General features: G+C 59.4%; 47 protein-coding genes (2 of these 47 only partly in view). 25 read left to right on the forward strand and 22 right to left on the reverse strand.

The window, feature by feature from the left end; genetic code table 11:
- On the forward strand, positions 1-819 hold the 3' portion of the coding sequence (locus G3M56_RS02855) for an HAD family hydrolase (RefSeq protein WP_164363140.1). The gene continues 189 nt to the left of window position 1, outside the view; the window shows 819 of its 1,008 coding nt (coding positions 190-1,008); its start codon lies off the left edge, out of view; its stop codon occupies positions 817-819.
- A gap of 815 nt (positions 820-1,634) precedes the next feature.
- Entirely contained in the window at positions 1,635-2,600 is a 966-nt protein-coding gene (locus G3M56_RS02860; protein WP_164363142.1) for a peptidase associated/transthyretin-like domain-containing protein, read from the forward strand.
- Positions 2,601-3,245: 645 nt separating this feature from the next.
- Here G3M56_RS02860 and lysS read toward each other — a convergent pair.
- Positions 3,246-4,742: a lysine--tRNA ligase gene (gene lysS, locus G3M56_RS02865; RefSeq protein ID WP_164363144.1), complete on the reverse strand. Its 1,497-nt coding sequence runs from the start codon at positions 4,740-4,742 to the stop codon at positions 3,246-3,248.
- 377 nt (positions 4,743-5,119) lie between these two features.
- Positions 5,120-6,361, reverse strand: coding sequence for a glycosyltransferase (locus G3M56_RS02870; protein WP_164363146.1), 1,242 nt, complete (start codon positions 6,359-6,361; stop codon positions 5,120-5,122).
- 877 nt (positions 6,362-7,238) lie between these two features.
- Between G3M56_RS02870 and G3M56_RS02875 the strand changes: the two genes are divergently transcribed.
- Positions 7,239-8,297, forward strand: a complete 1,059-nt coding sequence (locus G3M56_RS02875; protein WP_164363148.1) for an alpha/beta hydrolase — start codon at positions 7,239-7,241, stop codon at positions 8,295-8,297.
- A gap of 21 nt (positions 8,298-8,318) precedes the next feature.
- Here G3M56_RS02875 and ilvY read toward each other — a convergent pair whose 3' ends face one another.
- Positions 8,319-9,224 carry an HTH-type transcriptional activator IlvY gene (ilvY, locus tag G3M56_RS02880; RefSeq protein ID WP_235203555.1) on the reverse strand — a complete coding sequence of 302 codons (906 nt, stop codon included), beginning with the start codon at positions 9,222-9,224 and terminating at the stop codon, positions 8,319-8,321.
- A gap of 99 nt (positions 9,225-9,323) precedes the next feature.
- Between ilvY and ilvC the strand changes: the two genes are divergently transcribed.
- From ilvC to modC, 5 genes are all read left to right on the forward strand, one after another.
- Positions 9,324-10,793 (forward strand): ketol-acid reductoisomerase, encoded by a 1,470-nt coding sequence (ilvC, locus tag G3M56_RS02885; RefSeq protein WP_164363150.1) that lies wholly within the window; start codon positions 9,324-9,326, stop codon positions 10,791-10,793.
- Between the two features lie 288 nt (positions 10,794-11,081).
- Positions 11,082-11,480: an RNA recognition motif domain-containing protein gene (locus G3M56_RS02890; RefSeq protein WP_164363152.1), complete on the forward strand. Its 399-nt coding sequence runs from the start codon at positions 11,082-11,084 to the stop codon at positions 11,478-11,480.
- Between the two features lie 1,360 nt (positions 11,481-12,840).
- The gene (gene modA, locus G3M56_RS02895) at positions 12,841-13,590 is read left to right on the forward strand and encodes a molybdate ABC transporter substrate-binding protein (protein WP_235203556.1); all 750 of its coding nucleotides are present in this window, start codon (positions 12,841-12,843) and stop codon (positions 13,588-13,590) included.
- Positions 13,562-14,254 carry a molybdate ABC transporter permease subunit gene (gene modB / locus G3M56_RS02900; protein ID WP_235203557.1) on the forward strand — a complete coding sequence of 231 codons (693 nt, stop codon included), beginning with the start codon at positions 13,562-13,564 and terminating at the stop codon, positions 14,252-14,254. Before modA ends, modB begins: the two co-directional genes overlap by 29 nt.
- On the forward strand, positions 14,251-15,324 hold the full coding sequence (gene modC, locus G3M56_RS02905) for a molybdenum ABC transporter ATP-binding protein (RefSeq protein ID WP_164363154.1): 1,074 nt from the start codon (positions 14,251-14,253) through the stop codon (positions 15,322-15,324). Before modB ends, modC begins: the two co-directional genes overlap by 4 nt.
- 991 nt (positions 15,325-16,315) lie before the next feature.
- Here modC and G3M56_RS02910 read toward each other — a convergent pair.
- The gene (locus G3M56_RS02910; RefSeq protein WP_164363156.1) at positions 16,316-17,950 is read right to left on the reverse strand and encodes an FtsX-like permease family protein; all 1,635 of its coding nucleotides are present in this window, start codon (positions 17,948-17,950) and stop codon (positions 16,316-16,318) included.
- 210 nt (positions 17,951-18,160) lie between these two features.
- Positions 18,161-19,174, reverse strand: a complete 1,014-nt coding sequence (locus G3M56_RS02915; RefSeq protein ID WP_164363159.1) for an N-acetylmuramoyl-L-alanine amidase family protein — start codon at positions 19,172-19,174, stop codon at positions 18,161-18,163.
- A gap of 348 nt (positions 19,175-19,522) precedes the next feature.
- On the opposite strand from G3M56_RS02915, the gene xseB reads away from it, so the two are divergent.
- The 6 genes from xseB (at position 19,523) to G3M56_RS02945 (ending at position 25,539) form a co-directional block, all read left to right on the forward strand.
- Positions 19,523-19,819 (forward strand): exodeoxyribonuclease VII small subunit, encoded by a 297-nt coding sequence (gene xseB / locus G3M56_RS02920; RefSeq protein ID WP_164363333.1) that lies wholly within the window; start codon positions 19,523-19,525, stop codon positions 19,817-19,819.
- 87 nt (positions 19,820-19,906) lie between these two features.
- Positions 19,907-21,799, forward strand: coding sequence for a 1-deoxy-D-xylulose-5-phosphate synthase (dxs, locus tag G3M56_RS02925; RefSeq protein WP_235203558.1), 1,893 nt, complete (start codon positions 19,907-19,909; stop codon positions 21,797-21,799).
- A gap of 157 nt (positions 21,800-21,956) precedes the next feature.
- On the forward strand, positions 21,957-22,367 hold the full coding sequence (locus G3M56_RS02930) for a GxxExxY protein (protein ID WP_164363161.1): 411 nt from the start codon (positions 21,957-21,959) through the stop codon (positions 22,365-22,367).
- Positions 22,368-22,459: 92 nt separating this feature from the next.
- A complete protein-coding gene (locus G3M56_RS02935) occupies positions 22,460-23,146 on the forward strand; it encodes an IspD/TarI family cytidylyltransferase (protein WP_164363163.1) in 687 nt (228 codons plus the stop codon).
- 81 nt (positions 23,147-23,227) lie between these two features.
- Entirely contained in the window at positions 23,228-23,692 is a 465-nt protein-coding gene (locus tag G3M56_RS02940; protein WP_164363165.1) for a hypothetical protein, read from the forward strand.
- 560 nt (positions 23,693-24,252) lie between these two features.
- Positions 24,253-25,539, forward strand: coding sequence for a M16 family metallopeptidase (locus tag G3M56_RS02945; protein ID WP_164363167.1), 1,287 nt, complete (start codon positions 24,253-24,255; stop codon positions 25,537-25,539).
- Positions 25,540-25,937: 398 nt separating this feature from the next.
- Here the strand turns inward: G3M56_RS02945 and G3M56_RS02950 are convergent, their stop codons facing one another.
- The 6 genes from G3M56_RS02950 to G3M56_RS02975 form a co-directional block, all read right to left on the reverse strand.
- Entirely contained in the window at positions 25,938-26,570 is a 633-nt protein-coding gene (locus tag G3M56_RS02950; protein ID WP_164363169.1) for a phosphopantothenoylcysteine decarboxylase domain-containing protein, read from the reverse strand.
- Between the two features lie 113 nt (positions 26,571-26,683).
- The gene (gene coaBC / locus G3M56_RS02955; RefSeq protein WP_164363171.1) at positions 26,684-27,223 is read right to left on the reverse strand and encodes a bifunctional phosphopantothenoylcysteine decarboxylase/phosphopantothenate--cysteine ligase CoaBC; all 540 of its coding nucleotides are present in this window, start codon (positions 27,221-27,223) and stop codon (positions 26,684-26,686) included.
- A gap of 50 nt (positions 27,224-27,273) precedes the next feature.
- A complete protein-coding gene (gene gmk / locus G3M56_RS02960) occupies positions 27,274-27,960 on the reverse strand; it encodes a guanylate kinase (RefSeq protein WP_164363173.1) in 687 nt (228 codons plus the stop codon).
- Between the two features lie 144 nt (positions 27,961-28,104).
- Positions 28,105-29,001: a YicC/YloC family endoribonuclease gene (locus G3M56_RS02965; RefSeq protein WP_164363175.1), complete on the reverse strand. Its 897-nt coding sequence runs from the start codon at positions 28,999-29,001 to the stop codon at positions 28,105-28,107.
- 878 nt (positions 29,002-29,879) lie between these two features.
- Positions 29,880-32,291 (reverse strand): YbcC family protein, encoded by a 2,412-nt coding sequence (locus G3M56_RS02970; RefSeq protein WP_164363177.1) that lies wholly within the window; start codon positions 32,289-32,291, stop codon positions 29,880-29,882.
- Positions 32,292-32,622: 331 nt separating this feature from the next.
- Positions 32,623-34,182 carry a proton-conducting transporter transmembrane domain-containing protein gene (locus tag G3M56_RS02975; protein ID WP_164363179.1) on the reverse strand — a complete coding sequence of 520 codons (1,560 nt, stop codon included), beginning with the start codon at positions 34,180-34,182 and terminating at the stop codon, positions 32,623-32,625.
- Between the two features lie 83 nt (positions 34,183-34,265).
- Between G3M56_RS02975 and G3M56_RS02980 the strand changes: the two genes are divergently transcribed.
- On the forward strand, positions 34,266-35,156 hold the full coding sequence (locus G3M56_RS02980) for a LysR family transcriptional regulator (protein WP_164363181.1): 891 nt from the start codon (positions 34,266-34,268) through the stop codon (positions 35,154-35,156).
- Positions 35,157-35,162: 6 nt separating this feature from the next.
- On the opposite strand, the gene G3M56_RS02985 is transcribed toward G3M56_RS02980, so the two are convergent.
- The 10 genes from G3M56_RS02985 to G3M56_RS03030 form a co-directional block, all read right to left on the reverse strand.
- The gene (locus tag G3M56_RS02985; protein WP_164363184.1) at positions 35,163-35,459 is read right to left on the reverse strand and encodes a winged helix-turn-helix domain-containing protein; all 297 of its coding nucleotides are present in this window, start codon (positions 35,457-35,459) and stop codon (positions 35,163-35,165) included.
- A gap of 99 nt (positions 35,460-35,558) precedes the next feature.
- Positions 35,559-35,840 (reverse strand): monovalent cation/H(+) antiporter subunit G, encoded by a 282-nt coding sequence (mnhG, locus tag G3M56_RS02990; protein ID WP_164363186.1) that lies wholly within the window; start codon positions 35,838-35,840, stop codon positions 35,559-35,561.
- Entirely contained in the window at positions 35,837-36,094 is a 258-nt protein-coding gene (locus tag G3M56_RS02995) for an MrpF/PhaF family protein (protein WP_164363187.1), read from the reverse strand. The genes mnhG and G3M56_RS02995 overlap by 4 nt, the downstream gene beginning before the upstream one ends.
- Positions 36,095-36,107: 13 nt before the next feature.
- Positions 36,108-36,428, reverse strand: coding sequence for a Na+/H+ antiporter subunit E (locus tag G3M56_RS03000; protein ID WP_164363189.1), 321 nt, complete (start codon positions 36,426-36,428; stop codon positions 36,108-36,110).
- Positions 36,425-37,912, reverse strand: a complete 1,488-nt coding sequence (locus G3M56_RS03005; protein ID WP_164363191.1) for a proton-conducting transporter transmembrane domain-containing protein — start codon at positions 37,910-37,912, stop codon at positions 36,425-36,427. The genes G3M56_RS03000 and G3M56_RS03005 overlap by 4 nt, the downstream gene beginning before the upstream one ends.
- Positions 37,909-38,211, reverse strand: a complete 303-nt coding sequence (locus G3M56_RS03010) for a sodium:proton antiporter (protein WP_164363193.1) — start codon at positions 38,209-38,211, stop codon at positions 37,909-37,911. The genes G3M56_RS03005 and G3M56_RS03010 overlap by 4 nt, the downstream gene beginning before the upstream one ends.
- Positions 38,199-40,895: a hydrogen gas-evolving membrane-bound hydrogenase subunit E gene (gene mbhE / locus G3M56_RS03015; protein ID WP_164363195.1), complete on the reverse strand. Its 2,697-nt coding sequence runs from the start codon at positions 40,893-40,895 to the stop codon at positions 38,199-38,201. The genes G3M56_RS03010 and mbhE overlap by 13 nt, the downstream gene beginning before the upstream one ends.
- Before the next feature lie 17 nt (positions 40,896-40,912).
- On the reverse strand, positions 40,913-41,809 hold the full coding sequence (locus G3M56_RS03020) for a universal stress protein (protein WP_164363196.1): 897 nt from the start codon (positions 41,807-41,809) through the stop codon (positions 40,913-40,915).
- 154 nt (positions 41,810-41,963) lie between these two features.
- Positions 41,964-42,275, reverse strand: coding sequence for a P-II family nitrogen regulator (locus tag G3M56_RS03025; RefSeq protein WP_235203559.1), 312 nt, complete (start codon positions 42,273-42,275; stop codon positions 41,964-41,966).
- 20 nt (positions 42,276-42,295) lie between these two features.
- The gene (locus G3M56_RS03030) at positions 42,296-43,243 is read right to left on the reverse strand and encodes a sodium-dependent bicarbonate transport family permease (protein ID WP_164363199.1); all 948 of its coding nucleotides are present in this window, start codon (positions 43,241-43,243) and stop codon (positions 42,296-42,298) included.
- A 440-nt stretch (positions 43,244-43,683) separates the two neighbouring features.
- On the opposite strand from G3M56_RS03030, the gene G3M56_RS03035 reads away from it, so the two are divergent.
- Both G3M56_RS03035 and G3M56_RS03040 read left to right on the forward strand, forming a co-directional pair.
- Positions 43,684-44,226 (forward strand): hypothetical protein, encoded by a 543-nt coding sequence (locus G3M56_RS03035; RefSeq protein WP_164363200.1) that lies wholly within the window; start codon positions 43,684-43,686, stop codon positions 44,224-44,226.
- A gap of 299 nt (positions 44,227-44,525) precedes the next feature.
- Complete coding sequence (locus G3M56_RS03040; RefSeq protein ID WP_164363202.1) at positions 44,526-44,876, forward strand: hypothetical protein; 351 nt, start codon at positions 44,526-44,528, stop codon at positions 44,874-44,876.
- A gap of 631 nt (positions 44,877-45,507) precedes the next feature.
- Here the strand turns inward: G3M56_RS03040 and leuS are convergent.
- A complete protein-coding gene (gene leuS / locus G3M56_RS03045; RefSeq protein ID WP_164363203.1) occupies positions 45,508-48,072 on the reverse strand; it encodes a leucine--tRNA ligase in 2,565 nt (854 codons plus the stop codon).
- A gap of 694 nt (positions 48,073-48,766) precedes the next feature.
- On the opposite strand from leuS, the gene G3M56_RS03050 reads away from it, so the two are divergent.
- The 8 genes from G3M56_RS03050 to G3M56_RS03085 all read left to right on the forward strand — a co-directional run.
- The gene (locus G3M56_RS03050) at positions 48,767-49,267 is read left to right on the forward strand and encodes a TspO/MBR family protein (RefSeq protein WP_164363205.1); all 501 of its coding nucleotides are present in this window, start codon (positions 48,767-48,769) and stop codon (positions 49,265-49,267) included.
- Between the two features lie 220 nt (positions 49,268-49,487).
- Positions 49,488-49,982: a lactoylglutathione lyase family protein gene (locus G3M56_RS03055; RefSeq protein ID WP_164363206.1), complete on the forward strand. Its 495-nt coding sequence runs from the start codon at positions 49,488-49,490 to the stop codon at positions 49,980-49,982.
- A gap of 100 nt (positions 49,983-50,082) precedes the next feature.
- Positions 50,083-50,622 (forward strand): sigma-70 family RNA polymerase sigma factor, encoded by a 540-nt coding sequence (locus tag G3M56_RS03060; RefSeq protein WP_164363207.1) that lies wholly within the window; start codon positions 50,083-50,085, stop codon positions 50,620-50,622.
- Positions 50,622-52,241, forward strand: coding sequence for a FecR domain-containing protein (locus G3M56_RS03065; RefSeq protein ID WP_164363209.1), 1,620 nt, complete (start codon positions 50,622-50,624; stop codon positions 52,239-52,241). The genes G3M56_RS03060 and G3M56_RS03065 overlap by 1 nt, the downstream gene beginning before the upstream one ends.
- 127 nt (positions 52,242-52,368) lie before the next feature.
- Positions 52,369-53,142 (forward strand): PEP-CTERM sorting domain-containing protein, encoded by a 774-nt coding sequence (locus G3M56_RS03070; RefSeq protein ID WP_164363210.1) that lies wholly within the window; start codon positions 52,369-52,371, stop codon positions 53,140-53,142.
- Between the two features lie 189 nt (positions 53,143-53,331).
- Entirely contained in the window at positions 53,332-53,976 is a 645-nt protein-coding gene (locus G3M56_RS03075) for a PEP-CTERM sorting domain-containing protein (RefSeq protein WP_164363211.1), read from the forward strand.
- Positions 53,977-54,230: 254 nt separating this feature from the next.
- A complete protein-coding gene (locus G3M56_RS03080; RefSeq protein ID WP_164363213.1) occupies positions 54,231-55,103 on the forward strand; it encodes a PEP-CTERM sorting domain-containing protein in 873 nt (290 codons plus the stop codon).
- Positions 55,104-55,291: 188 nt separating this feature from the next.
- A protein-coding gene (locus G3M56_RS03085; protein WP_164363214.1) for a discoidin domain-containing protein crosses the window boundary here: on the forward strand, positions 55,292-57,671 show its 5' portion. 785 nt of this gene lie beyond the right edge of the window; the window shows 2,380 of its 3,165 coding nt (coding positions 1-2,380); its start codon is at positions 55,292-55,294; its stop codon lies beyond the right edge, outside the window.

The following is a 57,671-nucleotide window of genomic DNA, read 5'->3' on the forward strand; positions in this document are numbered from 1 at the left end:
AACGATGGCACGCTTTGGGCGGAGAACCCGTTGCCGTTCCAGTTGATCTTCGCCATCGAGGAGATCCAACGACTGGCGCCAGAGAACCCCGAGTGGAAAGACAACGCCACCATTCAGGCTGTGTTGGACGGTGAGGTGGCGTCGCTGAAAGCCGGCGGAATGAAGGCACTCAACGAAGTGCTCGCGGTTTCGCACGCCGGGCTCACTCCGGAGGAGTTCGCCAAGCGGGTGGCGGATTGGATGACCACCGCCAAGCACCCGCGTTTTGAGCGTCCGTATAACGAATGCGTCTACCTGCCGATGCTCGAGGTGCTCGACTACCTCCGCAACCACGACTTCAAAGTGTATATCGTATCGGGCGGCGGGGCCGACTTTATGCGTGTGTTTGCCGAGCAAGTATATGGTATTCCGCCACAACAGGTGATCGGATCTTATGGCAATGCCGAATACCAATTGATCGACGACCAACCCGTGATGATCAAAACGCCAGGTGTCGCCTTTGTCGATGACAAGGAAGGCAAGCCGGTGGCCATCCATCGGTTCATCGGCAAGCGGCCGATTGCCTGTTTTGGTAACTCCGACGGCGATAAGGCGATGCTCGAATGGACGACCATCGGCCGCACTCCCAGCTTTGGCATGATCATCCACCATACCGACGCCGAGCGCGAATACGCTTACGACAAGGCACCGAAGAGTTCGGGTAAATTGATTAAAGCCCTGGAAGACGCCGCCAAACGCAACTGGACCGTGGTCGATATGAAAACCGATTGGGCCACCGTTTTTCCGAAACCAGGTGAGAAGTGCGAATGTGAGGAGTGACGACCGCTCCGCGCCACAGATGGGCGCAGATGGTCACAGATAGGTAGATGGCAGGCTGGTGGAGAGTCTCTGTTTCTCGTGATGGAGTGGCGGTGTACTCACCGTCGAGTGAAGCGTGGGGACTACGGGCCGTTGGGTTCTAGACAGGATCCACCTGATGGATGTGATTTGGATCTGCCGTGAGCTAGGCCGGTCCGGTTGAACGAAGATACATCTCCGGGGAATGCACGCGCAGCGTTGGAGGGACGGCGTTCCTGCCGTCGGTGTGATGGTGACGTTTGAGGGCGCGGTCGATTTGTTCAAGATGCGCCCTCTCCAATAGAAAGAATCTGCGAAATCGGCGTCATCTGCGGATTCTTAAAACCGATCAAGGGTGATGTGGTTGGAACCACAGAGGGCGCGAAGGACACGGAGGCTTTGAGAGTTGGCACCTTTGGGGCTTTGGGTGCTTTGCGTGAGGTAAACGGGTTTTATGATGGAGGGGGCTGCGTGAGTTTTGGGAAGAGTGGTCGCTACGCTCCGTTCGGCTAGTAGCCGGGTGAAATGGTTTGCCGATGCGCTGTCGGGTGTGCAGAGTGTCGAGGATGGTTAGGGGGGGTAAGCGTGGTCCTATTTTGTGACGAGCAAAGAGCTATGTCGTGGGGAGGAATCCGGAGGCAGTCTTTGCTTGATCTGGTGGCGCAAACATAAACATGATGAGCTCAGCTGGCTGCATGGAGAACATCAAGGATGTTGGCTAAATCGACATCTGGAGATGTTGAGGTTGAAATGATGAGTCTGGGCTGGGTCAATGAAACTAAAATGAAAAAAGTGTAATGAATGTAAATGTAATCAAGATAAGCAGGAGTGTTGTCTTCTTGGTTCTGCTTTTTATTGGTGGTTGGTGTTTTCTCATGAGGGTCTGTGGTGCCGAGTATGGTAGTGAGTTTACAATGAAAATTCAGGTTGTGGATGATGCCGGGAAGCCTGTTCAAAACGCAAGTGTGAGGACAGGGCTGAAGGATGAGGGCACTGGAAGGATGAAGCGTAAGTGGACGGATGCAGAGGGCGTAGCTTTGGTTGCCTTTAGAAGAGTAGATAGTGCCAAGACCAATGCTTACAAGGAGGGGTATTACTCTAGTGGAGTGACTTTTATTCCTTGGCTTTCTCCTGACTTTGATCCTTCGGAGCCTTTGGTTGTTAAGATTAAGAGAAAGAAAAATCCGATAGCGATGTATGCAAAAAACATGAGCTTTGGAGTAACTCCGGGTATCAAAATTCCTGGTGGTGTTGGTGAGAAGATAGGATTTGATTTGCAAGTTGGGGACTGGGTGAAGCCTTACGGTGAAGGCGTTATCAGCGATTTTATCTTCGAAAAAGAAGGGGGTTTTCGTGAGGTTTTGGGGAATGACTTTAGCCAAAAAATCACAATAACCTTCAGTAATGAAAAAGACGGGCTGATTCCGTTTGAAGGTCCTCTGCCCATTCACGAGGCACCGAAACTCCGCTCGGATTATGAAGCTCCTGAGGAGGGCTATTTGTCAAAATGGGTGCAGACTACCTCAAGAAAGTCTGGAGAGGGCTTCAAGACGACCAGAAAGCATGAGCGCAATTTCTACTTCCGGGTGCGGACAAAGGTGGATGAAAGGGGAGGTTTTGTTAGTGCTAGTTATGGCAAAATTTACGGAGATTTCATGAGCTTTGTCTACTACCTCAACCCGACACCTAACGACCGTAATATTGAGTTTGATCCTAACGAAAACCTCTTCAGGATCACGGGGAACGATGTCACTCTCCCTTGAAAAAAGCATCCCTGTGAATCATCACTCTTTTCACCGCGGAGCAACTGTCGCGAGTAAAACCGAGAAAGGCATTTTGTGGGATTCTATGAGCGGTTGTCGGATTTGCGGTGGGTGATGGTGTCGTTTGGGGCGGTGAACGTTCGAGGGGGATCGGGTTAGAGCCACAGACGTCACGAAGGACACGAAGGTTTTGAGACTTGGAGTCGTTTGGGGCTTTGGGGGGGCGCGGACGATTTGAATCAAGATGCTCTATTTCCAACACCAACAATCTGCGAAATCGGCGTCATCTGCGGATTCTTAAAATCGATCGAGGGTGATGTGGTTGGAACCACGGAGGGAGCGAAGGACACGGATGCTTTGAGAGTTGGCACCTTTGGGGCTTTGGGTGCTTTGCGTGGGGTAAACGGGTTTTAGGTTGTTATTTGGTTAGGTTTTATGATGGAGGGGGCTGCGTGAGTTTTGGGAAGAGTGGTCGCTGCGCTCCGTTCGACTAGTGGCCGGGTGAAATCCGGCGGTCCGTGGGGGCGCTGTGTTTCGTTGGGGGGGCTTTGCGTGAGTATTGTCCTCACGGGGCGGGGCACAAAAAAACGCCGCAGCGGGGAGGTCCCTGCTGCGGCGTTTTGTTTCTAGATTCTTGTCTCTCCGTTAGTCCTTGCGCTTGAGCTGAGGGAAGAGAACGACGTCGCGGATGGTTGGCGCGCCGAGGAGCATCATGATGAGGCGGTCGATGCCGATACCGATGCCGCCTGCAGGTGGCATGCCGTGTTCCAAGGTTTCGATGAAGTCGTAGTCGACTTTTTGTTCTTCTTCGCCACCGGCTTGGTGTTCGAGGCGTTCGCGCTGGACGTCTGGGTCATTGAGCTCCGAGTAGCCCGGCGAGATTTCCTGGCCGTTGATGATGAGTTCGTAGACTTCCACGGTCTTGCCGCCCGGGGTGACTTTCGCCAATGGAATGAGCTCGCTGGCCACGCGGGTGACGAAGCATGGGTTGAAGGTGTGTTCTTCAACGAGCTTTTCGAACACCTGCTGGGTGACCTCGTAGTCTTCCATGGCAGGGGAGATCTCGACGTTGAGTTCGTTCTCGCACTTGGCGCGGCGCTCTTCCGGGGTGAGGTCGAACCAGTCATCGCCAGCTACGCCTTTGATGAGGGTGTGGTATTCCTCGCGCTTCCATGGGCGGGTGAGGTCGATTGTGCGGATGACTTCGCCTTCCTCGTTCTTGTGTTCGATCTGCAAGGTACCGCAGAACTTCATTGCCAGGTGGCAGACGAGCTCTTCGACCATGTTGGCCATTTGTTCGAAGTCGCCGAAGGCCTGATAGGCTTCGAGCATGGTGAACTCAGGGTTGTGACGACGGCTGATGCCTTCGTTACGGAAGTTGCGGTTGAGTTCGAAAACCTTGGTGAAGCCACCGACGAGCAGGCGCTTGAGGTAGAGCTCGGGGGCGATGCGCATGGTCAATGGCATGCCGAGCGCGTTGTGGTAGGTCTCGAATGGACGGGCGGCGGCACCGCCGGCGACGTCCTGGAGCATTGGGGTCTCGACTTCGAGGTAGTCGCGCTCGTGGAGGAAGCTGCGGATTTCCGCGAGCATCTTCGAGCGCATGACGAAGAGATCAGCGCTTTCCTGGTTGCCCATCAGGTCGAGGTGACGCTTGCGGTACTTGAGCTCGCGGTCGGAGACGCCGTGCCATTTGTCTGGCATCGGGCGCAGCGCCTTGCTGAGGAATGTGAGTGACGTGACTTTGACGGTTGGCTCGCCTTTGCCGGTGGTGAAGGTTTCGCCTTCGATGCCGACCCAGTCGCCGCGGTCGACTTGTTTCCAGACGTTCCAATCCTGTTCGCTGAGGCCCTTTTTGTTGAGGTAGCCCTGGATGCGGCCTTCGACGTCGCCGACGACGAAGAAGACGGATTTACCCATGTCGCGCACGGTGTAGACACGGCCTGCGAGCTTGACCTGTTTCTCGTCGGAGAAGTCGGCTTTCAGCTTGGCGGCTGTGGTGGTGGTTTCGAACTTCGCGCCATATGGGTCGACGCCGAGTTCGCGCAGTTTGGCCAATTTATCGCGACGGATGGCGATCAGATCGGCTTCGGTGGACTGCGGGGTGGAGTTGTCGGCTGGTGATTGAGTCGATTCGCTCATGGGACGGTCAATCTAAGAGCGATCCGACAAGTTGAAAGTGGATTTTTTGGGCTGGCTTGGAGCGCAGGAATGGAGGGGGTGGGGGCGGGAACCGCAGAGCTTTTGGTAGAGGATTTACATGATGGTTATGATTTTCAGGGGCAGTGCGGCTGCGCCGGATCGGGAGGTTTGCCAAACTGGAGCTCGGCGCTTCAGTGGGGGCGCACGATAGTGGAAATGGTCGCTACTCTCCGTTGGCTACGCTTCCAGCGTAGTCCCGCGACTGCGGGATGGCCGGGTGCAATCCGGCGGTCCGGGTGGGCGCAGCGCTTGGTCGGGGAGTCCTATGTGTCTTCGCGTCTCTGCGCTCCGGGGGATGGAGGGCCGGGGAGACCGCGCTATTGGCGGGCGACGGACTGCACCGCATCGCGGTACTCGGCGTAGGTGCCGGCGGCGAGGTGGGTGTAGAGGGACTCGAGCTGGGTGCGCTGGGCCTCGGGGGAGAACATGGTCTCGATGGTGTGGCGGGCAGCGGTGGCCATGGTGGCGCGCAGCTGCGGGGATTGGGCGAGGTCGATGGCGCGGGCTGCGAGGGATTGGGCGTCGCGTTCATCGACGAGGACGCCGTTGTGGCCATCGGTTACGGCTTCGGGGATGCCACCGTGGCGGGTGGCGAGGACGGGGGCGCCGCTGGCCATGGCTTCGAGCATGCTGTTGGGGACGCCTTCCTGGTTGCCGTCGCGGCCGGTTTGGCTTGGGTGGGCGAAGAAGTGGGCTTGCTGCAGCTGGTGGAGGAATTGCTTTTCCGAGAGGAACCCGAGCCATTCGATGGAGTCGGCGATGCCGAGGTCGGTGGCGAGTTTGTCGAGTTCGTCCTTCATCGGGCCGTCGCCGGCGATCCGCAGTTTCGCATTGGGGAACTGACGGTGGAACTCGGCGAAGGCGGTGAGAGTGGTTGGCAGGCCTTTTTTCTCGATGAGTCGGCAGGCCTGGAGCCAGATGAAGGCGTTGTTTGTCGGTTCTTCGCGCGGGGTGAACGCAAATTGCTCGAGCGGAATGGCAGTGCGTGAGAGTTGGACCTTTTCTGCCGGGCAGCCGAGGGCGATTAATTCGTCGACCAGCGACTGTGAGCGGGCGAGGATTGCGGTGGCCTTTTCAAAGACGCGCTCCATGGCTTGGCGCCACGCCTTTTTCTCCATGCCGACTCCGGCATCGGCGCCGTGGAACGAGACAACCACCGGCCACGGAGAGGCTTCGATCAGCGGCAGCAGGTGCATGGCCATGTGGCCGAAGTAGATGTGCACGACCTGGGCGTCGTGGGTTTGGATGGCGTAGAGGAATCTGCGCAGTTCGTCGCGGCTGAGTTGCCACGGGATGTCGCGCAATTGTTTGCACCAGAGCCTGCGGAAGAAGCGCAGTGGGTATTTTGGTAGTACGGTGACCCAGCGCTTGTGCAGGTGGAAGGTTTCCGGGTTCTCCCATTTGTGGGTGATGACATGCGGGCGCCAGGTTTCGAGGCCGGTGATCTGGCGGTAGATGTGGCGCATCTCCGGTTTGCAGAACGTGTGGACGTAACTTGCCACGACCGGTTGTGGGCGGTCGGGCTGGGCTGCGGGTGATGGAGATGGATCAGCAGGCATGCGTTGGGATGGGTTATATGATGCCGCTTCAGCGCCGCGAGGCAAGAGACATCGGCCGCGGATGTGGTGATGGGAGGTAAACCGCACCTTCGGCGCGAGGGGACGTGTTGGGTGGGGATCCCGCGGTTGAAACCGCGGGCTATGCGGTAAGCAATCGCTTCGCGATGTGTGGGGCGCAGGCTCGGTCGGTGATGGGGGGAGGGATGAAGTGATGTTCGCTTCGCTCATTGGGTTTCCAGATGACGGCAGGAATGCCGTCCCACCAGCGCTGCGCGTGCCCGAGCGAGGATCGACCGGATGACGGAGTTTCTCGTGCTACGGCAGGAGTGCCGTAGGTCCATCGGGGAAGGGTGGGGCGTTGTGACTGGGTGCGGTAGGCGGAAGTGAAATCCCGTTGGGATCTTTGGGGGGCTTCGCGTGAGGCCATGATTATGCGGGACCACGAAGTGCGCGAAGTTCACGAAGAAGAGCGGGACGGGTTCACGGGCTCGACGGCAGGAATGCCGTCCCACGTGCGCTGCGCGTGCCTAGTCGGTGAGTCTTTATCTTTATCCAAATCCTTATCGGGCCGACAGGGGGCGATTTAGGATTGGTCATTGGCGGAACGGATGACGGAGTTTCTCGTGCTACGGCAGGAGTGCCGTAGGTCCATCGGGGAAGGGGGGCGGTGTGACTGGGTGCGGTAGGCGGACAAGAAATCCCGTTGGGATCTTTGGGGGCTTTGCGTGAGGCCATGACTATGTGGGATCGCGAAGTGCGCGAGGTTTACGAAGAGGATTGTCACGCCGTTTCTCCAGCACTGCGCGGGCGTGATTGGCGGGGATGTTTTGCAACGGGCGGATTGACAGATCGCAGCGTTTTAGATCAGCGTTCGGTTATGAAAAATGTTCTGATTTGTTTGGCTGCTGCTGGGCTGGTGACCGTGGATGTAGGCTCAGCCCGGACGTTCACGGATAATCAGAACCGAAAGATCGATGCGGAGATTGTTCGTGTGGATGGGGCGGCGGTGGTTTTTGACCACAAAGGGCGGGAGGTAAAGTTCCCGATCGCGAAGCTCTCCGAGGTGGATCAGGAGTATGTCCAATACTGGGTGGAGACTCATCAGGACGGGCAGGGAGGTGTGGTTGAAAGCGACGCTGGAAAGAGTGGCGGCATCGGGGCGTCTGCGGGTGGGTTGACGCTTTGTGGCAAGGTGTTGAAGGCGAATGGCTCGGTGCAGACGGTGACTGCGCCGTTGGATGAGAAGACGCTGAAGGAGTTTTCCCGCTCCAAGACCAAGCCGACTGAGCTCAAGATCTCGATTGCTCTGCCTAAGGGGTTTGACCCGACCAAGCCGCAGCGCGTGATGTGGGTGAGTGCCCCGATTAACAACGAAAACGAGCGCAAGAAGGGGAATGCCGGCGCGATGTGGGCATTTGCCGGGCCGGGAACCGCGGAGGGCTGGGTGGTCGTGGCGGCGGATACGGATATGGGCAATCCCCGGGTGGAGGATAACGAGCGCTCCAAAGGAACGGATCTCGCGGTGCACACGGCGGCGGTGGAGGCTCTGACCGAGGCGTGGCCGCAGTTCAAGACGTGGCAGTTCGCGTGTTGTGGCGGGTCCGGTGGAGGGAAGGCATCGTTCTACCGCGTGGGGGATCTGTTGGTGAATGATTTGAACGTGACCGGGATGTTTTTGGCGGGGTGCAATCAGGACTGTACCGCCGATGCGCGTGCTGAGACTCGGTTCAAGAAGTCGGGGCTGCGCAAGATCAAAGTGTGGATCAGCAATGGCCGCAGTGACACGATTTCAAATGTGGGGCACGCGGAGTCGGTGGCGGCCAGCATGAAAGGGAACCGCTACGGTGAGATCCGGCTAGAGCTCTTTGATGGCGGGCACGTCATCAAGAAAGAAGAGTTCGTGAAGGCGCTGCAGTGGTTTGTAGAGGAGGCGTGACCCGTGGCCGTGAGTGATGGCTCAGCGTTGGGCCAGCTCCCACAGGGCGGCGATGCCCGGACGTCGCAGGTTGTTGCGGGTGGTGCAGAGGCCGACGACGTAGGGGGCGAGCTTGGGGGCGTTTTCGATGCGTTGGAGGTCGTCGCGGAATGGGCTGCGTTCGAGCACGAGTTCGGGGACGATGCCGATGCCGCAGCCGAGGCGGACCATGGCGAGAATGCCTTCATTGCCCGAGACTTCGGTGGTCGGGTTCGGCCGGTTGTTGGGACGTTTGCGTAGCCATTGGTCGATGCGGCGGCGGGAGAGTCCGCTGCGTGGCAGCACGAGGGGTGCGCGGTTGAGATCGAACTGGTCGTCGCCAGAGGTGGGGATGTGACCGTGGTTTTTCGGGGCGACAAAGATGAGTCCGGTTTCCGCCAGCGGGAGGAACTCAAGACTGGCGTGACGGCGGTCCGGCAGGGCGGCTACGGCTACGTCGATCTCTCCGGAGAGGACTTGTTGCACGGCTTCCTCCGCCGAGCCTGTGCGCAGCTCCAAATTCACTTCCGGATAGGCATTGCGGTAGGATTCGAGGAGTTCGGGCAAGAGGCTGTAAACGGCGGTGACCGAGGCGTAGATCGAGACCAGACCGCCGACGCTGCCGTCGTCTTTGAGTTCGGCGCAGAAGGTTTCCCAATCGCGGACCGCAGCGCTGGCGTAGTTACGGAACTTCTCACCGGCTGCGGTGAGGGTGACGGTTCGGTTGTTGCGCAGGAAGAGCGGCTCGCCGACGGTGTCTTCGAGGCGTTGGATGCTGCGGGTCAGCGCGGACGGGCTGAGGTTGCATGCCTGGCTTGCGCGACCGAAGTGGAGAGTCTCTGCCAGGGTCAGGAAGTTCTTGAGTTCGTGGACGTTCACTGCGGTAGGCAGGCTAGCTCTGTGTTGCATAAAATGCAACGCTGTGTGTTGGATAAGTCAATTTACGCAATGATTAGAGTAGGCTTTCATGGTCGCGTTTCTCGAAACACATTTTTACCCAGTTTGATTATGAGCGAAAACTACTTCAACACCTTGCCACTGCGCCGTCAGTTGGCCGAGTTGGGAACCTGCCGGTTCATGGACGAGTCCGAGTTTGCCAACGGCATCGAAGCCGCCAAGGGCAAGAAGATCGTGATCGTGGGCTGCGGTGCCCAAGGCCTGCACCAGGGTCTCAACATGCGCGACAGTGGTTTGGACGTTTCCTACACCCTGCGTGCGGCAGCGATTGAAGAGAAGCGCGAGTCGTACCTCAACGCGACCGAGAACGGTTTCGCCGTGGGTACCTACGAAGAGATGCTCCCGACTGCGGACATCGTGATGAACCTGACTCCGGACAAGCAGCATACCGCTGTGGTTGAGGCTGTGGTGCCATTGATGAAGGAAGGTGCAGTGTTCAGCTACGCACACGGCTTCAATATCGTGGAAGAAGGCATGGAGATCCGCAAGGACATCACCGTGATCATGGTGGCACCTAAGTCGCCTGGTTCGGAAGTGCGCGAAGAATACAAGCGTGGCTTCGGTGTGCCGACCTTGATTGCCTGCCACGGTGAGAACGACCCACAGGGCAACGGTCTTGAGATCGCCAAGGCGCTTTGCGTGGCCCAGGGTGGTCACCACGCCGGTGTGCTTGAGTCGTCGTTCGTGGCGGAAGTGAAGTCCGACCTCATGGGTGAGCAGACCATTCTCTGCGGCATGCTCCAGGCTGGATCGCTCCTTTGCTTCGACAAGATGACCGCTCAGGGCATCGACGCAGGATACGCAGTGAAGTTGCTCCAGTACGGATGGGAGACCATCACCGAAGCTCTCAAGCAGGGTGGTATCACCAACATGATGGACCGCCTGTCGAACCCAGCGAAGATCGAGGCATTCAAGCTTTCCGAGCAGCTCAAAGGCATCATGCGCCCATTGTTCGAGAAGCACATGGACGACATCATCTCCGGTCACTTCTCCAAGACCATGATGGAAGACTGGGCCAACGACGATGCCAACCTCCTCGGCTGGCGTGCGGCTACCGGTGAGACCACATTCGAGAAGACCGAAGCTACTGGTGACATCACCGAGCAGGAGTTCTTCGACAAGGGTATCCTCATGGTCGCCATGGTGCGTGCCGGTGTGGAACTCGCCTTCGAAGCCATGGTGGAAGCCGGCATCGAGCCTGAGTCCGCTTACTACGAGTCGCTTCACGAGACTCCGCTCATCGCCAACACCATCGCACGTAAGAAGCTTTACGAAATGAACCGCATCATCTCCGACACCGCGGAGTATGGCTGCTACCTTTTCGCACACGCTGCCGTGCCACTTTTGGAAGACTTCATGAAGACCGTCGACACAGACGTCATCGGCAAGGGCCTCGAGCTCGCCGACGCATCGGTCGACAACAAGACCCTCGTGGAAGTGAACTGGGCGATCCGCAACCACCCTGTGGAAGAGATCGGCGAGTACCTTCGCGATGCTATGGGTAACATGAAGTCGCTGTAATCAGGCGGCCATGTTCCATATCGTCCGGCTTCACAGCTGGGCGGAGAACGAATCAACCAACAACGGCTGGGTGGACCTGGTGTCCTCCCAGCCGTTGTTGCTGTAAAAAGCGCTGGGTGAATACTCAGCATCTGGGCTTGTCATTGCCAGCTTGGCGATGCATGATCCCGACCATGCGGAACGATTGTTCCGCGGCGCGGAATGCCGATTTTGGCATGCCGCAATCGATTAGGTGGTGCGTTCATTTACTCGATCCGATTTAACAAACGCACACCATACTGATATCGAATGAACATCTACGTAGGAAACTTGTCTTATGACATGACTGAGCTCGAACTGCGCGAGCTCTTTGAGCAATTTGGCACCGTGAGCCGCGCGAGCATCATCTCGGACCGCGACACCGGCCGCTCAAAAGGATTTGGCTTTATTGAAATGTCGGAGAAATCCGAAGGCGAGCGCGCCATTGAAGAACTCAACGGCCAGGAAGTGGTCGGCCGTAAACTCAACGTCAACGAGGCGCGTCCTCGTGAGCCGCGCAGCGGTGGCGGTGGATACGGTGGCGGCGGCGGAGATCGCCGTGGCGGTGGTGGCGGCTACGGCGGCGAGCGTCGTGGTGGCGGTGGCGGTTACGGCGGAGATCGCCGTGGCGGCGGCGGTGGCGGCGGCAATCGCCGTGACAACTGGTAAGCCATACCCAGCTCCCTGAAAATTATTTCATCCCGTCATCACCCAGGCTTCGGCCCACGGTGGTGGCGGGATTTTTTTATCTTAGTTTGCTAGTGTTCAGTTCGCAGTTTTGAGATTTCGTGGCTTGGGCGCGATGTAGGACGGGCGACGCGAAGCGCGGGAGGGGCGACATTCCTGTCGTCTGAGCGATGTAGGTAGTGAAGTAAGGAGCGACGCGTGTTTGTTTGCGCTTTATCCCGATCCAAATCATTATCGGACTGACTGCGGAGCGATTGAGGATAAATGGGAGCTGAGCTGATGACGGAGTCTCACGTCCTACGGCAGGAGTGCCGTAGCTCCAGCGGGGAATGGTGAGTGTGCGGGTTGCGATGGAGCGACCACACTCTTGTGGTCGGGGGGAGTTAGCGATGTGAGTTTGGGCGCCCTTTGGGCTCTTCGGGGCTTTGCGTGAGATCCCTGGCGGGAGATGGCGTCGCGCGACTGTCGGCAGGAATGCCGACCCACCAGCGTTGCGCATCCGTGATGACGGTGTCTTTATCCTTCTCCAATCCAAATCATTATCGGACTGACTGCGGAGCGATTGAGGATAAATGGGAGCTGAGCTGATGACGGAGTCTCACGTCCTACGGCAGGAGTGCCGTAGCTCCAGCGGGGAATGGTGAGTGTGCGGGTTGCGATGGAGCGACCACACTCTTGTGGTCGGGGGGAGTTAGCGATGTGAGTTTGGGCGCCCTTTGGGCTCTTCGGGGCTTTGCGTGAGATCCCTGGCGGGAGATGGCGTCGCGCGACTGTCGGCAGGAATGCCGACCCACCAGCGTTGCGCATCCGTGATGACGGTGTCTTTATCCTTCTCCAATCCAAATCATTATCGGACTGACTGCGGAGCGATTAAGGACAAATGGGAGCTGAGCTGATGACGGAGTCTCAGGTTCTACGGCAGGAGTGCCGTAGCTCCAGCGGGGAATGGTGGGCGTGCGGGTTGCGATGGAGCGACCACACTCTTGTGGTCGGGGGGAGTTAGCGATGTGAGTTTGGGCGCCCTTTGGGCTCTTCTGGGCTTTGCGTTAGATCTCTGTCGGGAGATGGCGTCGCGCGACTGTCGGCAGGAATGCCGACCCACCCGCGCTGCGCATCCGTGATGACGGTGTCTTTATCCTTCTCCTATCCAAATCATTATCGGACTGACTGCGGAGCGATTGAGGATAAATGGGAGCTGAGCTGATGACGGAGTCTCACGTCCTACGGCAGGAGTGCCGTAGCTCCAGCGGGGAATGGTGAGTGTGCGGGTTGCGATGGAGCGATCGGATGAATGGGACGGGCCTTGATTCTCGGGAGCGATCCGCGCAGGATGAGTCTTCTGATGATTTGTCTCCGTCCTCTCTATGTGCTGTGCGTCCTGATGGGGGCGCTCCCTTGTGGCATTGCCGGTGAGATCAAAGTTGCGGTGGCGAGCAACTTTGCGCCGACGCTGCGTGTGTTGGCGGATGGGTTTGAGAAGGAATCCGGGCACGAGGTGATTGTGGTCACGGGATCTACCGGGAAGCTCTATGCGCAGATTGTGAGGGGTGCACCCTACGATGTGTTTTTAGCGGCAGATGCAAAGCGGCCGGAGTTGCTGGAGAAGCAGGGCGCTGCGGTGATGGGAAGCCGGGTGACGTATGCGGTCGGGCGGTTGGTGCTGTGGAGCCGGGACGAGGATGTGGTGGATGAAGGAGGCAAGGTGTTGATGGGCGATCCGGTGGGGCGGTTGGCAATTGCGAATCCACGGATTGCTCCGTATGGGCAGGCTGCGCTGGAAACGCTTGAGAAGTTAGGCCGTTGGGGCGCGTGGCAGGCCTCGCTGGTGCGCGGTGAGAATGCGGCCCAGACTTGGCAGTTTGTGGAATCCGGAGCGGCGAGATTAGGAATGGTGGCGCGGTCCCATTGGGTGACGAATGGAAAACGCGGGGCGGTTTGGTTAGTGCCGGCGGAGTTGCATCAGCCGCTCGTCCAGCAGGCGGTGCGGATGAACGATCGACCGGAGGCGGTGGCGTGGATGCGCTATTTGCAGAGTGATCGAGCGTTGCAGGTGATCCGCGATCATGGCTACGATAAACCTGATGCTGAATGACCTCGACCTCAATGCCTTGTGGCTTACCTTCCGGTTGGCGGCGGTGACGACCATGGTGTTGTTGCTGATTGGCGCGCCGCTGGCGTGGTGGTTGGCGAGGACGCGTTGGCGTTGGCGGTTCTTGGTCGAGGCCTTGGTGGCGTTGCCGCTTGTTCTGCCGCCGACGGTGTTGGGTTTTTACCTGTTGGTGGCGATGGCACCAGACGGGCCGGTGGGTAATGTGGTTGCCTTGCTGGGTGGGCCGGCGTTGGTATTTTCGTTCAGTGGGTTGGTTGTAGGCTCGGTGGTGTATTCGTTACCGTTTGTGGTGCAGCCGTTGCGCAATGCGTTTGTCGCGGTGGGTGATCGGCCGTTGGAGGTTGCGGCGGCGTTAGGTGCGTCGCCAATGGACCGGTTTTTCACGGTCGGGGTGCCGCAGGCCAGGGCTGGGTTCCTGTCGGCGACGGTGCTTGGGTTTGCTCACACGGTAGGCGAGTTCGGGGTGGTGCTAATGATAGGTGGCAACATCCCGGGTGAGACGAGGGTTGCGTCGATCGCGATTTACGACCACGTCGAGTCGTTGGAGTACGGTAACGCGCATGGACTGTCGTTGGTCTTGATCGTGCTTTCGTTAGTGATGTTGTCGGTGGTCTTTGCGGTGAACAAACGGGGAGGTGTGGCGTGAGTATTGAGCTAAAGTTGGAGTTGGAAAGGGGGGCGTTTTCATTGGATGTGGAGTTGCAAATTCCACAACGTGGGGTGACGGGGCTGATTGGTCCATCGGGATCCGGCAAGACGACGATTCTACGTGCGTTGGCCGGGCTGGATCGACATCGCGGAGCGGTGGTGAGGATTGGGAATGAGGTCTGGCAACAGGGACGTGGTTTTGTTCAGACACACCGACGTCGACTTGGTTATGTGTTTCAGGAGCCTGGTTTGTTCTCCCATTTGTCCGTGCGGGGGAATGTGGAATACGGTGCCAAGAGGGTGGCTGAAGGGGAACGTAAATTGGCGTTCGACGAGGCGGTGGCGATGCTTGGCGTTGAGCCGTTGTTGGAAAGGAACGTGGGTGAGCTGTCGGGAGGTGAGCGGCAGAGGGTGGCGGTGGCCCGGGCGCTTGCGTCGTCGCCTCGGTTACTGTTGCTGGACGAGCCGTTGTCGGCGCTGGATGACGATGCCAAGCGCGGGATTCTGCCGTGGCTGCAGAAGCTGCATCGCGAGTGCGGTGTGCCGATGGTGTATGTGACGCACAGTGTCCCCGAGATAGCGGCAATGGCGGATCATTTGGTGATCCTGGAGAGCGGTCGGGTGGTCGAATCCGGGGCGGCGTCGGCGTTGCTGGTACGCTCGGATTTAACGCTGGCACACCATGGCGAGGCCGCGGTGGTGATGGAGGCCACGGTGTCGGCGCACGACGCAGCCTATGGATTGAGTCGGCTAAAGTCTCCGGCGGGTGATGTGACCGTGGTGGGAACCGAGTTGGCGGTCGGACAGCGGGTGCGGGTTCGGATCGCTGCGCGCGACGTGAGCATTACCCGCGAGCGTCAGGAGGGGACGAGTATCCTCAATCGGTTCGATGCCGTGGTGCGTGAATTAGCGGCCGATGGGGATGCTCAGGTGTTGGTTCGTCTCGAAACGGACGGCGGTGCGGCGTTGCTGGCGCGGATAACCAAGTTTTCGGCGGATGCGCTTGGGCTTGCGATTGGGCAGCGGGTCGTGGCGCAGGCTAAGAGTGTAAGTTTGCTGGTTGGGTAGGTGGGGTGGTTTTAGGTGGTTAGGTTGTTATGTTTTATGGAGGGTGGGGCCGCGATGGGTGCGCGGCCTTCGGGCGGCTGCCTGATGACGGCGGGGCCGGGGGATCGGCCGGTTGTTATACCATTTGAACGGTTACCTTGGCGTAACCGATGGAAATTGGATCAGTGATCGAGGGGGAGAAGGAAGTGGTCTTGGCGGGATCTTGTTGAGTGATGCTGCGTTGCCCTCAGTTTATGTAGCCTGCTAGCATCGCAGCTCGCACCTTGGCTCCCTCGCAAAAGCTCTCCGCGATTCCGACAATTTGACCGTTCAAATGGTATTGGACCGCCCTTGCAGGGCTCGATGTGGGGGAGGACGTAATCCCATGGCTTCGCCATGGGCTCTGTTGGGGCGCGCCTCCGGCGCTGTGTGGGATCCGAGTACGTGGGCTGTGTGGGATCCAAGGGCGTAGGACGAGTGTGGATCTGTGGAGTACGGGTAGCTGGACGCGAGATAGCGCCGGAGGTGCGGACTAGCGCAGCCCACGGCAACGCCGTGGGGATTGGCGGGTTAGACGGTGGAGCCCTGCAGGGGCGGTCCAATTGGTGATTCAAGGGACTGGTGGCGGATCTATCGGGGATTACACCATTTGAACGGTCACCTTGTCGTAATCGATGAGGGTTGAGCTCCTTTAAAGGCGACTTTGGGTGCCAGGGGGGATCTTCGAGTAATCGAGGTCGTCGCGGAGCGACAGGTTACCGGTTAGCCGGAGGTTTCAACTTCCGGATATGAGTGCGCTGATGGGGCGTCCCGTAGGGACGGTTTATACCATTTGATCGTTCAATTGGTATCAGATGATGGGCGCGGCCTTTTGGCGGTAGCCGGATGAGGGATTGGTCTGCAGTTGGCGGACGCAGTTGTCTGGAGGCTGGGTTAGACGGTAGGCGTGGTGACGCTCGCGTGGCCGCGCATCAGGGGCACTGAAAACTGAACACTGGCAAACTACCACACTCTAGTCCCGCAGCGCTTTGGCAGGGTCGAGGCGGGCGACGCTCCAGGCTGGAGGGAGGGCTGCGAGTGAGCAGAGAAGGAAGGCTCCGAACCCAATGATCGTGAGCGAGACGGGGTCGATCGCGGCGGGGATGCGCTCCAGGCCGTAGACAGCGGCGGGGAATGGGTCCATGCCGATGAGTCCGAGTGCGGCTTGAACCTGGTCGCGGAAGTAGAGTGTGAGTAGTCCGAGTCCGAGGCCCGAGAGTGAGCCGATGATTCCAACGACCACGCCTTGGACGGCGAAGACAGAGACGATCTGGGCGGCGGTGGCACCGAGCGCTTTCATCACGCCGATCTCGCGGCGTTTTTCCACGGTGACGGTGATCATGGTGACCATGATGCAGAATGACGCCACGACCATGATGCAGAAGAGCGCGAAGTACATCATGCGGCGCTCATTGGCCAAGGCGAAGAAGACGTCTTCGTTCCGGGTAATCCACGAGGAGGCGTAGAAGCCGGGCGGCAGGGATTGCTGCAGTTGTTCGGCGAACTGATCCGCTTGATAAGCGTCTTCGATGCGGATGCCGATGGAGTGGACGAGATCGAGTTCGCTGAAGCCGTAAAGTTCCTGCGATAGGAAAAGAGGCATCAGCATGCTCGGTGCGTTGACGTGTGGTGGCTGCTTGTACCAGCCGGTGACACTGAGTTGTTTTGGAAGCACGAGTTCTTCCAGCTGCGCGAAAGCTTGTTCATCGTCTTCCTCGCTTTGTGCGGGGAGGTTGGCGATTTCGTGGAGGGGCTGCAGCGCCTGGTTGAGTTGGTTGCGGTCGTAGGTCAGCGCGTTGTCTTGAGGTGCACCGAGTTGGGTGAGGAAGAAGTGTGCGTTGCCGACGATCTCGCGTTCGCTGGGCTTGAGCTTCTTTTCGAGCGTTGTGTCGAGGATGGGCTCGAGTGCGGCGATGGCGGATGCCACGGCGTCGCGGGTGATGACGGTGAGCTCGGGTTCCTGGTCGTCGATGATCGTGCTGTTTTCCTGCAGGCCTTTGATAGCGGTGTTAATCGATTCGCCGAATGTGCCGCTGAGGCGTGGGTTTTTGGCGTCGTTGATCGCTTCGTAGACTTTGTCGAAGTGCGCCTGGGAGTAGACGTCGACGGTTTGTCCGAGGTTGAGCCCGAGGCTGAGCATCACGGCATCGGAGACGACGACGGGTTGGACGTCCGGGTTGTCGCTGGCGAGCGAGCCCTCTTCGAGTTTGATTTCCTCCAGCACGTGGGAGTCGCCTTCTTCCACGCCGCGCATTCTTTGGCCAATGCGCATGCCATTGCCGTCGACGAGGACGATGCCTTCGACAACGGGCGAGGTGGCTTTCACGCCGGGGGTGGTTTTGATCTGATCGAGCAGCGGGCGCCAGTCGCGCATTGGATAGGCGCTGCTGCGGGGCGATGGCTTTTGTTCTACGAAGACGTGGTATTCGAACCCGAGCAGTAGTTCCTTGGTGCGTTTTTCAAACCCAAGCATCACCGACATGACGACGACCAGAATCCAGACTCCAAGGGTCACGCCTGCGACGCAGAGTAATGTGATGATGGAGACCGATGTGCGCTTCGGCTTGAGGTAGCGGAGGGCGAGGAATCTGGCGAAGTTCTTTTTCAATGCGGAGGGGAGATGGATTGCGGCCAGCAAAGCATGCGCAGGGGATGTTTGCTAGTTCGCAGTTGGAAGTGTTCAGTGTCCTGATTTTGGCGATAAAAGCGGGGCGAGGAGGTTTTATGGGCAGTCGATCTCCGAGTTGGCCTCCTGGTCTTCCCGACCTAGGTCTACTTGTCCGTCAACTTTGAGTGCAGCGACACTTACGACTTCCCACTACCTTCCTGTAATGGCCTTGCGGTATTTGAAGATGGCGGTGGCGAGTCCCTGGGCGAGTTGTTGTTGGTAGGCGGCGGTGGCGATGCGCTTGCCTTCGGTTTGGTTGCTGACGAAGCCGCCTTCGAAAAGGATGCCGGGGCGGGTGAGGCCCGAGAGCACGGTCCAGCGGGCGCGTTTGATCCCGCGGTCCGTGGGTCGGTAGCGGTTGATCTGCTTCAGCACTGCGTTTTGAACGGCAGTGGCGAGGGCGATGTTTTCGGCGTCGCGGCGGTTGCCAGTGCGTTTTTTGTGATCGGACGGGCGTTGGGATTGGGCGGTGGACGCGGTGCCGGCGGGAGTCAGGGCGAAGGTTTCGATGCCTTGGGCACCGGTTCGTTTGGCGGAGTTGAAGTGGATGCTGATGAAGATGGAGTTCGGCGTGGAGTTGCCAATCTGGGCGCGCTTTTTGAGTGGAATGAAGCGGTCGTCGCTGCGGGTGTACTTCACTTTGTAGCCATTGCGCTGGAGGATGGCGCCGAGTCGTTTGGCGACTGAGAGGGCGAAGTCCTTTTCCTTGCCGTAAGGGCCGATGGCGCCGGGGTCGTGGCCGCCGTGTCCGGCGTCGATGACGACGGTGTCGAAGCGCTGGGCCTGGCGGATGAAGTCGGGGCGCAGGACGGGGTCGATGAGTTTGGCCAGGTCGATGCGTGAGACCAGAACGTGGCGGCCTTTGCGGGTGACGGGGTGGCTGAGGATGAATTTGACGTCGTTGATGATGAGTTCCGGCGATCCGATGGTGGCTTTCATCCACAACTGGCTGCCGCGCCAGAGGGCGGTGTTGCCGCTGAGTTTGAGTTCGGGGAAGCGGTAGAAGCTCTTGATGTCGGCGGCCGTGACGTGGTCGCGGCCGTTATGGGTGACGATATTCCAGTCGGCGCGTGCCGTGCCTACCAGAGCGACGAGCAGACATAGGGTCGCCACCGCGCGGAGCAGGTGGGGGACGAATGCTGGAGATGTGCGGGGTTGCGGCATGAGTGCGGTATGCGGGAGTCCCGGGGGACGGGGCGTTGGCGCGAAAAGCGTCACGGATTACGTGTGTCGCGGAATTAACCACTGATCGGGAGTTCGCATCAAGTGCTGAAAAAGAAATCGCGTCGGCTCGGGGGAAGTTGGGCGGAGGTTTTTCGGGTTGGTGCGAAATTTTGTGGATGAAGATGGCAGCGAGGGTGTCACATCGAGGCGGATAGGGGCGATTTGCTCTTGCTTGATGGCGAAATCGGCCGAGATAATAGGCTACTCTGCAATTTCCATTCAACGACTGCTGTGGCTGCTAAAAAATCACCCTCCAATCCATCCGCTGATGCAGCGGAAACCCGTGCGATGAAGTTTGAGCAAGCGTTTGGTGAGCTTGAGGCGTTGATCGGCCAAATGGAGAGTGACGAGCTGCCGCTGGATGAGATGGTGCAAGCCTATGAGCGCGGGACGCGCCTGTGGAACCAATGCAAGCTGCGGCTGGATGAAGCGCGCTTGAAAGTGGAGGCGATCACGAAGGCCTCCGAGGAGGGGGAATTGGAGACCGATGCCTTTGATGCCGCCGCTCCCACCCCGGCCGCAAAGTCGCCCAAGCCGGTTCAGAAACCGAAGCCATCCGAAGACGACGAGATCAAACTTTTCTAATCAACCTCCGCGTGCCGCGGAGAATGGGATGCCGGCGGACAGAGGCATCCCTCATGATTTAATTACCTACCAGCCCACCAGCAAACCGTGACAGACAAGCCAATCCAAGAACCGGTCAGCGAGTACCCATTGCTCGAGAAAATCGAGTCGCCGACGGATGTGAAAAAACTTTCCAACGCGCAGTTGGTGGAACTTGCCGCAGAGATCCGTCACAAGTTGGTGCACTCCGTGGCCAAGACCGGCGGCCACATCGGGCCGAACCTTGGCGTGGTGGAGTTGACCATCGCGTTGCACACGGTTTTCGACACGCCAAAGGACAACTTTGTGTTCGACGTGTCGCACCAGGCCTACGTTCACAAGATGCTCACTGGTCGTCAGAGTGAGATCCACACGATCCGTCAGTACGAAGGCCTCAATGGCTACATGCTGCGCACCGAGAGCGAGCATGATTGCTACGGTGCGGGCCACGCGGGCACCGCGCTTTCGGCGGCACTCGGGATGGCGACCGCTCGCGACCTTGCTGGTACCGACGAAGAAGTGGTCTGCGTGGCGGGCGACGCGGCTTTCACCTGCGGCCCGACCTTTGAAGCGCTCAACAACATCGCGGAGTCGACCGATAACATGATTGTCGTGCTCAACGACAACGAGTGGTCGATCGACAAAAACGTGGGGGCACTGGCCAAGTACTTCAACCGCCTCCAGACCAGCGACGCCTACGAGCACATTCATCGCAAGGCGACTGATCTGATCGAGCGCGTGGCTGGCAAGGGCGTGCGCAAGTTGGTCAACCGCGTGGAAGAGGGCACCAAGGGACTCTTTGCTCCGAGTGTTTTGTTCGAGGAGTTCGGAATGCGCTACTACGGTCCGGTGGACGGACATGACGTGGAGGCGCTCATCAGCATTTTCCAACACCTTAAAGGGCGCAAGGAACGCTCGATTCTCCACATTATCACGGAGAAGGGACGCGGCTGGGAGCCGGCGCTGGCCAACCCTGGCAAGTTCCACGGAACCGGGCCGTACGAGGTCAAGACCGGTGCCACCGCATCCGGGACGCCTACGGCTTCGGATGTTTTCGCACGTGCCGTAACCGATTTTGCCAAAGAGGACGAAAAGGTCGTGGCGATCACCGCGGCAATGCCTGGCGGAACCAAGCTGGAGATCCTGAAGAAGGAGCTGCCGAAACAGTATTTCGACGTTGGGATTGCGGAAGAACACGCGGCTCTTTTTGCCTGCGGATTGGCGACCAAAGGGTTCAAGCCATTCTTGTCGATTTACTCGACCTTCATGCAGCGAGCCTACGACATGATCATTCACGACATGGCGTTGCAAAAGCTGCCGGTGCGTTTGTGCATGGACCGCGCTGGTCTTTCGGGAGACGACGGTCCGACCCACCACGGGTTGTTTGACATCGGTTACCTGCGTCACGTGCCGGATCTCGTTTTCATGCAACCGAAGGACGAACCGGAGTTGCGCGACATGCTGTGGACGATGGCCAACTACGAAGAGCTGCCGAGCGCGATCCGCTATCCGCGTGGTCCGATTGCCGGCGTGCCGGTGGAAGGCGAGCCAAAGCTGCTTGAGATCGGTAAATCGGAAGTGGTTGAAGACGGCGCGGATGTGGCGTTGTTCGGTCTTGGTACTTTGTTCTCGATGGCCAAAGAGACACGCGATGCCCTCGAGGCGCAGGGGATTTCCACCGCGCTGGTGAACCCACGCTGGATCAAGCCAATGGACACCACCTGCCTTGAGGAGTTCGCCCGCAAGGTGAAGGTGATCTGCACCTTTGAAGACCACGTGCTCGCCAATGGTTACGGTGCTGGTGTGATCGAGCACCTGCATGATGCCGGGATCGATGTGCCTGTTGTGCGCATCGGCTGGCCGAATGAGTTTATCGACCATGGCAACGTCCCAGCCCTCCGCGCCCAGCACGGCCTCACCGCCGAAGCTGCAGTGGAGAAAGTGCTTAAGGCTCTGGGGTAGCAGAGATAGATAGAGATTTCCGCAAAAGGCGCCGCGTGAGTTTTCCACGCGGCGCCTTTTTTTGATGCTCACGCCCGCTTCGCTCAAGACCCAAAGATCCCAAAGGTTTTGTTATTTGGGATCGTTGCGTTAAGTGGCGTTTGCGTGCGTTGAGGTGATGACGGAGAATCAGATCAGTAAAGAGGTGGTCGATGCCGCGGTTAAAGTGCACACAGAGCTTGGGCCCGGCTTACTTGAATCTGTGTATGAGGTGGTATTGGCGAAAGAGCTTGAACTCAGAGGGTTGAAGGTACAGCGCCAAGTCCCCGTGCCTATTATCTACAGAGGGGTAAAACTGGATGAGGCTTTTAGAGCGGATCTTGTGGTTGAGGGTAAGGTGATTCTTGAACTGAAGTCGGTTGAGGCTCTGAGTAGAGTTCACTACAAGCAGTTGTTTACTTACATGAAGCTAAGGGGAGCTCGCTTGGGGTTGGTACTCAATTTTGGCGCCGATCTAATGAAGCAGGGGATCAAGAGAATTGTTAACGGCTTGGACGACGGGCACCCGCGCGTGTTTTTTGGTAAGTGACGATAGTTTCTCTTCTTTGGGTCTTAGGGTCTTTGCGTGAGAACCTTGTGTTTCGTCGTTTGCTTCCCTGTGATCATGCGTAGCTTGTAGCCATGATGAATGAGCGAGCAGCGGCGGTGATTGTGGCCGGGGGATCCGGGCGGAGGATGGGCTTTGATAAACTGGCGGCCAAGATTGGCGATGTTTCGGTGCTTGAGCGCTCGATTGCCGCGTTTGAGGCGGCGGAGACGATTGGCCGGATCGTGGTGGTGGTTTCGGCGGCAAATGAAGAGACGGTACAGTCCTGGATCGCGGATGGGCGGTTTTCCAAACTCGAGCTCGCTGTGCGTGGCGGGGCCGAGCGGTTTGATTCGGTTGGCAATGGGATTGCTGCGCTCGGTGAGGACTTTGCCGGCGTGATTGCCGTGCACGACGGGGCGCGACCTTTGGTATGTCCGCAGTCGATCGATGAAACGGTCAACGCAGCGGCTACGACGGGCGCAGCGGTGCTTGCCAAGCCGGTGGCGGACACACTCAAGCGCGTCGACGCGAATGGGTCGGTCGTGGAGTCGGTGCCGCGCGATGGCATGTGGGCAATGGAGACACCTCAGTGTGCGCGCGCCGATTGGATGCGTCAGGCGGTGGCCGCGGCGCGATCGGCGGATAGTTCAGCGGCGATTACCGATGAAGTGACCGCGCTCCAGCATGCGGGGCGACCGGTGACGGTTGTGCGTTCTGTGAGCCCGAATTTGAAGATCACCTTCCCCGGCGACATCGAGTTGGCGGAGAGGTTGGTGTGATTTCCGCAGTGGGAGGTGGGAGTGTGAGGTGATCATTGCGAGTGACTTGCCTGCTGCGGGGACTGGTCGATGGTGGCAGCCATGAAGGGAAGAGTGAGCGAGATCCCGCAGGCATTTCGTCCGGCGTACGAACGGATGCGCCAACGCGCGCAGCAGATCTGTGGGCGGGTGGTCGAGCTGAATGCGGAGTCGGTGGCATGCGGGATGCGGTCGTTCTTCGACCATTTGCCGGCGGACTCGGGGACGCTTGGTGAGATCGAGCGGGGGCGTGTGTTCGGGGCGCTGGCGATTGCCTATGCCGACGCATTGGTGGCCGCGTTTGGCTGGCAGCCGTGCTGGCTTTTGTTGGAGGAAAAGGACTACCGAGAGGAGGACGGTGTGTTTGCCGTGGTGAGCCCGGATCAATCGTACGTCGTGCTGCCGGTGGCGTTGATTGAGTCGGACTTTGACCACATCAGGGACAATGCGAAGGCTGTGTTCAAGAAGATCCGCGACGGTCATTTGCTCGATGTGCCGGAAGGTGCGCTGCACGAGCTGCGGGGGTAGGGGTGATCTAACGAATAACTGCGGGTGTTGGACGGCCATCGGGCAGGTGCTGCGTTTCTGCGACATCGCACGCTCGGCCGGTGTGATTTGGGCGCCGTTTTCCCTGGGGGGCGCCTTTTCCCAGGGGGAGGTCGCCGGAGGCTCCCTTCACCCTGGGCTGGTTTGCGCTCCCCTTTCAGGGGAGGTGTCGCGGTAGGCGTCTTTATCCTTATCTTTATCCAAATTCAGATCGGAGCGCAGCGATTCTGCCTCAAACGGGGGCGTGTATTCTTCATCGCTATCGCTATCGCTATCGGGTTCCGGATTCCGGATCGGCGAGAGGGAGAGCGGCCATCTGGCAGACGTTGGGGTTTGGCGCTCCTGAAAGGAGCCGGGAACAAAGCCCGGGGATTTATCCTCGGGAAAGTGAGGCACCCAGTGTGTGCATCCTGAAGGGATGCTGGAACGAGGTGATCCGGAGGCGGTGAGGCAATTCTCCGGATCGGTGGAGAATTGGGCTCTTTTGGGTGGCGTCATTTTCTCGCGCCGTGGGGGCTGATTCGGGGTATGGTGCGCGGACTATGTTCGACGTGAGTTACCAGAGCACGACGCTCGCCAATGGGGTGAAAGTGGGCACGGCGTACTTGCCGCAGGCGGTGAGTGCATCGGTGGGGATTTGGTGCAATGCGGGATCGCGCCACGAGCGGGCGGCGGAGAATGGAGTGGCCCATTTTGTCGAGCACATGGTCTTCAAGGGGACGAAGCGGAGATCGGCGCGTAAGATTTCGATGGAGATCGAAGGTGTGGGTGGTGAGCTGAATGCGTTCACCTCCGAGGACCATACCTGTTATCACGCGTGGTTGCCGGCGAAGTGGTTCGGCCGTGCACTGCGTGTGCTCTCCGACATGTATTGCAATGCGGAGCTCAAGCAGCGCGCGTTTGAGAACGAGCGCGAGGTGATCTTTGAGGAGATCGAGATGTACCGCGACAACCCAGGCCAGCATGTTGAGGACTTGCTAAGTCATGCGTTGTGGAATGGTCACCAGCTCGCGCGTCCGATTTGTGGCACCGAACAGAGTCTCGAGCGGATTACGCCGGATGTGCTGCGCCGTTGGATCGAGGAAAAACACGTGGGCCATAACACGGTGGTGGCTGTGGCCGGGCCGGTGCCGCACGATCAAGTCGTGCGCGAGGTCGAGCGTCAGCTGGGGGGGATGGAGTCCGGGCGGCGTCCGGCGATGCGTGCGGTGAAGTCGCCGCAGCGTCCGTGGTTGTTGGAGGGGGGCTTTGTCGGGGATGAACGCGACATCGGCCAGGTGCATTTTGGTTTGGGGTTCCGTGGGCCGAGCCGCAAGGACGACGCTCGGTTTGCTTTCAAGTTGCTCAATGTGATGCTCGGGGAAACGATGAGCTCACGGTTGTTCCAGGCGCTGCGTGAGCGTCGCGCTGCGTGCTACAGCGTGCAGAGTGGCGTCGAGATGTTTGATGATGTCGGCGTGTTGGACATCCATGCCGGGCTCGACGGGGACAAAGCGGAGGCTGCGGTGAAGATGCTCGGCTCCGAGTTGCGCAAGTTGCGTACCCAGGCGCCGGGTGTCGGTGAGCTCAAGGATGCCAAGGAGTTTGTGATCGGCCAGCAGTCGATGTGGTTTGAAGCGGTGGCCAACCAGATGCAGTGGGTGGGCGATGCGTTGTCGACGGTCGGCCACGTGCCGGGTCCGGAGGAGGCGCTCAAGCACGTGCGCGATGTGACCGCGGATGACGTGCAAAAGATGGCGCAGGAGCTCTTCCAGCCTGACCGCATGGGCATGGCGGTTGTCGGGGCGGGAGTGGACGGCGAGAGGCTGGTGCGTGCGCTGGGGCTTTAGGAGCCACAGATGGACGCAGATGAGCGCAGATGGTTGGAACCACGAAGTGCGCGAAGGACACGAAGAAGAGTGGGGGTAACGGAGAGCCGGTCTCCAGTCCGGCCGTCCTCTGAACCGGCGCAGCCGCAGATGTTTGATTGGAGTGTTCGCTGCGCTCGTGAGGTTAGGTGGTCGACGAGGACGTCGACACTCCATGGGTGTGGGATGGAGTGACGGTGTCCTCACCGTCGGCGGGATCGTGCTCGCTACGCTCGGAGGTATTGGCGGCCGGACTGGAGACCGGCGGTCCGGAGCCAGGCGCTGTATTTAACCGGAAGCTGGCGTCCGGAGCGGGAAAATACATCTGCGCGAATCTGTGCCCATCTGTGGCACATGAAGCGGATCGCTAGTAGCTTCGCCTAACCCGCAACGGTTGCGATGACTCTGGTGGCGAGGTCGCGTTTGCTGCCGCTGGCGGACCATTGTGATCCATCCTTGCCGAGTACCGTCACGGCGTTGTCGTTGGAGTCGAAGCCGATGCCGGGTTGGCTGACGTCGTTGGCGACGATGAAGTCGCAGCGCTTGCGGGTGAGTTTGTCGCTGGCGTAGGTGAGGACGTCGGTGGTTTCGGCGGCGAAGCCGACGAGCGTGCCGTTGAAGCCGAGCGGGTCGCGCATCGAACCGAGGATGTCTTTGGTCGGGACAAGTTCGATGGTCATTTTGTCCTTGCCGGTCTTTTTGATCTTCTGACCGGCGGTGGTGGCGGGGGTGAAATCCGCGACGGCCGCGCAAAGGATGGCGCAGCCGATGGGGTGGTCGTTCAGGGTGCGCTCTACGGCGTCGAACATGTCGGCTGCGGAGGTGACGTCGATGCGGGTGACGCCCTCTGGCGTGGGTAGTTGCACCGGGCCGGCGATCAGCGTGACTTCGTGGCCGGCGGCAATTGCAGCTTCCGCTAACGCAAACCCCATCTTGCCGGAGGAACGGTTGCTGATGAAGCGCACGGGGTCGATGGCTTCATGGGTAGGTCCGGCGGTGATTAGAAGGTGCATTAAGTTTGCTAGTAGTCAGTTTGCAGTTTTCAGTGGGGGAGTGGTGGGGGCGTTGTCGCGCCGGTGAACAAATCAGGTTAATCATGTTCATCCTGTCTGAAAACCGACTGGTCCTAGGCTTCTCCTAGCATCTGCTGGATTTTGGCGACGATGTCGTCGACTTCCTGGAGGCGGCCGGCGCCTTCGTAGCCGCAGGCGAGGAGGCCGTCTTCCGGGCCGATGAACTCGGCGCCGCGGGCTTTGAGGGTCTCGGTGTTGGCCTGGGTGGCTGGGTGTTGCCACATTTTGCCATTCATTGCCGGAGCGATGAGCAGCGGAGCCAGCGTGGCGAGATGGATGGCGGACAATGGGTTGTCAGCGATGCCATTGGCGAACTTGGCGATGATGTTGGCGGTGGCGGGCGCCACGACCAGCAAATCCGCGTTGTCCGCCAACTGGATGTGCCCAGGGTGCCAGCTCTGTTTTTCGTCGTGGATGCTGGTGGTTACCGGGTTCTTCGACAGCACCTGCAAGGTGAGCGGTGTGATGAACTCGGTGGCGTCCTTGGTCATCACCACGTGCACGGTGTGGCCGAGTTTGACGAGCTTGCTCGTGAGGTCGGCAGCTTTGTAGGCCGCGATGGATCCGGTGACGCCGAGGACGATGGTGGACATGGGGGGGAGTTTGCTAGTTGGAAGTGTTCAGTTTTCAGGGCATCCCCTCGCTATTCAGCGGTGATGAGTTCCTGTGGGAGGTCGGTGGGGATGTTGCCGACGAGGCCGGCCGGGGTGCGCATCCTGCAGGCGCGCATGCGTTCGCCGTTGAGGATGGTGCGGAAGCGGTCGAAGTCGGCCTCTGGTGTGTCTGAAACGATGGCGTAGCGGTATTCGCGCCAGTGTTTCATTTCGTCCAGCGCGTTGTAAAGGCGCAGGCGCATTTGGTCGTCGGTTTCGGTGCCGCGGCCGAAGAGGCGGTTTTTGATCTCGTCCATGCTTGGGGGCAGGATGAAGACGTCGACCAGGGCGTTGCGGATGAACGGATCCTCGGTGGCGCGGATGAGCTGGGCGCCTTGGATGTCGATGTCCATGACGACGTCGCGGCCGGCTTCGAGATGAGCGACGACTTCGCTTTTCAGCGTGCCGTAGTAGTTGCCGTGAACGGTGGCCCATTCGAGGAAATCACCTTGGGCCGTGCGCTGGATGAAGTCGTCTTTGTCGAGGAAATGGTAGTCCACTCCGTCGACTTCGCCCTCGCGTGGGGCGCGGGTGGTGCAGGAGATCGAGTAGACGCAGTCGTCGTGGTCGCGGGCTTTACGGCAGACGGTGGTTTTGCCGGAGGCGGTGGGGCCGGAGACCATGCAGAGCAGGCCGATACGCTCGGTGCGGGCAATCGTTTTGGCGGATTCGGTCATGGAGAGGGAAAGTTGAAATTCGGAAACAGGGAAATCGAAATGGTCGCTTCGCTCCGTGGGAAGTGGTTGTCGACAGGAATGTCGACCCTCCAGCACCCGCATGGGCGAGCGGTGGAGGAAGGGACGAAACAGAGCGAGGAAGGGTCACTCGAGGTTTTGGACTTGTTCGCGGATTTTCTCGAGTTCGGTTTTGCAGGTGACGACGCCCTGGGCGATCTCGGCGTCGTTGGCTTTGCTGCCGATGGTGTTGCACTCGCGGTGCATTTCCTGGAGTAGGAAGTCGAGTGGGCGGCCGCATGGTTCGTCGGCTTCGATGAGCGAGAGGAACTTGGCGAAGTGGCAATCGAGGCGGGTGGTTTCTTCGCTGATGTCCGAGCGGTCGGCAAAGAGCGTGAGCTCGGCGAGCAGGCGGTCGTCGTCCTGAGGCAGGTCGACGCCGGCTTTCTGCAGGCGCTCGTGGAGTTGTTTGCGCCAGTGGGCGACGACCTCCGGCGAGCGTTCCGCGATGCGGTTGACGGTGGTGCGGATGATGTCGAGGCGCTGGAGCAGGTCTTTTACCAAGTGATCGCCTTCCGATGCGCGCATGTCGTTCCATTGGGAAATGGCAGCGGCGGTGGCGGCGGTGAGTGGTTCGGTCAGGTCGGTGGCTTCGACCGAGGCGTCTTCGATGGTGATGACGCCGGGCAAGCGGACGATTTCAGCGTCGCTGAGTTCGACGTCGCCGACTGGTTTGTCGGTTAGTTCGGCCAGGGCTGAACGGAACTGGGCGAACAACTCAGGGTTGGTGGTGACCACCTGTGACGGGCCGGACTCGCGCTCGATGATCACTTTAGCGGTGATGCGCCCGCGTGAGGCGCTGGCGGCGAGTTGTTTGCGCACGATGGGCTCCAGGTTCTGGAGGTCGCGCGGTAGGTTGACGACGATGTCGAGTTGTTTGCGGTTGACCGAGGAAATCTCTACGGTCACGCGGACGGAGGAATGTTCGTCCGAGGAATGCGCGTCTCCGCGCCCGAATCCGGTCATGCTCATCGTTGCTGCCATGGTGCCCCCAACATGGAGGCACATTGGCCGGATGACAAGCGGGCGGGTGATGGGAGGTGAAATGCGAAAGGAATGAGCGCGCTGCGAGCGGATGGGGAATGTTTTTTGGACAGGATTTACATGATTTACGTGATTTGAATTGGGTGGTCACGCAAAGACCCGAAGACCCAAAGGGGCGGAGATCGGAAATGGGGGGCTGATTTTTCCTTAAGGAGTAGCAATGGGGAAAAGGGGCATTTGCGGTCTGAGCGGCGCTTTCCAGCACCCATGCAGGGTGCGGTTTTGGGTGGGGTTGTCATCACAGGGCTGAAGCCCTGTGCTTTGATCCGGCCTCCATTCAGGAGGCTGCGGAGGCTTTTGGACAGGATTTACGTGATTGGGATGGGCGGGCGTTGTTTGGTCTGGGTGGTCAAGCAAAGACCCGAAGACCCAAAGAGGCGGAGATCGGAAATGTGGGGCTGATTTTTCCTTAAGGAGTAGCAATGAGGAAAAGGGGCATTTGCGGTCTGAGCGGCGGTTTCCAGCACCCATGCAGGGTGCGGTTTTGGGGATGGCTGTCATCACAGGGCTGAAGCCCTGTGCTTTGGTCCGGCCTCCATTCAGGAGGCTGCGGAGGCTTTTGGACAGGATTCACGTGATTGGAATGGGCGGGTGTTGGTTGGTTTGGGTGGTCACGCAAAGACCCGAAGACGCAAAGCGGCGGAGATCGGAAATGGAGGGCTGATTTTTTCTTAAGGAGTAGCAATGGGGAAAAGGGGCATTTGCGATGTGATCGGCGTTAGGTGGATGTTCTCATTCCACTATCTGTGTCCATCTGCGCAGATCTGTGGCCGGGGTATCCCGCGCCGCCTGAGGGGCTGGCGGCGCGGGATGGTTGGTTACAGTTGGGTCCAGCCGCCTTCGAGATCGGCGGCGTAGAGGCGCAGCCAGTGGTTGTCTACGAGTTCCTTGGCGGTGGGTTGGGAATCCAGTGCGGCGCGGACTTTGTCGGCCGGGGCATCCACGAAGACTTTGAGTGTTACTGGTTCGTGGACCCAGTTGGTGCCGTCGTGGATGGACTGGAGGGGGAGGCCGGATTTCAGGTCACCGCCATTGCCGAGCTGTACCCCGTGGGTGCCGTTGACATTGTGCAGGACTTTGTTGCCGCTGCCGAAGACCTGGTGGTTGGCGGTGGAGGCGTAGTACTGGAGGTTGATCCACGAGCCGACGACCATGGGACCGCCGAGGATGGCCTGGAGGACCGCGCCCTGTGGGTCATTTTCCGACTCGTAGTGGTGGAGGAACGCGCGGCCGCCGAGGTCGTGGTGTTTGTTGGTATCGCGGTGGGCGATGATGAACGCACCATTGCCGGCGAGTCCCCACTCGGGGCGGACCTGCGACCAGTCATCGGTGCGCTCGGCGAGGGCGGCGGCGACTTTGGCTGGATCGGTCTCGGTGATTCCGAGTTGTGGTGCCCGCGCCACTTGGGCGTGGTTGCAGGCGGTCGCCAGCGATTGCTCGAGCCGGGCGACGTCGTCGCGGTGGCTGGCCGGGATTTGGTCGGGATCAAAGAGCGTGATGGTATCGGTGGTGGTGTCGTGGCGACCGGCGAGGAAGAGCGTGTCCTCCGGTAGGGCCATGCCATCTGCTGCGAGGGATTCGCGCACCGCGGGGTCGTTCATGATTTGGGCGGCGAGCTTGGCGTTGAAGTCGCCCGAGTGACCGCCGCAGGCACCGCATTGGAGGCCTGAGTCATAGGGGTTGTTTTTCGTGCTGGCGCCGTGGCCGCAGAGGACGACGAGGCGGGCGCTGTGGGCGTCGAGGTTGAGTGCGCGCACGAGTCCCTTGGCGAGTTCCGGTTGGTCTGCTTGCGGGATGCCGCAGGATTCGTGCTGCAGGTCCGTGCGCGGCGCGAGGTCGCTGTGGTGGTTGGGAGCTTTGCGCAGGAAGCCGTCGCGGAGCAGTGGCCAGCTGTAGTTCAAGCCACCGGCTTCGACGAAGCTGAAGCATGAGACGGCCGAGTCCTTGAAGGATTTGAAGACACCGCCGAGCGAGCGCTTGTTGTGGACCTTTTCCAGTTCGGTTTGCTCGTTGTCGGCAGGAGCTTCGCAGACTTCGTAGGGAGGTTGGACGATGACCGGGCAGTGGGTGGTGCCGTGTTGGCTACCGAATGCGCGCTTGGCAATTGGCATGCCGAAGAACCCTGCGTAGCCCATCGTCTCGATGGTCGAGTCGTGCTTTTCGATGGCGCGCCGCATCGGCTCCGAGCGGACGTCGATGCAGAAGACCAACTGGGCGCTGGCGCGGGTGGTCGGTGCGGCCGGGGTCTCGGTGGTGGACTTCAGTGTGGCGAGCAGAGAGTCCGCGTGGGTGAGTTCGAGAGCTTCCTGCCACACAAGGTGGAGGAGCAGGCGCCGGTCGGCCTGGGCGTCGCGGACCAGGACTTGTTTGCGCCAGTAGGCCCGCAGGGTTGGGGTGTCGAACTGTTGGAGCAAGGCGACGTCGTAGGCGAGGCGGATGGCGAGCAGGGCGATCGCGCCGTCCTGGCTGATGCCTTCGCGTTTCCGGTATTCGAGGCAGGATGCCCAGCCTCCGACGCTGAGCAGCTCGCGGTGGAACCAATCCTCGGCTCCTTCGACCTTGGTGTCGGCGAGATCGGCGAGCTTTTCAATGGCAGCGAGTGGGTCTTGTGGCAGCGCTTGGACGAACTTGCGGAAGTGGTGGAGTCCGGCGAGCTCCGCGTTGCGGTCGATCGACGCGGCCTCCAGCCAGGCGCTGAAGAGGCTCTGGCCTTGCCACGGTTGGGTCCAGATTGCCTGGCCTTCGTCGAGGTAGGCGCCCATCCAGCGTGAGATTTCCTCGGTGATGGTGGCGGCCCAGCGGGACTGGTGGATGCGGTCGATGGTGTCGGCGAACGTGCCGATGTGCGGGCTGGTTGGCTCGGCGGAGTAGAGCCAGGCTTCGAGTTCGTGGAGGGTGGGTGCGGTATCTCCTTCGTCGAGGACGAGCTGGCCGGTGCTCTCAAGGGCGGCAATCGCTTGCTCCAGTGAGGCTTCGGTGATTTGTCCATCGACGTATTTTCCGCGGAAGAACGAGCGGTTGATGAGCATTCCGCCGGGTACTGCTTTTGCCATTCTGGCGGCGACCTGGGCGAAGCTTTCGCCGGTCATATTGAGGAATGGGTTCACCGCGACGAAGTGCTTCAGCGGCCAGAGGGGCGGGATGCGGTTGGCTGCGGTCTGGGCGGCGGTGATCCACTTCGAGGTGGTGGCTTGTGCCGCGGTTTGTGGTGATTTGGTTTGAACGGTCATAGAGAGAATTGGTTTTGGGATGGATAGTGGCTGTGGGTGGTTGGGCGTGATTTCGTGGGGTGGTATGAGATTCGCTTTTAGCGATGGTTGGGAAGAGTCGGGGGTTAGGTGAATGGCACTATCTTAGGGTGTGTCGTCGTGTCGGGAGCGGCCATCGGGGAGGGTGCTGCGCCTTGGCGGTATCGCACGCTCGGCCGGGGATTGGTGGGCCTATTTACCTAGGGTGGCGCTCGCCGGAGGCTCGCTGACGCCAGGCTGTTATGAGACGCGCTTTCAGCGCGGAATTGACGGCGATGGGGCTCAAGTAAGTGCCATTCGGGGCTGTGGATATTTAGGCGTGGGATTTCGGGTTGCTGATCGGGCGTACGAGGCGGGCGAAGATGGTGCCGAGGTAGAAGCCGTTGGAGGCGTGGATGTAGAGGCGCTTGAGCGCTGGTGAGGCGGTGCCCGCTTGCAGTTGCGATTGGATCAGCAGGATTCCGAAGAGAAGGGATGGGATCAGCAGCAGGAGTGCCCAGTCGAAGATGCCCTGCGGCGCAGGCAGCTGCGGGAAGGTGGTGTCGTAGAGGTGGTGGACGCCTTGGTGGAGGGTCCAGACCATCGCTGCGACCCCGAGGCTGAGGGCGATGCCGCCGACGCGGGCGAGCCCGGTGAGCGGGGTGGACCAGGCGGTGGTGAGCAGTTGTGCCAGGCCGAGCCAGAGGATGGAGACGAGGATCCACTCACTGGCATGGAGCGGGGCGGACCCGTGGTTGGCGAGGATCAGCCCGGCGACCACCAGGGCCGACGAGGTCAGAGCCAGTAGCCAGGTGGCTTTTGCCGGTGTGGCTGGCTTGAGCGTGCGCTTGCCAGCGCGCTGGACGACTCCGCCGGTCGAGAGGAAGGCGTGTGCTTTGTAGAGCGAGTGGGCGACGAGGTGGAGCAGTGCCAGGCCGAAGGCGCCGAGTCCGCATTGCAGCATCAGGAAGCCCATTTGGGCGATGGTCGACCAGGCGAGGGCGCGCTTGATGCTTGGCTGGGTGATCATGACGATCGAGCCGAAGACCGCGGTCAGTCCGCCGACGAGTGCCAGGCTGTTCATGGCGAACTCCGAGCTGACGACGAGCGGGCTGAAGCGCAGGATCAGGAAGGCTCCGGCGTTGATCACACCGGCGTGCATCAGAGCGGACACCGGAGTGGGGGCTTCCATGGTTTCAGGGAGCCAGCTGTGGAAGGGGAGCTGGGCGGATTTCATCAAGCCTCCGAGGACCAGCAGGATCGGGGTTGCTGCGTGGACCGGGGTTTCCGCGTGAAGGGCGATCAGCTGCGGGATTTCCCAGGTGCCATATTGAACCCAAAGGGTGACCAGAGCGGCCACCAGGCAGAGGCCGCCGAGGCGGCTGATGAAGAACTTCTTGCGCGCCGCGAGCTGAGCTCCTTCGAGATGTGGGTAGAAGATGAGCAGGCGGTGGAGCGAGAGGCTGGTGGCGGCCCAGGCGGCGGTGAAGAGCAGCAGGTTGCCCGAGACGCAGAGGAGCTGGACTGCGGCGACGGTTTGCACCAGGTGGCGGACGAAGGTGGCTTGGCGCGGGTCACCAGCGAGGTGGTTGATGGTGTAGCGGCTGATGATCAGGGCGAGGAAGCTGACCATGGTGAGCAGCGTGACCGAGAGTCGGTCGAGGTAGAGGCTCAGCCCGAGACCGGAGTGGAGCGAGAGGGCCGCTGGGCCGGTGGCGAAGACCCAGCCAGTCACCGCGGCTGAGAGGAGCGCACCCGTCAGAGCCAGCGATGAGGCCCGGCGGGCGACGGTCTGGCCTTGGCCGCGGAAGAACGGGGTGAGGCTTGCGATGAGGAAGAGAAGAGCCGGTAGGAGGCCGGCGACAGCTAGGATTTCGGGTGAGGTCACGTTCATGGGTCCTTTTATACGAAAAGGAATTCATGTTTTCTAATTGATTGATCTTCACCTTTCGTTCACTTTTTGAGAACGATTTACCTATGGACCAGCTGAACTATCATCATTTGCGCTACTTCTATGCGATTGCCCGCGAAGGGAACCTGACGCGTGCGGCAGAGAAGTTGCGGGTATCGCAATCGGCGTTGAGTTCGCAGTTGCGAAAGTTGGAGGAGAGTTTGGGCGAGGCGTTGTTTGAGCGGGAGAACAAGCGGCTGGTGCTGACCGAGGCGGGGAAGATTGCGCTCGATTATGCGGAGACGATTTTCAAAGCGGGACGCGAGTTGCAGGCGACGCTTGAGCAAGGGACGCGGCGCAAGCTGCAGGTGCTGCGGATTGGCGCGGTGGCGACGTTGTCGCGCAACTTCCAGTTGGCATTTGTCGAGCCGTTGATTGACCAGCCGGGGGTGGAGATTGTGATCCGCTCTGGGACGCTTGGAGAGTTATTGAAGGGGTTGCAGCACCACACTTTAGACGTGGTTTTGGCCAACCAGGAGGTGCCGCGTGATGCGGAGCACGCGTGGCATTCGCATTTGCTCGACGAGCAGGGGGTGAGCCTGGTGGCTCGGCCGGATGTGGCGGGGGCGGCGTTTGAGTTCCCGGCTGGGTTGAATGGGGTGCCGGTGGTGTTGCCGACTTTGGAGAGTCAGATCCGCCAGAGTTTTGAACTATTGCTGGCGCGGGAAGGGGTGCATCCGCAAGTGGTGGCGGAGGTGGACGATATGGCGATGCTGCGTCTGATGGCGCGGGAATCGCGGGCGCATTGTCTGGTGCCGCGGGTGGTGGTGCAGGACGAACTGGAGGCAGGGCTGCTGGTGGAGCGGCACCGTTTTTCCGAAGTGCGCGAAGGGTTCTACGCGATCACGACCGAGCGCAGGTTCCCCAACGAGTTGGTGCGGATTTTGATCCAGTCGATGCTGGATGAGCGGCGGTGAAATCCGTTAGGCGAGGATTTCGAGCAGGGTGCCGATGGTGTGCTTGCTCTCCAGTGGATGGCGCAAGCGGCGTTCGCGGTTAATGGTGTAGCGGTTGCGGCGGCCGTCCTTTTGCACGATGAGGACGCCGTCTTCCACCAGTTCTGCGAGGATGCGTTGGACAGCGCGGTAGGTGATCCCAACTTCAGTCGCCATGTCGGAGATCCGCATGTCGGGTTGGCGAGCCAATACGACCAGAATATGGAAGTGGTTGGTGAGGAATGTCCATTCCTTGGTCGGAGGCTCGTTGATCTTATCTGTCATCAGACCGGGAGTATGATGCAACGCGTAACATGTTTCAAGAGACGCGTTTATCTGGTCGGATATTCTAGTGACAGAGGAGGAATTGGCAGGTGGAGGCGTCTATTGGTCCTTTTTCAGCAGCTGGGTGCTGATGCAGTGGCAGGCGAGAGGGGCGGTGAGGAAGACGAGCAGCACGGTGAGGATGCTGAGGATGGTGCCTGCCCAATCGCGGAAGAAGATGGCGGCGGCCGAGGCGAGGAGAATCACGCCGAGGGACGAGGCTTTGGTAGCCGCGTGGATGCGCGAGAAGGCATCGGGCATGCGGTAGAGGCCGACCGAGGCGACGAGGAAGAAGAGGCTGCCGATGAGAGCGAAGCAGTGGGCGATCAATTCGAGAGTCATGGCTTGGTCGATTGGTGTTTGATCAAACGGGAAAGGATGACCGTGGAGAGGAAGCCGAGTAGCGCCAGGATGAAGGCGAACTGGAGGTGGACGGAGCTGCGGTCATGGAGCGCGAGCAGGATGGCAAGCCCGAGCAACTGGAAGCCGGCGATGTCGATAACGATCACCTTGTCTTCTGGTGCGGGCGTGAAGAGCAGCCTCATCAAACTGATGAAGAGCGCCAGGGCGATGATGACGGATGCGGTGGCGAGCATGGTTCTCTGGGCGTTAGATTGGCATTTTCTTTACGAACGACTCGTAATGGGTTTTGAGGTGCTCGATGGTCGACTCCGGGTTGTTGGCGCCATAGAGCGAATGGACGATGAGCGTGCGGCCTTCGTCGCGTTCGTCGATGGAGATGGTACCCGGGGTCATGCTGATGAGGCTGGCGAGAAGCAGGCGTTGCTTTGGTGTCAGCGGATCAATAGGGACGTGGAGCAGGATCGGGGCGAGTTTTTGGTGCGGGGCGATGACATCCCGCGCGACCATCAGCGTGCCCACGATGACCTCTTTCAGGTAGAAGAAAGGGAATAGGATGAGTTGTTTCATAGTGGGGTGGAGAGGACTGCCTCGAGGTAGGTTTGCGGATCGATGAGGCCGTTGGCAGCGGTTTGGGCAATTTCGAAGAGCGGACCGGCAGCGAGACCGATGGCGATGGTGGTGAGACCCAGCACGGCGGAGGTCAGGTTGAGCAGTGGGTGGGGTTTTGCTTCACGTGGTTCGGCATCGCCCCAGAAGATGGCGCGCCAGATTTTGAGCATCGAGAAGACGGTGAGCAGGCCGACCAGGGCGATGGCTGCGGCACCGATCCAGTCGCTGAGTTGCAGTGCCGAGTGGAGCAGGCTGAACTTGGCGAAGAATCCGGAGAGAGGTGGGATGCCGGCGAGCGACAGGGCCGGGATTGCGAAAAGGACGGCGATCACCGGGGAGGTCTTCATCACGCCGGATGTTTTGGAAAGATCCGAGCTGCCGGCGTGCGCCTCGACCAAGCCGGTGGCGAGGAAGAGGTTGGCTTTCACGATGATGTGGTGGCCGATGTAGAAGATGCCGGCGGCGAGAGCGAGCGGGCTGTAAATTGCCAGCGCGAGCGCCATGTAGCCGACCTGGCTGATGATGTGAAACGAGAGGATGCGGCGCATTTCTCCCTGGCCGACCGCGCCGAGCACGCCACCGACCATGGTGACAACGGCGACGACGAAGAGCACGTCCTGGTGAGGAAATGCGGTGCCGTCCGAGAAGACCATGCCGAAGACGCGGAAGAAGGCGTAGAGTCCGACCTTGGTGAGCAAGCCGGCAAAGAGCGCGGACAATGCGGGCGGGAGTTTGGGGTAGGCGGCGGGAAGCCAGAAGGCGAGAGGGATGAGTGCGGACTTGATGCCGAATGCCCCGAAGAGCAGCGCGGCCGAGCTGTTGATGAGGAACGAGGATTCTGCCTCGGAGAAGCGGACCCGGAGTTCGGCGAAGTTGAGGGTGCCGGTTTTGCCGTAGATGAGGCCGGCGGCGGCGAGGAAGAGCAACGAGGCGATCAAGTTGATCACGACATAGCGCCAGGCGGCGGCGTGGCCGTCTTCGCCACGGAGCAGAGCCATCAGGGCGAAGGACGAGAGCAGCAGCACTTCGAACCAAACGTAGAGGTTGAAGAGGTCGCCGGTGAGGAATGCTCCATTGGTGCCGAAGGACAGCGTCATCAGCAATGGGTAGAGGAAGCGGCGGTGGTAGCTGGCGTCGAGGGTTTTGGCGCAGAAGATTACCGAAGCCACGATGACCAACTGGCACACGACCAGCATGATGGCGGCGAAGGTATCGGCTACCAGGGTGATGCCGAATGGCGCCTGCCAATCACCGGCGTGGATGGCGAAAACGTCACCGCTGCGGGTGGCCCACGCCAGCGAGATCGATGCGGCGAGTGTGATGGCCGAGGCGGTGACCGCACTGGTCACGGCGAGCTTTGGTCGGGTACGGCTGGCGAGCGCCAGCAACGCCCCGATAAGCGGCGTGAGAAGAGCGATGAGGATGGAGGTCAGTGGGTTCATGCTTTGGACGAACGGGTAAGAAGCGTGAGCAGGAAGGCGAGGATGCCGAAGCCGATGACGATGGCGGTCAGGACGAGGGCTTGAGGTAGTGGGTCGGCCATGGAGGCTGCGTTGGTGGCCTCATCGGTGAGCAGTGCGGGGGCGTTGTGTTTGAGCCCGCCGGAGGCGAAGATGATGAGGTTGCCGCCTTGGCTGATGAGGATGAGGCCGATTATGATGTCGATTTTGGCACCACCGAGCAGGCGGTAGATGCCCGCTCCGATGAGCAATCCGGTGATGAGGGCGATTATGACTTGCATGGTGCGGGTGAGTTGATGTGGAAGTGGCGCAGGTAGCTCAGGGCGAAACCGAGCACGGTGAGCATGACGCCGAGGTCAAAGAGCAAAGGCGTGCCGAGGTGGAGGTCTCCCCAGTGCAGCCAGAGGCCGGTGAAGAAGGGCTTGCCGACGGTGGTAGGCAGCAATGCCGAGAGCAGAGCGACGGCGAGTCCGCTGACCAGCAGGCGGAACGAGAGACGGCGCATTTTGTCCGGAGTAAATCCGGGACGCGACACTAGCAGCGCCAGGCCGATCGAGGCGGCGAGCATCAGAGCGGCGATGAATCCGCCGCCTGGTGCGTTGTGGCCGCGCCAGAAGATCCACAGAGCGGTGGGCACGAGGATGGTGATCAGCACAGGGCATGCGGTGGAAGTCCATGGGGAGTCCACGTTGTCCGGCAGCGGGGCGCGGCGGCGCGCTGCACCGAGCGATACGCCGACGCCCATCGCGGCGATGGCGAGCACGACGATCTCACCGAGGGTATCGAGCGCACGGAAGTCGACGAGGATGACGTTGACGACGTTGGCGCCGAAGGCATCGGATTTGCTGTGCTTGAGGTAGTAATCGGAGACGGGATGGTCCCATTCGACCGCCATTGCCTTGAGGATGAGCAATGTGACCAACAGCGTGGCCCCAGCACCTGCCGCAAAGCGGATGAAGTTCGGCACGCCCTGACGGCGAACCGGTTTGGCTTTCAACAGCACACCGGTGATCAGGAAGATGATCAGCGTTTCCGCCAGCAGCTGGGTCAGGGCCAGGTCCGGAGCGCTGAGCCACAGGAAGAGGAAGGCGATGAGCAGTCCGACAAAGCCGAGCGACACCAGGATGAGTAGTGGCCGGTCGGTGTAGGCTGCGATGATGGCGGCTGCTGCGAGTGCCGGAGCCAGGAAGATAAAGAGCACGGTGTGCTCGGTCTGGAAGTTGTCGAAGTCAGGCCAGCTGGCGACATCGATCGACGCGAGTGAAAGCGCGCCGATGGCGAAGATCATGAGAGCCAGATGGGATGAGAGGGCGCCCTTTTCCAACAACTTGCCGCAGGTTTTGCCACCGCGGGCGATGGCTTCGACGACGACGTAGTAGAGCGCTTCGATCTGCGAGCCCGGTGCGGTGCCGTTTGGATCGGTTTTGCGTCCCCACAGGAGGGTGGCGATGGCACCGGTGGCGAGTGCGCCCATGCCGAGCGCGAGGGCAGGGGTCCAGCCGTGCCACAATGAGTAGCCATAGCTGGACTCGCCGCTCAGGGCCGTGGCGGCCGGGCCGAAGAAGGCGTGGTTGGCCCATCCGTGGAATGCCATCAGGAGCAGCACCCAGACTGCGGGCAGTGCGGTGGCAATGGCCAGCGGTGCGGGCGCCATCTGGCGGCGGGTGGCAACGTGGTCGCGGGCGAGCAATGGCGCCAGTAGACGCAGGCCGATGAAGATCATGCCGGCGGCGGCAATGGCGGCGGCGATGGCGACGCCCGGTGAATCACTCCACAGCGCTTTGAGTTGGTATTCTTTGGCGAGGAAGCCAGGCAGTGGCGGGAACCCGATCAGCGACAGCACCGAGATCACGATGACGGTGCCGGTGAGTGGGGCTCGGCGTGCGGCGCCGTGGAGTCCGCTCAGCTTGCGGGTGCCGAATTGCTTTTCCAAGTTGCCCGCCGAGAGGAAGAGCGGGGCTTTGTAAAGTGCGTGGGCGGTGAGGAAGATGACAAAGGCTTTCAGTGCGGCGGGTGTGCCGACGCCTGCCAGGACGGTGAGGAAGCCGAGTGCTGCCAGTGTGGTCGAGGCGAGGATGCTCTTCATGTCGTCCTCGCGCAGCGCGCGGTAGACGGAGCCGAGAACGGTGGCGAGACCGCAGAAGATCAGCAGCGGCGACCACCATGAGTGGGCGACAAAGAACGGAGCCAACACCGCCAGCAGGTAGACACCCGCTTTGACCATGGTGGCGGAGTGGAGGAAGGCGGAGACCGGAGTCGGGCCTGCCATGGCGTTCGGCAACCAGAAGTGGAATGGGAACTGGGCGGACTTGGTGAGCGCTCCCAGTACGACCAGCACGAGCGCTGCGGTGATTGTCGGCGAGTCGACGAGTGGAAGGTCGACCAACGCGGAGATGGTGGAGGCGCCCGTTTCGATTTGAACGAGAACGAAGCCGGCGAGCATGGCGGCACCGCCGAAGAGCGTCACGAGCAATCCCTGGGCGGCCTTCTTGCGGCTGTCTTCTTTTTCATGATGGAAGCCAACGAGCAGGAACGACAACAGCGAGGTCGCTTCCCAGAACAGGAACAGCAGGTAGAAGTTGTCCGACCAGACCACGCCGACCATCGACGCGGTGAAAAGCAGCAGGCAGATCAGCAGGAACGGAAGCCGCTCGTGCTTCTTGAAATAGCCCGCGGCATACAGGTGAATGCTGGCACCGAGGGTGAAGATCAAAGCGGCGAACCACGCCGAGAAGCTGGTGACACGCAGCTCGATGTCCATTCCCAATTGCGGCAGCCACGGCAGGCTGAGCGATTGCTCGCCGCTTTGGGAAACGGTGATGAGCAAGGACACGGCAGCTGTGAGGAAGACAGCGGCAATGCCCCCACCGAACACGAGTGGGGCGCGTTTGACCAGATTGGGAGCGAACCCGATGATCAGAGCGAGGAGGACTGGAGCGGCCAGCCAGTAGAAGACGTCAATCATGGTGAGAGATGGAGGAGTCAGTTGGACAGACCTAGAAGTTCACGGAGGAAGGCGAGGGACTTGTTCTTGCGTTTGACCACCAGGATGGGGCGGTCGGATGAGCGGATGGCTTCGGTAGCGGCGCCCCCAAGCAAGGCGATGGACAAGGCATTGCGGCCGTAGGCGCCGATGACGATCAGGTCTGCTTCGAGTTGATCGGCTTCACGCACGATCTCGATACCCGGCAGAGGGTGTTCTTTGACGATGAGGTTCCACGCATCCGGAGTGGTGGCGTTTTCGTCGATGAATGTTTTGAGGTTGCCGTGAACGGTGTCGTGAATGGTATTGCGCAGGGACTCGACGGGGATGGCACGGGTGGCGCGGGATTCCACCGGTGTGTGCATCACGTGCAGGGCCTCGAGGATAGGGTCCCGTTTGGCGAGGCTGGCAAAGGCCTGGGTCCACTCCAGAGTGAGTTGGCTCATGTTGGAGAAATCGACCGCCATGAGGATGTGTTGGAAATGCGGATCCACTCCGGGTGGGATGAGGAGCACCCCGATCGGGCTCTTGCGGGCGAGGCGCTCGGCGAAGATGCGGCTTTGGGCGTCTCCGATGGGGAGGACGAGCAGGTCGTAGTCGCCGGACGAGAGTTCGCTCAGCAGGTTTTTGAGCGGGTCGCCCATTAGAATGGAGACTTCTTTTGGTACGTCGGGAATGGCTCGGTCCGCTTCGGCGGCAAGGTCAGCGCGCTCGGACTCCAGGAATTCGTCCTCGGTGATCTCCGATGGGAACTCCGGCAGGAACTTCTCCTGGACGCGGACCAACGAGATCAGCTCAGGCTCGGAGCGCCAGGCGATGACATTGCACCAATTGAGGACACGCTCCGTCTGTGATTGATCGGGGCAATAGGCGAGGATTTTGTGGAAACGTTTCATTGATGCTGGGGGCGTGTTAATCGGCACGCGCTGTGAAATGCGCGCAATAAAAATCATGAGTTGGTCGAAATCGTCGATCGGCATCCCGGCGCTGGCGTGCGCTGGATGCGGTCAGATGATTCGGAAGGAGGGCCGGAGAGGTGTCGGATGAGGTCTACTTGGTGTCCTCATCGGGCACCGGAGAGAACTTCTCCCCCCGTAAAACCTCTACGTCGGTAAGCCATGCCACCACGGCGTAATGATCGAAGTATTTCTCTGAAATCAGGTCCATGACCCTGCGGCCTACGGCGTCGGTGACAATGGTTTCGATCTTCAAGTTAGGTCCTTCCCAGTGGCTGGCGTTGATTCCGCGTGAGCCCTCGCCATCGGCGCGGGTGATGGTGAACCCGCGGACTCCCTGTTGTTTGAGCAGCTCGGTGATTTGGTCTTTGAGGAGGCCTTCGGTGACGATGGTCACAAGTTTCATGGGGGTGGTCGTTGCCATAATCAGCTGGTCAGTTGAGCGAGTTTGAGGAAGAGAGGGATGCCGATGGCCAGGTTGAACGGGAATGTAACACCCAGCGCCATCGTGAGGTAAATCCCTGGGCTCGCTTTTGGCAAGGCGATACGGACCGCTGCCGGAGCGGCAATGTACGAGGCACTCGCCACCATGGCACCGAAGACGGCGGCACTGCCGGTGCTCATGCCGATGTAGGTGGCTGCGGTGGTGGCGATGGTGCCGTGCAGGGTAGGGAGCAAGCATCCGGTGAGGACCAGACGCCAGCCGGCTTGTGCCAGGTCGCGGAAGCGGCTCGCCGCGACGATTCCCAGCTCGAGCAGGAACAGGAAGAGCACGCCTTTGAAGGGATCGATGAAGAATGGAGCGATGGTGGAAACCTTCTCCGCACCGCAGACGGTGCCGATGATCAGGCCGCCGAGCATGAGGAAGATGCTCTTACCGGTGAGCACTTCGTGCAGAGCGGACTTGATGCCGCCGGACTGGCTTTGGCGAGCCAGCAGCAGACCGACGATGATGCCAGGAACCTCGAGGACGGCGACGAGGGCCGGCAGGTAACCTGCCGCCGGGATATCGGAGTGTTTTACCGCTTCGATGGCGGCGACGAAGGTGACTGCGGAGACCGATCCGTAGTGTGCCGCGGTGGCTGCGGCGTCGATGCGGCCGAGTTTGCCCAGTTTGCGCAACAGGATGAAGGCTGAGAAGGGAGTGAGCACGCCAAGCGCCAGTGTCAGCAGCACGGGGCCTACGAGTTCGGCAGGCGGGGTCTGGGAAAGTGCGACGCCGCCTTTGAGGCCAATGGCGAGCAGGAGGTAGATCGAAAGGCCCTGGTAGATTGCGCTGGGGATCTCCAGGTCACTGCGCACCATGCGGGCGATAATGCCTAGGAGGAAGGCCAGCACGACCGGCGAGACGAGGTTTTGAATGAGAAGTTCCATGGTGCGATCGTTCGGGTGATTCCCTGGCGGCGGGATTGTGTGCATTCCTTCGCACGTCTTGGAAGACGTGCAACCGATCGCACGGGAAAATCTGCGCGGATTCTCAGGTGTGGGAGAAGAGGAGTGATGGGCGGAGCCTCTCGGTCGGGTGAGAGCGGTCGCTGTGCTCAGCTCTTTGGGAGTCGACGGGGACGTCGAACCTCCATGGCGCGGGATCGAGACCTGGTTTTCCTTAACCGATCAAACCTGGGCCTGGCATTTGGTAGCCGCGAAGGTGAGGCTGCTGGCCAAAGCGGCAGGGCGAGTTGGGCCGCAAATGGTTCTGCGGCCACTGTCCTGCGGTGTTGATGTACTCCAGCGACGGTTAGAACTCGCTGGGCCGTGAGTGAATCGACGAGCCAGCGTGGTTGCTACAGCCCTGCGGGATTTGTTATGCCCAGGTGAAATGGATTGCCGATGAGCTGGCGGGGGGGGCAGAGTGTCTCGGATGGGTAGTACCTCCTCTTGCAATGATTGGAGCAAGAAGCCTTAATTACGAGTTGGATCTTATTATGAAAGCGCATCTCATATTCATATTTTCTTTATTGATGGCTGTTTTTTCTTGCTTGTGTTGTTCGGCTTATGCGGAAGAACCTAAGGGGGGCGTTGAGGTCTTACGTTCAGAAAACCTAGAAAAGTTGTTGGTCGAAGTCGTGTCTCGAGAAGGGCGTTTAGTAGATATAGAACCTGCCGAAACGAAACATCTCTGTCGTCCGTTCGCGTTCACTAAAGGCCATTTCCCAGCAGACGTTGTTCGGGATGAAATATCCTATTATCTTACGTTTTTCAGTGAGGTCGGGCTTACTTCGGTGGATTTGCCTTTACTCGTTCAAAAGCTCAGTCCGCGATTTGAAGCTGGTGTATTGACTGACTCTGAAGCTCTATTGCTATTGCGTGTTTGTCGGTTAACGGTAGATGAAGTCTCTAAGCAGTTAGAAGAATGACGTGGCGGCGGAAGGTATTGGGCGCAGATGGTTCTGCGGCCACCGTCCTGCGGTGTTGATGTACTCCAGCGACGGTTAGAACTCGCTGTGCCGTGAGTGAAACGACGAGCTCGCGTGGTTGCTGAAGCCGTGCGGGGGGGGCGTGCCCAGAAGGTGTGGTGATTCGGGCGAAGCCGCGTGGAATCGGTTTATTTGAGGGAGAATTGGCGGAGGCGGGCTGAAATGGATTGCCGATGAGTTGTCGGGTGTGCAGAGTATCGCGGATGGTTAGAAATGATGCGTGTCCCGGTTCACTACACATGTTACAAAGAATAGTTGTCTGTGCCGTGGCTTTGTGGCTGGTTTCTTGCGGCAGTATTACGAGGGACAGGGAGCTCAAGGTCAATGAGCTAGAAGTCAGGGAACTGATAAGTATTGGTGACGATATCTTTGAAGCTAGGAATATTCTTGAGGAGCATGGGTTTAAGATCAGCTATGGGCCAAAGTTCCCAACGGATAGCAGGTCGTACTATCAAATGATAATCGACTATGGCCTTCACCCAACAGGTTGGGAAAAAATGAAACTTGCCGCAGGAAGACCAGGTGTGAATAAGCCAATTTGGGGAGAGGTTCGAGCAGATCCTTCTGGGAGAATTACAAGCATTAGGTAGCGTGAATGAAATGATCTCCCTGCTCACAGAACTGCGTCAGGCGCGAAACCTCAAATCCCCGGCAAAAACCGCGTCGGGGTCTTCGGACATATAAAACCTGGACAGTCATTTTCTGGGATCTGACGAGCGGGGAGGTTGAGGCAGGATGGTGGTGTTGGCGGGGGCTCAGTGGCGGCCTGCGGGCTCGGTTCGACGGTGTGGCTTGGCCTGCTTAGGATTGGCGGTGTGACATAGGGCTGAAGCCCTGTGCTTTGATCCAGCCTCCCTTCAGGAGTGCATGGGGGGGCGGAAAGAAGATCAGGAGGGGCGTTTTCGAGGTTTATCGGGTGGTTGGATCGCCTATTCAGGGCTCGGTGACGGGGGAGGTGTCACCCCATGCCGTTGGCATGGGCTGTGTTGGGACGCACCTCCGGTGCTGGGCGGTGGGCGGCAAATTCTGACGCGTATAAATCCGCTTCGGGCGTGACTGGCGTTTTGAGAAGCTGATGACGATTTCGGGACGCATGATTTGTGGTCAGGAAGGTCGGAGATCCGGTCGCCATCGAGGTCATTCGCTTTCGGCACACAAAAAAAAGCCACCCCGTTGCAGGCGGGTGCTGCAACGGGGTGGCTGGAATGAGCGGTCTGTGACTTAGTTCGCCACGATGTTCACCAGTCGTCCTGGGACGACGATGACTTTGCGGACGGTAAGGCCGTCGATGTTGGCTTTCACCTTGTCGCTGGCGAGGGCGAGGGCTTCGATCTCGTCCTTTGGTGCGTCTTTGTTCACGCGGAGCTTGTCGCGGAGCTTGCCGTTGACCTGGATGACAACCTCGATCTCGGTTTCGATCAGGTATTCCTCCACGAACTGTGGCCAGGCCTGCTCCGAGAGCATCGTTGCCTCGGTGGCGAATTGCTTCGACACCAATGCGTTGAGCTCCTCGGTGAGGTGCGGGGCGAATGGGTTGAGTACCTTGAGCAGGTCGTTGAATAGGCTCAGCGGCACCACATCGGCGTTGGTGAACGCGTTGGTGCAGATCATCATCTGGGAGATGGCGGTGTTGAACGACAGCTTCTCGATGTCTTCGCCGACCTTCTTGATGGTTTCGTGGGTGACCTTGCGCAGGGTGGCGTCGGAGTCAGCCGGGACATCCTGGATCTTGCCATTGAAGGTCCACTTGCCGTCCTGGCCTTGTTCGAAGGCGACGCGCCAGACGCGGGCAAGGAAGCGGGACACGCCCTCGACTCCCTTCATCTGCCATGGTTTGACCTGCTCGAGTGGGCCCATGAACATTTCGTACAAGCGCAGAGCATCGGCACCGTATTCGCGCACGACGTCGTCCGGGTTGACCACGTTGCCGAGCGATTTTGACATCTTCTGGCCGTCTTCGCCGAGGATCAGTCCCTGGTTCACCAGCTTCTGGAACGGCTCGTTGGTCGAGAGATGGCCGAGGTCGTTGAGGACCTTGTGCCAGAAACGCGCGTACAACAGGTGCAACACCGCGTGCTCCGTGCCGCCGACGTAGAGGTCGACGCCACCTGGCTTGTCGCCGCCCATCCAGTAGTCTTCCGCCTCTTTCGAGATGAAGCGCTCGGTGTTGTTCGGGTCGCAGTAGCGCAGGTAGTACCAGCACGATCCGGCCCACTGCGGCATGGTGTTGGTTTCGCGCTTGGCGTTTTCGCTGTAGTTGATCCAATCGGTGGCTTTTGCTAATGGGCCTTCCGGCGATCCGGTTGGTTTGAAGTCGTCCATTTCCGGCTGCAGCACGGGCAGTTCGGCTTCGTCGACAGGGAAGTGGTTGCCGGATTCCTGATCCCACAGGATTGGGAATGGCTCGCCCCAGTAGCGCTGGCGGCTGAAGAGCCAATCGCGCAACTTGTAGTTGGTCTTGAACGTGCCTTTGCCGTTGTCACGAAGCCACTGGATGATCGCCTTCTTGGCGTCCTTGGTCTTCATGCCGTCGAGGAAGCCGGAATTGACCGACTTGCCGTTGCCGGTGAAGCCCTTCCAATCCGATCCGTCGGTTGGCTCGACCACCTGGATGATCGGCAGTTCGAACTTGGTGGCGAACTCGAAGTCGCGCTCGTCGTGGGCAGGAACCGCCATGATGGCGCCGGTGCCGTAGCCCATCATCACGTAGTCGGCGATCCAGACCGGGATCTTTTCGTTGTTCACCGGGTTGATGGCGTACGCGCCGGTGAAGACGCCGGACTTGTCCTTGTTCAGCTCGCCACGCTCCAAGTCGGACTTGGAGGCGCAGGCTTTGACGTAGGCTGCGATTTCGTCCTTCTGTTCGGCGGTGGTGATTTCGTTCACCAGCGGGTGTTCCGGAGCGAGCACCATGTAGGTCGCGCCGAAGAGCGTGTCGGGACGGGTGGTGAAAACGGTGACCTCGTGGCCTTCGATGTCGAACTGCACCTCGGCGCCGGTCGACTTGCCGATCCAGTTGCGCTGGAGGGCTTTGATCGAATCCGGCCAGTCGAGTGGCTCGAGTTCGTCGATCAGGCGCTGGGCGTACTTGGTGATACGCAACATCCACTGGCGCAGCGGACGGCGTTCCACGGTGTGGCCCTTGGCTTTCCATTCTTCCACTTCCTCGTTGGCCAATACGGTGCCGAGATCCGGCGACCAGTTCACCGGAGCTTCGGAAATGAAGGCCAAGCGCTCGGCGTCGATTTGTTCACGGGTCCACCCTTTGGCCTCGAGCTCGCTGATCGGCGCGGCTTTCTGGGTTTCTTCGTTGAAATAGGAATTGTAGAGCTGGAGGAAGATCCACTGGGTCCAGCGCACGTAGTTCGGGTCGGTCGTGTTGACTTCGCGGTCCCAGTCGTATGCGAACCCGAGCGACTTCAGCTGACGGCGGAAGTTGTCGACATTCTGCTCGGTGGTGATGCGCGGGTGCTGGCCGGTTTTGATTGCGTACTGCTCGGCCGGCAGACCGAAGGCGTCCCAGCCCATTGGGTGGAGCACGTTGAAGCCATTCATCCGCTTGTAACGGCCGAGGATGTCGGTGGCGGTGTAGCCTTCAGGGTGACCGACGTGAAGCCCCGCACCGGATGGATACGGGAACATGTCGAGCACGAAGAACTTGGGCTTGGTCGCGTCGAAGTCCGCATCGCCTGGATTCGGTGTGCGGTAGGTCTTCTCAGCATCCCAGCGCTGCTGCCACTGGGACTCAAACTCGTCGAACGGGAAAGGTTTGCGTCGGTCGCTCATGGTGAAATAGGTAGCGCGAGAAACCCCAAGGGCAAGAACCACCTGCGCATCAGCCGCAGATTGGTTGGATTGGGGGGGGAATATGGGTTTCACGAGGAGGGAGGGGAGTCCGCAGATGGGGGGGATGAGAGAGGATGGTTTGAATCCGCAGATGATGGGGATGGCGCGGATTTGGGCTCACGCAGAGACGCTAAGACGCAGAGGTGGAAGGATTTTGGGAGTGCGGTGAGAATCACCGCTTTGGCATTTGGTGGAGGTGGCGGGGTGCGCACTCTGGTTGAATTGGGGGGATATGGGTTTCACGCGGAAGGATGGGAGTCCGCAGATGGGTAGGATGAGAGAGGATGGTTTGAGTCCGCAGATGATGGGGATGGCGCGGATTTGGGCTCACGCAGAGACGCTAAGACGCAGAGGTGGATGGATTTTGGGAGTGCGGTGTCCGGTCGTTGGGGGAGGGGGCCATCGGGAGGCGTCGTGCGCTTCGGTGGGGCCGCACGCTCGGCCGAGGGTGGGGTGCGGTTTTCCTGGGGGCGCGCTCGCCGGAGGCTCGCTGACCCCAGGCTGTTATGAGATTCGCCTTCAGCGAGGGATTTGCGGCGCCGAGGCTTGGCGTTGTAAGCGAAGTCTCTACGGACTGATCAATTAGATCTCGACCGATCGGTTTCAGCCGATAAGCATTGCCGGAGTGAATACAATGTCCGAATTTTCCAAGCCAAAGCAGATCGTTGGGTTGATCGTGTCGTTCGTCGTTTGTTTCGCGGTTTCGGCGGTGGGGGCTGCGGCGTCGTTTCAGGCGCAGGCGGTGTATGGGAAGTTCGAGCAACCGGCATGGGCGCCACCGGGGTGGTTGTTTGGTCCGGTATGGACTTTGTTGTTCTCGATGATGGCGGTGGCGGCGTGGCTGGTCTGGCGGCGCGGCGGGTTCAAAGCCCAGCGGGTGGCGTTGTCGGTTTTTGCGTTCCAGTTGGTGCTCAATGGTCTGTGGAGCTGGCTTTTCTTCGCTTGGCGTATGGGAGGCTGGGCGTTTGCCGAGATCCTTTTGTTATTCGGCGCGATTGTCTGGACGATCGTGGTCTTCCGGCGGGTCAGCGGTGTCGCTGCCGGGTTGTTGGTGCCCTATTGGCTGTGGGTGGGTTTTGCGTCGGTGCTCAACTACGTGCTGTGGCAGATGAACCCGGGGCTGCTCGGTGGGTGAGCGGTAGACTGTTTGGCGCGGTGTTGGCTGGTTTCTGAACTCACAGGTGTTAGCCATGGACAGGAGTGTCCATGCTCCATCGGGTATTCAGCGGAGCGAATGAATGATGATTTCTATCGCAGGCTTTGTCGGGATTGGAAGTTGTGTGTTGGCATTTGGCGGCCACGAGAATTGAGGTAGGGGGGCATCCCATTCTCTCTGGCGGGCGTTGATTTAGGGTATGAGCACGTACCCTAAGACATTTTCGCACATTGGTTTGTCGGTTCCGGACCTGGAGGCGGCGGTGAAGTTCTACGAGGAGGTCATGGGGTGGTACACGATCATGCAGCCCAGCGAGGTGGTGGAGGAACAGGAGACGGCGATCGGCAAGATGTGTATCGATGTGTTTGGCGAGGGGTGGGGCAGTTTCAAAATCGCCCACCTGTCCACCGGCGATAAGATCGGGATCGAGTTGTTCGAGTTCCGTAACAACGAAACGCCCAAGGAATTTGCCTATTGGAAAACGGGGACCTTTCACTTCTGCGTTCAGGATCCGGATATCGAAGGACTGACGGAGAAAATCGTGGCGGCAGGCGGCAAGCAGCGGATGCCGATCCGTGCGTATTACCCGGGTGAGAAGCCGTACAAGATGGTCTATGTCGAGGACCCGTTCGGGATTGTATTCGAGATCTACACGCACAGTTATGAGCTGACCTATTCGGCCGGTGCGTATTGACCCGCACAACGAGCATACAAAATGTAAATTTTTTGGTTAACGTTGCGGAAGCGGTGTCCATTGTGACCGAAGCGGCTGGTGTCGCTTGTGCTTTCGCTCCATGAACGAATCCGAATCCAGTTACGAATTTGTCGGCTTGCTCACCGACCACCAGGACATCTTGCGGATGTTTATTTCGTCGTTGGTGCCTGGCAGTCCAGACGTGCGGGATCTGGTGCAGGAGGTGAACATCGTGCTTTGGCGCAAGCGCGATGACTTTGAAATGGGAAGCAATTTTGCGGCGTGGGCGTGCACCGTTGCCCGCAACAAAGTGCGGGACTACCGCAAGAAGAAGGCTCGCTCGGGGTGGTTGGTCTTTTCCGATGAGCTCGCGGAGATGCTCGAACAGGAGGCGTTGCCCGCTGATCCGCTGGCTGCGGATGCGCGGCGCTCTGCATTGGCCCGCTGTTTGAACAATTTGAAACCCACCGAGCGGGAGATGTTGGAACAGCGGTATCAGAGCCGGTCTGAGGACATGGACGCGTTCGCTCAGAAGTTGGGGCGTACCCGGGCGTCGCTGCGGGTAACATTGTGTCGATTGCGCGCTGCCTTGCGGAAGTGTGTTGCATCGCAGTTGATTCGCGAAGGGGGGGGCATCTGATGCGCGAGGGAAGGTTTCAGGATTTGTTGTCGCGCTTGGTCGAGCGTGATTTGGATGCTGATGAGATGGCGGAGTTGGATGCGTGGCTTCGACAGTCTTCGGAGGCACGGCGCGAGTATCTTGAGTACGTGGCGAATGATGTGCTGCTACAGGCGGAGCTGGCTCCGGTTGCAAGCTCCGGGGGTGACCGTCAGAGGGTGATTTCGATGCGCGATGTGCTGCGGATGCGTCGTGCGCGGGAGGTTAGGATTGCCGTAGCCGCTGCTGCTGCCGTGTTGTTGGTTTCCGCATTGGTGCTGAGTTTGTTGCGGGTGGATCAGTCGGTGGAATATGCACTGGAGGTGGAATTGGCTCCCGATAGTAGCTACACCATCGAGCATTTGCAGGACGGCAAATTGGTGGCTGCCTCGGATGCTGCGATGCGTGTGGGATCGCGAATGGTGCTGGAGCAGGGTGTCGTGCAGTTGGGGTTCGAGTCAGGTGTGACTGCTGTGGTGCAGGCGCCGGCGGAGCTGACGTTGCGGTCGGAGAGTGCACTGGAGCTAACGCGCGGCAAGGGGTGGTTCCGCGTTGAGGATGGCGCAGAGGGCTTCGAAGTGGTGACTCCTGAGTTCACTGTAAAAGATCTGGGGACGGAGTTCGGGGTGGTGTCGGTCGATGACGGCGCAGATCAGGTGCATGTATTCGAGGGGATCGTTGAAGTGACTCACGGTGCTGGTGCAGGCTCGGCCGTGGTTCTTAATGGAGGGGCGGCGCGCGAATTGGTGGACGGTGGTGATTTGCGTGAGGTGGCGCTCGCTCCGCATCAGTTTCTCAAGGAGTTGCCGGAGTATGTGCCCTACGTGCATTGGGCTTTTGAACCGCGGGACGGTTATGTAGACCTTGTGGCGGGTGGTACGCATCCGCTCGCCGAGGTGATGGAAACCGGCTTTCGAGCGCAGTCTGCTCCGGCGTCATTTGTCTCGACTCCTGGGGTTTTCGGGCAGGCGTTGCACGATATGGGGCAAGGCGGTTTAATTGGTACCGATTGGCCGGGGATTGGTGGCGATGCGCCGCGTACGATTGCCTACTGGGTGAAGCTGGAAGAGGGACACCGTTATCTTTATCCCGTGCTGGGATGGGGGGAGCGACGACTCGATCCAACACGCGTGGACAAAGCCGACGGTCCCGATACCAGTGCGTTTTTCTCGTTTGTGGAATCGCTGGATGCTGATTCGGGCAATACAGTGGCCGGCTTGTCATTTGGGGGCTACTGGGTGAAGGGGCGTCGTCACATTGGCGATGGTAAGTGGCACCATGTGGTGCAGGTCTTTTCAGGTAAGTATCTTCCCAATGGTGCGCCGCATGTGGTGCAATATGTGGATGGTTGGCAGGACCGGACCGATTCCTTCTACCATGAGTACTGGATGGAAAGGGATGCCGAGAGGATCGAGGTGGCGACCGAGGTGAGCAGTCCTCAGTCGGTGCCGGTCTCAATGGCGAGCTCTTTGTTTTCGGCTGATGGTCCGGGCTCGCTGTCGCCTTTGATGTTGGATGAGGTCTATGTCATCGAGGGGGCGATCAACTCGTTCCGAGTGCGCCAGTTGATGGAGGAGAACCGAGTGGGCGAAGGGGAGTAAACGTTGTTTGTGTTTTTTGGTTAACGCTCAGTTGGTTGTGTCCATTTGACCTGTATGGCAGCTAATCAGGCTCCGGCCGAGTGTCGGGGGGGCTCACGCCTGCCTACTACCAACAAACACAATCACCATGATCAAAATATCTATCACCTCACTGATCGCTGGGGCTGCCATGATTGGCGTAGCCAGCGCGGCGACTTCTTTAACCAATCAGTTGCTGGTCAACTTCGATGGCTCGTTGGCTGGATCGACCTACACATTGGGTGGCGGGGAAATCGACACTACGGGAACATTTTCGGCCAGTGGCGGCGTGGGAGTCGTTCCAGGTTCGGCATTTGTCGCCGGAGGGACTGACGGCTTTACTCTCGATCCCACATCTATCGGGACGCTCACGAGTACCAGCTGGGTTGCTGAGACTGTGGTGAGCTTTAATACATTCGGAGGTGGGCAATTAACGGCTATCAGTGTTCAGGGTGACACCGACTTCCGTATCAATAACAATGGAGGCGAACTGCAAGTGGGGTATTGGGACGGAGGGACCTACGGGAGCGTGGCAGGCGATCTTCCCGATGTAGGGGTGCCGGTGCATCTCGCGATGGTGTGGGATGCTACAAACTCCAGTCTCACCGGTTATGTGAACGGAGTGATGCTCGGAACAGTGGATAACAATGACTTTGCTGTGCCGGATTCTTCGTACGTGAGCTACGGTTTCTTCGATCGCTCCGGTTTCGAAGGGCGCGGAATCGATGCGGAGATGTACGGGGCGGCATTTTCCACCTTCACCGGCACCTTTGATGAAGGAGCTGACTTTCAGTTGAGTCTGGCGACCAACGTGCCCGAGCCGACCTCGACCACGCTGCTTGGTCTTGGTGGCTTGGCTTTGATTCTGCGACGCCGTCCCTAACTGATTGCCGGGGGCTGTGCGCAGAGGCTCGAATGTTAGAACATCCACCATCGGCTAGCCGGTGGTGGATGTTCTGTTTTTTGAGGAAGGATTTTGTTAACGCCCGTTTGCGCCTGTCCATTGAGGTGTGTGACAGGTGGCGAGGCGTAGTGCCGGCCAGAGCTGTCGCATTAACCAATAGATAAAACGATGAAAAAAACGATGATGACAGCGCTGTTTGCCGGCGCTGCAATGATGGGGGCTGCTAATGCCGCGGTCTTGATTGGAGATGGAGTGAACAATGGTGGCTTTGTAAGCACCACAACTGGTCGGACGGAGGGCACTGCTCTCACGGATTGGACCATCACAGGAGCCAAGGTCTGGCTCAATACGGGTGGATCAACACTCACTACCGCGCCGTTTGGTGCTGATGTTGCAGCGAACTCGCGGTCGGTTCAGCTTGAGGATGACGGTGGGGTGACCCTTACTTCGGCCGCAGTTGCATTGGTTGCTGGTGAGTCGCTGACATTTGCGATCGACTGGTTGACTGCAGGTTCGGGAGCTGAGCATACCTTGACTATGGATTTGTGGGATGGAAGCAATAGCATCGCGTTGGGTGTCTTGAGTACGACTGGAGGTCCAACGAGTTACACTCAGTTTGATAGCGCAGCTTCGGTGGGAGTGAGTGGCAATTACCAATTGCGTATGACCCTGACTGGTGGAGCAGGTCAAGGCAGGGACATTCATGTGGACCGTGTCTATTTGGAGTCCACAGCCCAGGCGGTGCCTGAGCCATCGTCGACCGCATTGCTTGGTCTTGGTGGCCTGGCGCTGATTTTGCGTCGCCGCAAGTAAGCGGTTGATGCGGGGCTTTCGTGAAGCCCCCCCGGATTGTGATCCGGGATCCTCCATCGCCCGAAATCGGGAGGGGGGTGGAGGAATGCTTTTTTGTGGTGGTTGTGGTGTGGTTAGAAATGCGGGTGAATTTTGTGTTAACGCTGACCGGGTGTCGTCCATGTACGGGTGTGGCGGGCTGGCTGCGTGCGGTTTGGTGCCGTTGCGGGCTGCCTGCTAAACAAAAAAACCTAGACATAATGATGAAAAAAACGATGGCAACGCTCCTTGTGGGCGCCGCGATGATCGGGTCCTCCAGCGCAGCCCTGCATATTCAGGAGTTGTTCGATGGGATGGCAGCTGACACGAATATTGGTGGCCAGGGCGATAGTTCGACTACAGTTGGCCTCACAGGAACTTGGGCGGCCACTGGAAGTACCGGGATCAACACCGCAAATAACTTCAACGTCGATGGCGGCACGTTGCCGGGTTTGGCTTCCAATGCCGGAGCTCAGGGTGGCGTCTGGAATGGAACTGGTAGCTGGGATACCGGCATCTATGCGACTCGCGGCATGACCTCGTCGATCGACTTCAACAGTGACGGGGTGATCTATTTCAGTGTTCGTTTGCGCAACCACGGGGACACCGCGATGGGGATGGGTTTCGCTTCTGGTGCGGGAGGTTCGTCCGAGTTTGTTGGCGCCGGCTTCAGCTGGAATAACTTTACCGGCGGAAGTGGCAACGCCGCATACATTTCCCATGGCACGCTTGATGGAGGTCAGGGTGTCTACGGCCAGCAGGCTGCCGAGGCAGCTGGTGGCGTTAATGGGTACGGCCTCCTGGTGGGGCGGATTACCCTCAGTTCGACTGGTAACGACTTGATCGATATCATGCGCTATGCGGAGAATGATACGATTGACAACAACCTTTCGTCGATCAGTTGGACGGCACAGAGTGCGTTCGACTCGTCGATGAGCGCCAGTCATCTGCTCTTGTGGATGAATGGTAGCGGTGGAGGTGAGCTTGATGCGATCCGCGTTGGCTCTGATTGGGTCGATGTTACTGGTGTGAATGCGGTTCCTGAGCCGTCGTCGACCGCATTGCTTGGCCTTGGTGGGCTTGCTTTGATCCTACGTCGCCGCAAGTAAGCGGTTGATGCGGGGCTTTCGTGAAATGTCTCTTCTCGGATCAAGATCCGGAATCCTTCATCGCCCGAAATCGGGAGGGCGGTGGAGGGTTTTTTTGTGTTAACGCTGACCGACCGTCGTCCATGTACGGGTGTGGTGGGCACCTTAGGTGCAGTTGTTGTGGATGATGTTTGATTACTAAACAGCGAATGAAAGAATTTGGACGGAAGGCGCTCCTCTATGTTGGAGTCGGTAGCGCATGGGTTTTGGGGCCGGTGGATGCGGCGATCATTGATGCCTCGAATGGGAACGGTGGGTTTGTCAGTGAGACATCGTCATTCAATGGTTCGCTGGAGGGATGGACCGCGGAGAGAGGTGTGTGGGTGGATTCCGGCAACAGTGGATTAAGTACGGATCCTTTTGGTGCTGACAACACCTCCAACTCGCGCTTCGTTCAGATTCATAACAATAGCGGCGAAACTCTGACCTCCTCCCGCACGTTCACGGTGGCGCAGTCCGATACGATCGAGCTAAGCTTTGACTATAAAACCGGTGGCAGTGGTGATGATACCACACTGACGGTCTCGCTTTGGGATACCCAGGCGAATACCACCTACGCGACCCTGGGCTCGATCAGCACCAGCTCGTCCCAGGCATCGTTCATCCAGGTGAACTATTCGCTGAGTGCGCCATCGGCCAACACCAACCTGCAGTTGCGCTTCAGCTTGAGTGCCGGCGGCAAGGATGTGCATATCGATCGCGTGCACTTGGTGGGTGGTGAGATTACTCCACCACCACCACCGGCGGTGATCGACTACGATACGGTGCAGTATCTGGATCCATCGGATAGTGAAGCGGTGCGGATTGAGAAGGCTGCGAAGTTGTTGCCGTCGCCTCGCCAAGTGGATTGGCAGCGGTTGGAAACGACGTATTTCATCCACTTCGGGCCGAATACCTTCAACGAAGTGGAGTGGGGCGACGGCCGCGAGTCGGTGGATGATTTCAACCCGACCGCTTACGACGCGTCACAGTGGGTGAATGTGATCAAGAATGCCGGCGGCACCATGTTGATGCTGGTGGTCAAGCACCACGAGGGTTTTTGTTTGTTCCCTAGCCGCTACACGGATCACGATTTGGAATCGAGTGCGTGGCAGAGTGGCACGGGCAACGTGGTGCGCGATGTGGCGGATGCGTGTGCGGCAGCCGGGATCAAGTTCGGGGTGTATCTGTCGCCGGCGGATTTGTATCAAATTGAATCCGCGACCAACTACACAACGGGCTCGGGTTACTATGGACATGGTAGCGCCACCCGGTTGTCGACCATTCCGACCAATCCGGCGACCTTTGGCAGCGATCCGACCCAGGGACGGACGCCACCCGCCGGCTTTGAGTCTTATGAATACCAAGCGGACGACTATAATCGTTACTTCCTCAACCAGCTTTATGAATTGCTGACGGAGTACGGGGATATCGCTGAAGTTTGGTTTGATGGAGCGACACCAAAGAACGGGCCGCAGCCACAGGCGTATAACCGCCACGATTGGTATGATCTGATTCGCAAACTCCAGCCGGGCGCAAACATTGCGGTGAAGGGGCCGGATGTGCGGTGGGTTGGTAACGAACATGGTCACTCGCGCGAAACCGAGTGGAGTCCCATTCCGATCCCCCAGCATCCCGATGTTTATACATGGGGGGATGCCACTGCGACCGACCTGGGGAGCCGTGCTCGGTTAACTGGTGGGAACTACCTGACCTGGTGGCCGGCGGAAGCGGATGTGCCAATTCTCAGTGGATGGTTCCACACACCAAGCCGCGGTGTGAAGTCGGCGAATACACTGATTGATATCTATTACAAGTCGGTTGGACGGAACTCGAATTTGTTGCTCAACTTGTCTCCAGACAAGCGCGGCCTGATCCCGGAGAACCAAATCACTCCGCTGATGGAGGCGATGACCATTGTACAACAAACCTTCTCTAATAATCTGGCCTTGGACGGCACGGTGACGGCGGATTCGGAGTTGGCCGAAAGCCCGGCCAGCCGCATGATTGATGGGGACTTGGATAGTTATTGGGAGTCGGAAGCAGGCAACAGCACGCCAACCGTGACGCTGACAATGCCTGAGGTGAGAACCTTCGACCGCGTTGTGTTGCAGGAAGCCATCGCCCAGCGGGGGATGCGTGTTGAAACGTTCGCAATCGATGCGTGGATCAATGGCGCCTGGGTGCAGCAGGCCACGAGTACTTGTGTCGGGCACAAACGGATTTTGCAGATCCCTGAAGTGACCACAGACCGGGTACGCATTCGTATTACCCAGTCGCGCACAGAGCCGACTCTGGCGAATGTCGGGTTGTACCAGTCTGCCGAGCTTCTGGATTCACCTCAGATTGCCGAGCGGGACGCTGCCGGAAGAGTGGTGATCACCGCCGCGGCCGGTGACACGATTCATTACACGATCGACGGGACGACTCCGACCATGGCATCACCGACCTACAGCGGTGCGGTGGACTTGCCACTTGGGGGCACGGTGCGGGCCATCGCGGTGAATGGAAACTCGGTGAGCTTCGAAACTATCAAGACTTTCTCGGGCT

The organism is Sulfuriroseicoccus oceanibius, assembly GCF_010681825.2.
Classification (GTDB): Bacteria; Verrucomicrobiota; Verrucomicrobiia; order Verrucomicrobiales; family SLCJ01; genus Sulfuriroseicoccus; species Sulfuriroseicoccus oceanibius.

Bases quoted from the DNA above. Each gene is read 5' to 3' on its own strand.
- G3M56_RS02860 (WP_164363142.1), top strand. From the start codon at position 1,635: ATGAATGTAAATGTAATCAAGATAAGCAGGAGTGTTGTCTTCTTGGTT.
- lysS (WP_164363144.1), bottom strand. From the start codon at position 4,742: ATGAGCGAATCGACTCAATCACCAGCCGACAACTCCACCCCGCAGTCC.
- G3M56_RS02870 (WP_164363146.1), bottom strand. From the start codon at position 6,361: ATGCCTGCTGATCCATCTCCATCACCCGCAGCCCAGCCCGACCGCCCA.
- G3M56_RS02875 (WP_164363148.1), top strand. From the start codon at position 7,239: ATGAAAAATGTTCTGATTTGTTTGGCTGCTGCTGGGCTGGTGACCGTG.
- ilvY (WP_235203555.1), bottom strand. From the start codon at position 9,224: ATGCAACACAGAGCTAGCCTGCCTACCGCAGTGAACGTCCACGAACTC.
- ilvC (WP_164363150.1), top strand. From the start codon at position 9,324: ATGAGCGAAAACTACTTCAACACCTTGCCACTGCGCCGTCAGTTGGCC.
- G3M56_RS02890 (WP_164363152.1), top strand. From the start codon at position 11,082: ATGAACATCTACGTAGGAAACTTGTCTTATGACATGACTGAGCTCGAA.
- modA (WP_235203556.1), top strand. From the start codon at position 12,841: ATGATTTGTCTCCGTCCTCTCTATGTGCTGTGCGTCCTGATGGGGGCG.
- modB (WP_235203557.1), top strand. From the start codon at position 13,562: ATGGCTACGATAAACCTGATGCTGAATGACCTCGACCTCAATGCCTTG.
- G3M56_RS02915 (WP_164363159.1), bottom strand. From the start codon at position 19,174: ATGCCGCAACCCCGCACATCTCCAGCATTCGTCCCCCACCTGCTCCGC.
- xseB (WP_164363333.1), top strand. From the start codon at position 19,523: ATGAAGTTTGAGCAAGCGTTTGGTGAGCTTGAGGCGTTGATCGGCCAA.
- G3M56_RS02930 (WP_164363161.1), top strand. From the start codon at position 21,957: ATGACGGAGAATCAGATCAGTAAAGAGGTGGTCGATGCCGCGGTTAAA.
- G3M56_RS02935 (WP_164363163.1), top strand. From the start codon at position 22,460: ATGATGAATGAGCGAGCAGCGGCGGTGATTGTGGCCGGGGGATCCGGG.
- G3M56_RS02940 (WP_164363165.1), top strand. From the start codon at position 23,228: ATGAAGGGAAGAGTGAGCGAGATCCCGCAGGCATTTCGTCCGGCGTAC.
- G3M56_RS02945 (WP_164363167.1), top strand. From the start codon at position 24,253: ATGTTCGACGTGAGTTACCAGAGCACGACGCTCGCCAATGGGGTGAAA.
- G3M56_RS02950 (WP_164363169.1), bottom strand. From the start codon at position 26,570: ATGCACCTTCTAATCACCGCCGGACCTACCCATGAAGCCATCGACCCC.
- coaBC (WP_164363171.1), bottom strand. From the start codon at position 27,223: ATGTCCACCATCGTCCTCGGCGTCACCGGATCCATCGCGGCCTACAAA.
- gmk (WP_164363173.1), bottom strand. From the start codon at position 27,960: ATGACCGAATCCGCCAAAACGATTGCCCGCACCGAGCGTATCGGCCTG.
- G3M56_RS02965 (WP_164363175.1), bottom strand. From the start codon at position 29,001: ATGGCAGCAACGATGAGCATGACCGGATTCGGGCGCGGAGACGCGCAT.
- G3M56_RS02970 (WP_164363177.1), bottom strand. From the start codon at position 32,291: ATGACCGTTCAAACCAAATCACCACAAACCGCGGCACAAGCCACCACC.
- G3M56_RS02975 (WP_164363179.1), bottom strand. From the start codon at position 34,182: ATGAACGTGACCTCACCCGAAATCCTAGCTGTCGCCGGCCTCCTACCG.
- G3M56_RS02980 (WP_164363181.1), top strand. From the start codon at position 34,266: ATGGACCAGCTGAACTATCATCATTTGCGCTACTTCTATGCGATTGCC.
- G3M56_RS02985 (WP_164363184.1), bottom strand. From the start codon at position 35,459: ATGACAGATAAGATCAACGAGCCTCCGACCAAGGAATGGACATTCCTC.
- mnhG (WP_164363186.1), bottom strand. From the start codon at position 35,840: ATGACTCTCGAATTGATCGCCCACTGCTTCGCTCTCATCGGCAGCCTC.
- G3M56_RS02995 (WP_164363187.1), bottom strand. From the start codon at position 36,094: ATGCTCGCCACCGCATCCGTCATCATCGCCCTGGCGCTCTTCATCAGT.
- G3M56_RS03000 (WP_164363189.1), bottom strand. From the start codon at position 36,428: ATGAAACAACTCATCCTATTCCCTTTCTTCTACCTGAAAGAGGTCATC.
- G3M56_RS03005 (WP_164363191.1), bottom strand. From the start codon at position 37,912: ATGAACCCACTGACCTCCATCCTCATCGCTCTTCTCACGCCGCTTATC.
- G3M56_RS03010 (WP_164363193.1), bottom strand. From the start codon at position 38,211: ATGCAAGTCATAATCGCCCTCATCACCGGATTGCTCATCGGAGCGGGC.
- mbhE (WP_164363195.1), bottom strand. From the start codon at position 40,895: ATGATTGACGTCTTCTACTGGCTGGCCGCTCCAGTCCTCCTCGCTCTG.
- G3M56_RS03020 (WP_164363196.1), bottom strand. From the start codon at position 41,809: ATGAAACGTTTCCACAAAATCCTCGCCTATTGCCCCGATCAATCACAG.
- G3M56_RS03025 (WP_235203559.1), bottom strand. From the start codon at position 42,275: ATGAAACTTGTGACCATCGTCACCGAAGGCCTCCTCAAAGACCAAATC.
- G3M56_RS03030 (WP_164363199.1), bottom strand. From the start codon at position 43,243: ATGGAACTTCTCATTCAAAACCTCGTCTCGCCGGTCGTGCTGGCCTTC.
- G3M56_RS03040 (WP_164363202.1), top strand. From the start codon at position 44,526: ATGTTACAAAGAATAGTTGTCTGTGCCGTGGCTTTGTGGCTGGTTTCT.
- leuS (WP_164363203.1), bottom strand. From the start codon at position 48,072: ATGAGCGACCGACGCAAACCTTTCCCGTTCGACGAGTTTGAGTCCCAG.
- G3M56_RS03050 (WP_164363205.1), top strand. From the start codon at position 48,767: ATGTCCGAATTTTCCAAGCCAAAGCAGATCGTTGGGTTGATCGTGTCG.
- G3M56_RS03055 (WP_164363206.1), top strand. From the start codon at position 49,488: ATGAGCACGTACCCTAAGACATTTTCGCACATTGGTTTGTCGGTTCCG.
- G3M56_RS03060 (WP_164363207.1), top strand. From the start codon at position 50,083: ATGAACGAATCCGAATCCAGTTACGAATTTGTCGGCTTGCTCACCGAC.
- G3M56_RS03065 (WP_164363209.1), top strand. From the start codon at position 50,622: ATGCGCGAGGGAAGGTTTCAGGATTTGTTGTCGCGCTTGGTCGAGCGT.
- G3M56_RS03070 (WP_164363210.1), top strand. From the start codon at position 52,369: ATGATCAAAATATCTATCACCTCACTGATCGCTGGGGCTGCCATGATT.
- G3M56_RS03075 (WP_164363211.1), top strand. From the start codon at position 53,332: ATGAAAAAAACGATGATGACAGCGCTGTTTGCCGGCGCTGCAATGATG.
- G3M56_RS03080 (WP_164363213.1), top strand. From the start codon at position 54,231: ATGGCAACGCTCCTTGTGGGCGCCGCGATGATCGGGTCCTCCAGCGCA.